This is a genomic window from Bradyrhizobium sp. CSS354, from assembly GCF_029051725.1.
Classification (GTDB): Bacteria; Pseudomonadota; Alphaproteobacteria; order Rhizobiales; family Xanthobacteraceae; genus Bradyrhizobium.
On sequence record NZ_JAACFU010000007.1, the window covers coordinates 359,780 to 413,411 of the forward strand.

The 53,632-nt window shown below is 63.8% G+C and carries 49 protein-coding genes and 2 pseudogenes (1 of these 51 only partly in view); 29 read left to right on the forward strand and 22 right to left on the reverse strand.

Annotation, left to right across the window (positions count from 1 at the left end; genetic code table 11):
* The 3 genes from GWG67_RS20005 to GWG67_RS20015 all read left to right on the forward strand — a co-directional run.
* Positions 1–361: the final stretch of an amidohydrolase family protein gene (locus tag GWG67_RS20005; protein WP_275171038.1), read on the forward strand. The gene continues 752 nt to the left of window position 1, outside the view; the window shows 361 of its 1,113 coding nt (coding positions 753–1,113); the start codon falls outside the window, past its left edge; the stop codon is at positions 359–361.
* A gap of 15 nt (positions 362–376) precedes the next feature.
* Positions 377–790, forward strand: coding sequence for a Rieske (2Fe-2S) protein (locus GWG67_RS20010; RefSeq protein ID WP_275171039.1), 414 nt, complete (start codon positions 377–379; stop codon positions 788–790).
* 71 nt (positions 791–861) lie between these two features.
* Positions 862–1,068, forward strand: coding sequence for a hypothetical protein (locus GWG67_RS20015; RefSeq protein WP_007615092.1), 207 nt, complete (start codon positions 862–864; stop codon positions 1,066–1,068).
* A gap of 128 nt (positions 1,069–1,196) precedes the next feature.
* Here GWG67_RS20015 and GWG67_RS20020 read toward each other — a convergent pair whose 3' ends face one another.
* Positions 1,197–2,042 (reverse strand): SDR family oxidoreductase, encoded by an 846-nt coding sequence (locus tag GWG67_RS20020; protein WP_275171040.1) that lies wholly within the window; start codon positions 2,040–2,042, stop codon positions 1,197–1,199.
* Positions 2,043–2,233: 191 nt separating this feature from the next.
* On the opposite strand from GWG67_RS20020, the gene GWG67_RS20025 reads away from it, so the two are divergent.
* From GWG67_RS20025 to GWG67_RS20045, 5 genes are all read left to right on the forward strand, one after another.
* Positions 2,234–3,730 carry an aldehyde dehydrogenase family protein gene (locus GWG67_RS20025; protein ID WP_275171041.1) on the forward strand — a complete coding sequence of 499 codons (1,497 nt, stop codon included), beginning with the start codon at positions 2,234–2,236 and terminating at the stop codon, positions 3,728–3,730.
* A gap of 204 nt (positions 3,731–3,934) precedes the next feature.
* Positions 3,935–4,798, forward strand: a complete 864-nt coding sequence (locus GWG67_RS20030; RefSeq protein ID WP_275171042.1) for an outer membrane protein — start codon at positions 3,935–3,937, stop codon at positions 4,796–4,798.
* Positions 4,799–4,955: 157 nt separating this feature from the next.
* Positions 4,956–6,083 carry an alkene reductase gene (locus GWG67_RS20035; RefSeq protein ID WP_275171043.1) on the forward strand — a complete coding sequence of 376 codons (1,128 nt, stop codon included), beginning with the start codon at positions 4,956–4,958 and terminating at the stop codon, positions 6,081–6,083.
* A 162-nt stretch (positions 6,084–6,245) separates the two neighbouring features.
* Positions 6,246–6,749: a GFA family protein gene (locus GWG67_RS20040; RefSeq protein ID WP_275171044.1), complete on the forward strand. Its 504-nt coding sequence runs from the start codon at positions 6,246–6,248 to the stop codon at positions 6,747–6,749.
* Between the two features lie 105 nt (positions 6,750–6,854).
* The gene (locus tag GWG67_RS20045; RefSeq protein ID WP_275171045.1) at positions 6,855–8,516 is read left to right on the forward strand and encodes a thiamine pyrophosphate-binding protein; all 1,662 of its coding nucleotides are present in this window, start codon (positions 6,855–6,857) and stop codon (positions 8,514–8,516) included.
* A 190-nt stretch (positions 8,517–8,706) separates the two neighbouring features.
* Here the strand turns inward: GWG67_RS20045 and GWG67_RS20050 are convergent, their stop codons facing one another.
* Entirely contained in the window at positions 8,707–10,086 is a 1,380-nt protein-coding gene (locus GWG67_RS20050) for an LLM class flavin-dependent oxidoreductase (RefSeq protein WP_275171046.1), read from the reverse strand.
* Between the two features lie 240 nt (positions 10,087–10,326).
* Between GWG67_RS20050 and GWG67_RS20055 the strand changes: the two genes are divergently transcribed.
* From GWG67_RS20055 to GWG67_RS20085, 7 genes and pseudogenes are all read left to right on the forward strand, one after another.
* Positions 10,327–11,724, forward strand: coding sequence for a M20 family metallopeptidase (locus tag GWG67_RS20055; protein ID WP_275171047.1), 1,398 nt, complete (start codon positions 10,327–10,329; stop codon positions 11,722–11,724).
* A gap of 99 nt (positions 11,725–11,823) precedes the next feature.
* A complete protein-coding gene (locus tag GWG67_RS20060) occupies positions 11,824–12,735 on the forward strand; it encodes an amino acid ABC transporter substrate-binding protein (RefSeq protein WP_275171048.1) in 912 nt (303 codons plus the stop codon).
* A gap of 128 nt (positions 12,736–12,863) precedes the next feature.
* Complete coding sequence (locus tag GWG67_RS20065) at positions 12,864–13,595, forward strand: amino acid ABC transporter permease (protein WP_275171049.1); 732 nt, start codon at positions 12,864–12,866, stop codon at positions 13,593–13,595.
* Positions 13,596–13,599: 4 nt separating this feature from the next.
* Entirely contained in the window at positions 13,600–14,292 is a 693-nt protein-coding gene (locus GWG67_RS20070) for an amino acid ABC transporter permease (RefSeq protein ID WP_275171050.1), read from the forward strand.
* 8 nt (positions 14,293–14,300) lie between these two features.
* Positions 14,301–15,032 carry an amino acid ABC transporter ATP-binding protein gene (locus tag GWG67_RS20075; RefSeq protein WP_275171051.1) on the forward strand — a complete coding sequence of 244 codons (732 nt, stop codon included), beginning with the start codon at positions 14,301–14,303 and terminating at the stop codon, positions 15,030–15,032.
* Between the two features lie 200 nt (positions 15,033–15,232).
* Positions 15,233–16,093 carry a D-amino-acid transaminase gene (locus GWG67_RS20080; RefSeq protein ID WP_275171052.1) on the forward strand — a complete coding sequence of 287 codons (861 nt, stop codon included), beginning with the start codon at positions 15,233–15,235 and terminating at the stop codon, positions 16,091–16,093.
* A gap of 53 nt (positions 16,094–16,146) precedes the next feature.
* Positions 16,147–16,269 (forward strand): annotated as a pseudogene (locus tag GWG67_RS20085) (LysR family transcriptional regulator); the annotation flags it as partial.
* Here GWG67_RS20085 and iaaH read toward each other — a convergent pair.
* A complete protein-coding gene (gene iaaH, locus GWG67_RS20090; RefSeq protein ID WP_275171089.1) occupies positions 16,264–17,688 on the reverse strand; it encodes an indoleacetamide hydrolase in 1,425 nt (474 codons plus the stop codon). The pseudogene GWG67_RS20085 and the gene iaaH overlap by 6 nt on opposite strands.
* Before the next feature lie 75 nt (positions 17,689–17,763).
* Positions 17,764–21,213: an indolepyruvate ferredoxin oxidoreductase family protein gene (locus GWG67_RS20095; protein WP_275171053.1), complete on the reverse strand. Its 3,450-nt coding sequence runs from the start codon at positions 21,211–21,213 to the stop codon at positions 17,764–17,766.
* Positions 21,214–21,366: 153 nt separating this feature from the next.
* On the opposite strand from GWG67_RS20095, the gene GWG67_RS20100 reads away from it, so the two are divergent.
* Positions 21,367–21,822: an Lrp/AsnC family transcriptional regulator gene (locus GWG67_RS20100; protein ID WP_275171054.1), complete on the forward strand. Its 456-nt coding sequence runs from the start codon at positions 21,367–21,369 to the stop codon at positions 21,820–21,822.
* 117 nt (positions 21,823–21,939) lie between these two features.
* Here GWG67_RS20100 and GWG67_RS20105 read toward each other — a convergent pair whose 3' ends face one another.
* Genes GWG67_RS20105 through GWG67_RS20115 form a run of 3 tightly spaced genes read right to left on the reverse strand, consistent with a single transcriptional unit; the run spans position 21,940 to position 25,182 of the window.
* Positions 21,940–22,725, reverse strand: a complete 786-nt coding sequence (locus GWG67_RS20105; protein ID WP_275171055.1) for a fumarylacetoacetate hydrolase family protein — start codon at positions 22,723–22,725, stop codon at positions 21,940–21,942.
* A 15-nt stretch (positions 22,726–22,740) separates the two neighbouring features.
* Entirely contained in the window at positions 22,741–24,108 is a 1,368-nt protein-coding gene (locus GWG67_RS20110; RefSeq protein WP_275171056.1) for an LLM class flavin-dependent oxidoreductase, read from the reverse strand.
* Between the two features lie 21 nt (positions 24,109–24,129).
* Positions 24,130–25,182: an Ldh family oxidoreductase gene (locus tag GWG67_RS20115; RefSeq protein ID WP_275171057.1), complete on the reverse strand. Its 1,053-nt coding sequence runs from the start codon at positions 25,180–25,182 to the stop codon at positions 24,130–24,132.
* A gap of 284 nt (positions 25,183–25,466) precedes the next feature.
* Here GWG67_RS20115 and GWG67_RS20120 point away from each other — a divergent pair, with 284 nt between their 5' ends.
* Complete coding sequence (locus tag GWG67_RS20120) at positions 25,467–29,582, forward strand: GAF domain-containing protein (protein ID WP_275171058.1); 4,116 nt, start codon at positions 25,467–25,469, stop codon at positions 29,580–29,582.
* Here the strand turns inward: GWG67_RS20120 and GWG67_RS20125 are convergent.
* The 4 genes from GWG67_RS20125 to GWG67_RS20140 form a co-directional block, all read right to left on the reverse strand.
* On the reverse strand, positions 29,556–29,897 hold the full coding sequence (locus GWG67_RS20125) for a hypothetical protein (protein WP_275171059.1): 342 nt from the start codon (positions 29,895–29,897) through the stop codon (positions 29,556–29,558). The genes GWG67_RS20120 and GWG67_RS20125 overlap by 27 nt on opposite strands.
* A 284-nt stretch (positions 29,898–30,181) precedes the next feature.
* Positions 30,182–30,988, reverse strand: a complete 807-nt coding sequence (locus tag GWG67_RS20130; protein WP_275171060.1) for a WecB/TagA/CpsF family glycosyltransferase — start codon at positions 30,986–30,988, stop codon at positions 30,182–30,184.
* Positions 30,981–33,347, reverse strand: coding sequence for an exopolysaccharide transport family protein (locus GWG67_RS20135; RefSeq protein WP_275171061.1), 2,367 nt, complete (start codon positions 33,345–33,347; stop codon positions 30,981–30,983). The genes GWG67_RS20130 and GWG67_RS20135 overlap by 8 nt, the downstream gene beginning before the upstream one ends.
* 288 nt (positions 33,348–33,635) lie before the next feature.
* Positions 33,636–34,436, reverse strand: coding sequence for a methyltransferase (locus tag GWG67_RS20140; RefSeq protein ID WP_275171062.1), 801 nt, complete (start codon positions 34,434–34,436; stop codon positions 33,636–33,638).
* A gap of 396 nt (positions 34,437–34,832) precedes the next feature.
* Here GWG67_RS20140 and GWG67_RS20145 point away from each other — a divergent pair, with 396 nt between their 5' ends.
* Entirely contained in the window at positions 34,833–35,861 is a 1,029-nt protein-coding gene (locus GWG67_RS20145) for a glycosyltransferase family 2 protein (RefSeq protein ID WP_275171063.1), read from the forward strand.
* A 15-nt stretch (positions 35,862–35,876) separates the two neighbouring features.
* Here GWG67_RS20145 and GWG67_RS20150 read toward each other — a convergent pair whose 3' ends face one another.
* The gene (locus GWG67_RS20150; RefSeq protein WP_275171064.1) at positions 35,877–36,863 is read right to left on the reverse strand and encodes a glycosyltransferase; all 987 of its coding nucleotides are present in this window, start codon (positions 36,861–36,863) and stop codon (positions 35,877–35,879) included.
* 247 nt (positions 36,864–37,110) lie between these two features.
* Between GWG67_RS20150 and GWG67_RS20155 the strand changes: the two genes are divergently transcribed.
* The 3 genes from GWG67_RS20155 (at position 37,111) to GWG67_RS20165 (ending at position 40,837) form a co-directional block, all read left to right on the forward strand.
* Entirely contained in the window at positions 37,111–38,178 is a 1,068-nt protein-coding gene (locus GWG67_RS20155) for a glycosyltransferase family 1 protein (RefSeq protein ID WP_275171065.1), read from the forward strand.
* Positions 38,179–38,219: 41 nt separating this feature from the next.
* Complete coding sequence (locus GWG67_RS20160; RefSeq protein ID WP_275171066.1) at positions 38,220–39,626, forward strand: O-antigen ligase; 1,407 nt, start codon at positions 38,220–38,222, stop codon at positions 39,624–39,626.
* Positions 39,627–39,691: 65 nt separating this feature from the next.
* The gene (locus GWG67_RS20165) at positions 39,692–40,837 is read left to right on the forward strand and encodes a GNAT family N-acetyltransferase (RefSeq protein WP_275171067.1); all 1,146 of its coding nucleotides are present in this window, start codon (positions 39,692–39,694) and stop codon (positions 40,835–40,837) included.
* A 30-nt stretch (positions 40,838–40,867) separates the two neighbouring features.
* On the opposite strand, the gene wrbA is transcribed toward GWG67_RS20165, so the two are convergent.
* The 3 genes from wrbA to GWG67_RS20180 form a co-directional block, all read right to left on the reverse strand.
* Positions 40,868–41,467, reverse strand: coding sequence for an NAD(P)H:quinone oxidoreductase (wrbA, locus tag GWG67_RS20170; RefSeq protein WP_275171068.1), 600 nt, complete (start codon positions 41,465–41,467; stop codon positions 40,868–40,870).
* Between the two features lie 85 nt (positions 41,468–41,552).
* The gene (locus GWG67_RS20175; protein ID WP_275171069.1) at positions 41,553–42,251 is read right to left on the reverse strand and encodes a pirin family protein; all 699 of its coding nucleotides are present in this window, start codon (positions 42,249–42,251) and stop codon (positions 41,553–41,555) included.
* A gap of 32 nt (positions 42,252–42,283) precedes the next feature.
* Positions 42,284–43,036 carry an SDR family NAD(P)-dependent oxidoreductase gene (locus GWG67_RS20180; RefSeq protein WP_275171070.1) on the reverse strand — a complete coding sequence of 251 codons (753 nt, stop codon included), beginning with the start codon at positions 43,034–43,036 and terminating at the stop codon, positions 42,284–42,286.
* 117 nt (positions 43,037–43,153) lie between these two features.
* Here GWG67_RS20180 and GWG67_RS20185 point away from each other — a divergent pair, with 117 nt between their 5' ends.
* Positions 43,154–44,089 (forward strand): LysR family transcriptional regulator, encoded by a 936-nt coding sequence (locus GWG67_RS20185; protein WP_275171071.1) that lies wholly within the window; start codon positions 43,154–43,156, stop codon positions 44,087–44,089.
* A gap of 86 nt (positions 44,090–44,175) precedes the next feature.
* A complete protein-coding gene (locus tag GWG67_RS20190) occupies positions 44,176–44,667 on the forward strand; it encodes a transposase (RefSeq protein WP_275171072.1) in 492 nt (163 codons plus the stop codon).
* Positions 44,668–44,727: 60 nt separating this feature from the next.
* Here the strand turns inward: GWG67_RS20190 and GWG67_RS20195 are convergent, their stop codons facing one another.
* The gene (locus GWG67_RS20195) at positions 44,728–44,985 is read right to left on the reverse strand and encodes a hypothetical protein (protein ID WP_275171073.1); all 258 of its coding nucleotides are present in this window, start codon (positions 44,983–44,985) and stop codon (positions 44,728–44,730) included.
* Positions 44,986–45,139: 154 nt separating this feature from the next.
* Here GWG67_RS20195 and GWG67_RS20200 point away from each other — a divergent pair, with 154 nt between their 5' ends.
* Entirely contained in the window at positions 45,140–46,123 is a 984-nt protein-coding gene (locus GWG67_RS20200; RefSeq protein WP_275171074.1) for a tripartite tricarboxylate transporter substrate binding protein, read from the forward strand.
* Positions 46,124–46,218: 95 nt separating this feature from the next.
* Positions 46,219–46,569, forward strand: a complete 351-nt coding sequence (locus GWG67_RS20205; protein ID WP_247428130.1) for a hypothetical protein — start codon at positions 46,219–46,221, stop codon at positions 46,567–46,569.
* On the opposite strand, the gene GWG67_RS20210 is transcribed toward GWG67_RS20205, so the two are convergent.
* The 3 genes from GWG67_RS20210 to GWG67_RS20220 form a co-directional block, all read right to left on the reverse strand.
* A complete protein-coding gene (locus GWG67_RS20210) occupies positions 46,566–47,042 on the reverse strand; it encodes a YbaK/EbsC family protein (protein ID WP_275171075.1) in 477 nt (158 codons plus the stop codon). The two genes, GWG67_RS20205 and GWG67_RS20210, sit on opposite strands and share 4 nt — an antisense overlap.
* Before the next feature lie 41 nt (positions 47,043–47,083).
* On the reverse strand, positions 47,084–47,815 hold the full coding sequence (locus tag GWG67_RS20215; RefSeq protein WP_275171076.1) for a haloacid dehalogenase type II: 732 nt from the start codon (positions 47,813–47,815) through the stop codon (positions 47,084–47,086).
* A 93-nt stretch (positions 47,816–47,908) separates the two neighbouring features.
* Positions 47,909–48,919: an NAD(P)-dependent alcohol dehydrogenase gene (locus tag GWG67_RS20220; RefSeq protein WP_275171077.1), complete on the reverse strand. Its 1,011-nt coding sequence runs from the start codon at positions 48,917–48,919 to the stop codon at positions 47,909–47,911.
* Between the two features lie 84 nt (positions 48,920–49,003).
* On the opposite strand from GWG67_RS20220, the gene GWG67_RS20225 reads away from it, so the two are divergent.
* Positions 49,004–49,351, forward strand: a complete 348-nt coding sequence (locus GWG67_RS20225) for a MerR family transcriptional regulator (protein WP_275171078.1) — start codon at positions 49,004–49,006, stop codon at positions 49,349–49,351.
* A gap of 22 nt (positions 49,352–49,373) precedes the next feature.
* On the opposite strand, the gene GWG67_RS20230 is transcribed toward GWG67_RS20225, so the two are convergent.
* On the reverse strand, positions 49,374–49,796 hold the full coding sequence (locus GWG67_RS20230; RefSeq protein ID WP_275171079.1) for a helix-turn-helix domain-containing protein: 423 nt from the start codon (positions 49,794–49,796) through the stop codon (positions 49,374–49,376).
* Between the two features lie 84 nt (positions 49,797–49,880).
* Between GWG67_RS20230 and GWG67_RS20235 the strand changes: the two genes are divergently transcribed.
* Positions 49,881–50,615: an SDR family NAD(P)-dependent oxidoreductase gene (locus GWG67_RS20235; protein ID WP_275171080.1), complete on the forward strand. Its 735-nt coding sequence runs from the start codon at positions 49,881–49,883 to the stop codon at positions 50,613–50,615.
* Between the two features lie 59 nt (positions 50,616–50,674).
* On the opposite strand, the gene GWG67_RS20240 is transcribed toward GWG67_RS20235, so the two are convergent.
* Complete coding sequence (locus GWG67_RS20240) at positions 50,675–51,559, reverse strand: amidohydrolase family protein (RefSeq protein WP_027565452.1); 885 nt, start codon at positions 51,557–51,559, stop codon at positions 50,675–50,677.
* Between the two features lie 321 nt (positions 51,560–51,880).
* Here GWG67_RS20240 and ykgO point away from each other — a divergent pair, with 321 nt between their 5' ends.
* Positions 51,881–52,006 (forward strand): type B 50S ribosomal protein L36, encoded by a 126-nt coding sequence (gene ykgO / locus GWG67_RS20245; RefSeq protein WP_006611362.1) that lies wholly within the window; start codon positions 51,881–51,883, stop codon positions 52,004–52,006.
* Positions 52,007–52,112: 106 nt separating this feature from the next.
* Positions 52,113–52,754: a tetratricopeptide repeat protein gene (locus tag GWG67_RS20250; RefSeq protein WP_275171081.1), complete on the forward strand. Its 642-nt coding sequence runs from the start codon at positions 52,113–52,115 to the stop codon at positions 52,752–52,754.
* Between the two features lie 250 nt (positions 52,755–53,004).
* Here GWG67_RS20250 and GWG67_RS20255 read toward each other — a convergent pair.
* Positions 53,005–53,632, reverse strand: a pseudogene (locus tag GWG67_RS20255) (IS5/IS1182 family transposase); the annotation flags it as partial.

Consider the following 53,632-nt stretch of genomic DNA (forward strand, 5'->3'; position numbering starts at 1 on the left):
GCGCTTTCCGAAACTGAAGTTCGTCTTCATCGAGGGCGGCTTCGGCTGGATCCCGTCCGCGGTGTGGCGGATGGACCAGCATTTCGAGCGCTTCCGCAGCGAGGTGCCGCATCTCAAGCGCAAGCCGTCGGAATACGTCCGTGAGCATTTCTGGTTCACGACGCAACCGATCGACGAGCCTGACGAAGCCCGGCAGCTGCGCTCGCTGATCGAATGGGTCGGCATCGATCGTCTCTTGTTTTCGTCGGACTATCCGCACTGGGATTTCGACGATCCGCGCTTTGCCTTCAAGACGCCGCTGACAGAAGCCGAGCGAAAGAAGATCTTCAGCACCAATGCCCGCGCCGTCTACAAGTTCTGAGAAGGTCTGCACGGTATGGCCCGTCACATCGTCGCGTCCGCCTCGGAGATCCCGCCTGGTGGCAACAAGGTCGTCGATGTCGACGGCCGCGACATTGTCGTGTTCCACGTCAATGGCGAGTTCTTCGCGCTGCTGAACCGCTGCCCGCATGAAGGCGCGCCGCTGGAGAAAGCGGCCTGCGTGGCGCGGCTGACCTCCCCCGAGCCCGGCATCTATCAGCGCTCGCGCGTCGGCGAGATGCTGCGCTGTCCTTGGCATGGCTGGGAGTTCGACATGCGCAACGGCCAATCCTGGTTCGATCCGAAGCGCGTCAAGATAAGGTCATATCCGGTCGCTGTGGAGCGCGGCGAGGAACTCCAGAAAGGGCCGTATGTTGCCGAGACGTTTCCGGTGCATGTCGAGGACAGCTACGTGATTGTCGAGGTCTGAGCAGCCGTTTCGGATTGTGATTTCGCCGCAGGTGGGATAAGCCTCGCCCGCATTTATCGCGGAGACGAGCTTTGTCGAAACAATCCCTGCGTGAGGAGGCCGAGCGCCTGATCCGCGAATCGATGGAAAAGAAGACCGTCGTCGTCAAGCAGGGCGATACCCGCATCGAGGCCGTCTGCGGTAAATGCGGCGCCCCGAACCGGGTGCAGGCGCCAAAGGGCCAGACCCGCATCAAGTTCGCCTGCAAGAATTGCGGGCACCAGCAAGAGACGCTGTAGAGCGCCCCCTGTGTAACCCATCCTGAGGAGCCCGCTGCAAGCGGGCGTCTCGAAGGATCGAGGCCCCACCCGGGCCTGCATGTTTCGAGACGCGCGTTCCGCGCTCCTCACCATGAGGATTAAACAGCCTAATCCCCCTTCACGAATTTCGCGAATGCATCCGCATGGTCCGGATGCCAGCGTGACAGTGGCGGGCGGTTCTCCACGATGTCGCGGGCGGCCCACAGCATGCGCTTTTCGTCGAGCGCGCGCGGGACGTCGTTGTCCGGACACAGGATGTAGAAATCGCCGGCCTCCAGCCGCGTCAACATGAAGTCCACGGTCTGCTCGGCGGTCCAGGCCCCGGCCGGCTTCTCCGTCCGGCCCTTCGCGGTAAGGCCCGTAAAGACGAAGCCTGGAATCAGCAGATGCGCGGTGATGCGGCAACCCGCAGTGTTGCGCAGCTCGTGCTGGAGCGCTTCCGTAAAAGCCTTCACACCAGCTTTGGAGACGTTGTAGGCGGGATCGCCAGGCGGCGTGGTGATGCCCTGCTTCGAGCCGGTGTTGATGATGAGGCCGGCTCCGCCGCGCGCGATCATGTTGGGCGCGAAGATGCGCGAGCCGTTGATGATGCCCCACATGTTGACGCCGATGATGCGCTGCCAGTTGTCGGGTTCGCCGAACAGCGTGCTGCCGGGCTGGATACCCGCATTGTTCATGAGGATGTCGGTGCGACCGAAGCGCTCGCGCACGGCGCGCTCCAGTTCCGTCACGCTCTCGGCCTTGCTGACGTCAATCGCGAAGGTCATCACGTCTGTGGCGGACGTGACGGATGAGAGTCTTATTGCGGCTTCCGCCAGCCGCGCCTGATCCACATCGGCGATACACACCTTCATGCCGTCGCGTGCGAAGGCCAAAGCGGCGGCAAATCCGATGCCGGACGCACCGCCGGTGATCACGGCAACATTGTCCTTGACGATCGCGGGGTGGGGCATGGATCGGTCTCCGGGGGGCTCGGTCGTGCTATAACATGGCACTCGCGCGACCCCGCACAACTCGGCATGGGAGGTCTTCGTTCCGCGTCGACTTTACGCCTCTCCTTTACGCCTGTCCGGCATCGCAGTATTCTCTCGACCAACGATCCCGCCCAGATCGAACCAATCAATCATTGACAGGGAGTTCAGCCATGGCTGTGTCGCAGGCTATTCCGATCACGCGCCATCCATTCGCCAACGGGTCCTACAAGCAGATGCTGATCGATGGGAAGTGGGTCGATGCTGCCTCCGGCAAGCGCTTCGAGACCCACAACCCCGCAACCGGCGAACTGCTCGCAACCGTTGCCGAGGGCGACAAGGAAGACATCGATCGTGCGGTCGCTGCCGCCCGCCGCGCCTTCGAAGGGCCGTGGAGCAGGGTCAAGCCCTTCGAGCGGCAGAACTTGCTCCTGAAGCTTGCCGACCTAGTCGAGAAAAATTTCGACGAATTGTCGCAGCTCGACACGCTCGACATGGGCGCGCCGCTCAGCCGGACCCGCGCCTATCGCCTGCGCGCCGTCGGCATGCTGCGCTACTATGCCGGCCAGACCACCGCGATTCACGGCGAGACCATCGAGAACTCGCTGCCTGGCGAAATCTTTTCCTATACGCTGAAGGAGCCGATCGGCGTCGTCGGCGCCATCATTCCCTGGAATGGACCGCTGACTGCGACGATCTGGAAGATCGGTCCGGCGATCGCGACCGGCTGCACCGTCGTGCTCAAGCCCGCCGAAGAAGCGCCGCTGACCTCGCTGCGCATCGCCGAGCTCGCGATGGAAGCGGGCGTGCCGCCCGGCGTCATCAACGTCGTGCCTGGCTATGGCGAGACCGCGGGTGCTGCGCTTGCCTCGCACCACGACGTCGACAAGGTTGCCTTCACCGGCTCGCATGTCACGGGTCAGTCGATCATCCGCGCCTCGGCCGGCAACCTCAAGCGCGTTTCGCTCGAGCTCGGCGGCAAGTCGCCGGACATCGTGTTCGCGGATGCCGATCTCGATGCGGCCGTGCCAGGCGCCGCCATGGCGGTGTTCGCCAATTCGGGGCAAATCTGCAGCGCCGGCACCCGGCTGTTCGTCGAGCAGTCGATCTACGAGGAATTCGTCGGCCGCGTCGCCGAGTTCGGCAAGAAGCTGCAGGTCGGCAACGGTCTCGATCCCAACACCCAGATCGGACCGCTGGTATCCGAGCAGCAGCTCGAGCGCGTCACCAGCTATCTCGATATCGGCCAAAAGGAGGGCGCGCGGGCGCTCGCCGGCGGTGGCCGCGTCACCGAAGGCGCGCTGTCAAAGGGCTTCTTCGTGTCGCCGACAGTGTTCGCGGGCGTTCAGGACGATATGCGGATCGCGCAGGAGGAGATTTTTGGTCCCGTCATCTCCGCGATCGCGTTCAAGGACATGGACGAGTTGGTCAAGCGCGCCAACGCCACCACGTTCGGTCTCGGCTCGGGCCTGTGGACGCGGGACGTCAGCAAGGCGCATGCGGTCGCGAAGCGCCTGCGTGCCGGCTCGGTGTGGGTGAACTGCTACCAGGCGATGGACCCGGCCGTCCCCTTCGGCGGCTACAAGATGAGCGGCTACGGCCGCGAATCCGGCAAGCAGCACGTCGAGGAATATCTCAACGTGAAGGCGGTGTGGATCAAGACGGCCTAACGCGCCATCGCGTCCGGACTTCAGCGATCGGTCCTGCTTGCGGCGACGACAGAGCGCTTGCAGCGACTTGAGGTTGTTGCCCGGACGCTACATGCGATTTTGAAAGCGCGCGTCGTCCGCGCTTTTGCAAGACTTGCTATCCCATTTCGAATGTTGGCCGGTTAGTTCTGGTCACCGTCAATCTTCGGAATTGGAATATCGATAATGCTTCGCTTTGCTCCGATCCTGTTTGTGGCTTTGGGCGTCGCCTCGGCGTACCCCGCGCTCGCGGCCGACATGACCGCACGTGCGCCGGCGTACAAGGCGTCGCCACTGCCCGTCGCCTACAACTGGTCGGGCTTCTACGCCGGCGTGAATGTCGGGTATGGGTGGGGCGATGGTGCGAACGATCTCGTGCCGCATGATCCGGTGTTCACCGCGGGCGTGCTCGACGTCGCACTGGCGGGCGGCCTTGTCCCGGCTTCGCTGGCAACAAACGCGCGTGGCGTGATGGGCGGCTTGCAGGCCGGCTACAATGTGCAGACGGGCTCGTTGGTGTGGGGCGTCGAAGCCGATATCGCGGCGACCGACATCAAGGGTAGCTCAACGGTGACCCGAACCTTGCCGGTCTTCCCGACGATCATGACCACGCAAGATCAGAAGGTCGACTGGTTGGGGACCGTGCGCGGCCGGATCGGTGCCGCCGTTATGCCCGACTTGATGCTGTACGCGACCGGCGGTCTTGCCTATGGGCACGTCAAGGCGTCGACCTCGATCGTGGATCCCACGGGTGCGAGCGGCACGCCGTGCCTCAATGTGATCTGTAGCGCCGGCGCGGTGGAAAGCTGGCGCGTGGGCTGGACGGTCGGCGGCGGTGGCGAGTACCATTTTGCGTCGAACTGGAGCGTCAAGCTCGAATATCTCTACTACGATCTCGGCAGCGAGAAATACACGATCTTCAATCCGCTGTTCCCGTTCACGCCCGGCCCGGCGCGCGGCTTTGACTCAACCGCGAATTTCTCGGGCCACATCGCGCGCGTCGGTTTGAACTACAAGTTCGGCGCAGGCGCGGTCGTCGCAAAATACTGACCTGCAATTCTGAACAGACAAAAAGCCCCGGGCCTGGCCCGGGGCTTTTTTTATTCCCCGCCTCTTTTGGCTGGCCAGCCATTCCCCCATGCAGCTTCCGAGCTGCGAGCCTTTCTCTTATGATCCTCGTCCTCTCATCGATGATTTCGGGGCCGGCATGAAATTCGAGGCATTGTTTCAAGCGTTGCAGGTTGGTCCGTACAAGCTCGCGCATCGCGTCGCGATGGCGCCGTTGACGCGCATGCGGGCCGAGCGCGAGAGCTTTTCGCCGCGCCAGCTCAACGCCGAATATTACGGTCAGCGCGCTACCCAAGGCGGCCTGCTCATCGCCGAGGCCTCGCCCGTGCTCTCGCACGGCCGCGGTAATCCGGCGACGCCCGGCATCTATTCGGAGACGCAGATCGCGGGCTGGCGCAAGGTGGTCGACGCCGTGCACGCCAAGGGCGGCATCATCTTTCTCCAGCTCTGGCATGTGGGCCGCGTCTCGCATTCCTCCTTCCACGGCGGGGAGCTGCCGGTCTCGGCCTCGGCGATCCCGATCAGGGTCGAAGGCATGAAGGCAATGACCGCCGACGGCAAGATCTCCGACTATGAGACGCCCCGCGCGCTGGAGACGGACGAGGTCAAGGGAATCGTCGAGGCGTTCAGGCAGGGCGCGAAGAACGCGCTCGCCGCCGGCTTCGACGGCGTCGAGATCCACGGCGCCAACGGCTATCTGCTCGAGCAATTCCTGCAATCACGCAGCAACCAGCGCACCGATCAATATGGCGGTTCGATCGAGAACCGCGCGCGGCTTTTGCTCGAAGTGACCCAGGCCGCGATCGACGTCTGGGGCGCGGGCCGCGTCGGCGTGCGGCTGTCGCCCCACGGCATTGCCAATGATTCCGGCGAGCCAGATCCGATGCCGCTCTACACGCACGTGGTGAAGGCGCTCGACGAACTCGGCCTTGCCTATCTGCATTTCATCGAACCGCGCTCCAGCGGCTCGGGGCGCGCCGAAGTCAACTGGCAGAACGTGCCGTCGGCAATGCTGCTGTTCCGCCCGCTCTACAGCGGCGTGCTGATGACCGCCGGCGGGTTTACGGGCGAGACGGCGAACGCCGCCATAGCAGAGGGGCATGCCGACCTCATCGCTTTCGGTCGCATCTTCATCTCCAACCCCGATCTGCCGCGCCGCCTGCAGCACGATTACCCTCTGACGCCGTATAACCGTGCGACGTTCTACGGCGGCGAGGAAAAGGGGTATACGGATTATCCGGTGCATGACGAGCCGACGCCCGCGTAAGCGTTCTCGTCTGTCATTCCCGGGCGATGCGAAGCATCGAGCCCGGAATCCATTCCGCCTTCAGATATGCCGTGCGATGGATTCCGGGCTCGCGACTTCGTCGCGCCCCGGAATGACAATCATGTATTGTCGTGGTCACGACGACAATTCAGGGAATTCACCATGGCCAAAGCCGCAGCCGCCGCAGGAGTCGCAACGGGCCAATGCCTCTGCGGCAAGGTCACCTTCGAGATCGACGTCCCCGCACGCTGGGCCTGGCACGATCACTCCGCCGCCAGCCGTCGCGCCCACGGCGCTGCCTATGCGACCTATGTCGGAAGCTGGAAGAAACGGTTTCGCATCACCGCAGGCAAGACGGCGCTGACCCGCTACGAGGATAAGGCAACGAAGACCGCACGCAGCTTCTGCGCGCATTGCGGCACGCCGATCGCATATGAGCGCCCGCGCGGGCCGCATATGGTCAACATCCCCCGTGCGCTGTTTAGGGAACGCACCGGCCGCCAGCCGCTCTATCACATCGCGATCGGGGAGCTGCAGGAATGGACCTATACCGGCGAGCCGCTGGTGCCGCTGAAAGGCTTTCCCGGTGTGGTCTGGCAGCGCTCGAAGAAGAAGAAGCGGGCGGGCGGAGAGGACCCGTTCGAGCTGGGGCGCGAGGAAATGTAACGCCTCGCGTACGCAACGCAGCCATGACCGTGCTTCCTTGGCGCCTCCCGCGATTTCGGCCATCATGCCTTCGTCCTTGCGGCAACGTCCGCTCCTGGAGGAAACATGAAGAACAAGATCACCGGCCGCTCCGCCTTTCTCGCGCTGCTTAAGGACGAGGGCATCACGCATCTGTTCGGCAATCCCGGCACCACCGAGTTGCCGATCATGCATGCGCTGAAGGACCACCCTGATCTCACCTATGTGATGGCGATGCAGGAGAGCCTGGTGGTGGCGATCGCGGATGGCTACAGCCGCGCCTCCGGAAAGCTCGTCGCCTGCAACGTCCATGTCGCGCCCGGCCTCGGCAACGCGATGGGCTCGCTCTACAACGCCCAGTTCACGGGTACGCCGATGATCCTGACAGCGGGCCAGCAGGAGCAGGGCCACGGCCTGATGGAGCCGGTGCTCTACGGCCCGCTGGTGCGCATGGCCGAGCCGCTGGTGAAATGGGCGGTCGAGGTGACGCGGCTCGAGGATCTGCCGCGCATCGTGCGCCGCGCCGCAAAAGTCGCGACCACCCCGCCGACCGGGCCAGTATTCATTTCGTTGCCCGGCGATATCCTCAACAGCGAAGCAGGCATCGACCTCGGCCGCTCCACCCGCATCGACGCCCGCACAAGGCCATCGGATGAGGCACTAAACGCGTTCGCCGCGCGGCTGCTCAAGGCAGAGCGTCCCGTGATCGTCACCATGGACGAGGTGGTGAAGAGCGACGCACTGAAAGAGGCGGCCGAACTCGCCGAGCTTTTGGGCGCGGCTGCGTACCAATCCTCGACGCCCTACGGCTCGCACTTCCTCTCGGAGAGCCCGAGCTTCGTCGGCGCGCTGGCACGGGTTCAGAAAGTCGCGCGCGACACGCTTGCGCCGTACGATCTCTTGATCGCGCTCGGCGGCGATCCCCTGCGGATGTCAGTCTACAGCGAGGTCGATGCGCTGCCCGAGGGCCTCGGCATCGTGCAGATCGGCCTCGGCGATTGGGAGATCGCCAAGAACTACGGTGCCGAGATCGCGCTGAAGGCGGATCTGAAGGAAACGCTGCGTGCGCTGATCCCGGTGTTGAAGGAGATGGGCGGCGCTGCCCTGGCGCAACGTGCGAGGCAACGTCTCGCCGAGCTCGCGCCGAAGAACTGGACCGCACGGCGCACCGCGTTGGTCGAGCAGATCGGCAAGGCCGCAGACCGCAGCCCCATCGATCCAGACTGGCTGGTGCTGCAAATGGTGGAGGCGATGCCCGCCAATGCCATCCTCGTCGACGAGGGCCTCACTTCGAGCCGCCAGATCACGGCACTGCGTGCGCACCGCGACCGCTTCGGCTATCACGGCCTTGCCTCCGGCGGCATCGGCTGGGGCCTGCCGGCCTCCGTCGGCGCGAGCATCGCCAATCCCTATCGTCCCGTGGTCTGCTTCTCCGGCGACGGCAGCGCGATGTATTCGATCCAGTCGCTGTGGACGGCAGCGCATCACAAGCTGCCGCTCAATGTGGTCATTGCCAACAATGGCGGCTACCGCATCATCAAGCAGCGTCTGCTCGCCTTCCACGGCGACAATAATTACGTCGGCATGGATTTCGTCGATCCGCCGGTGGATTTCGCGGGCGTGGCGAAGGCGCTGGGATGCGAGGCGATCAAGGTCAGCGATCCGCGGGAGCTGACGGCGACGCTGGCGTCGGCGTTTGGCCGGCCGGGGACGAAGCTGATCGAGGTGATGGTGGACGGGAAGGTGTAGGGCACGCTGTCTCAACTCGTCGTCCTGGCCTAGTGCGCAATTGCGCACGGGGGCCAGGACCCATACCGCGTGATTTATCGATCGCAGGTGGTGCCGGTCCCGAACAACCAGTCTTCGCCAAATTGCTCCCTAGGGTTATGGGTCCCGGCCTGCGCCGGGACGACACTGAGGGTGTGGCGCGATCTTCCGCCTACCCCTTCTTCCCCACCCGATACCCCGCTGCAGGATGCGGCGCACCTAGCCGCGCACGTCCCTCGCCGAACAGCTTCTCCCGCAACGTGCCCTGCGCGTACTCCGCCTTGTACCGCCCGCGCCGCGTCAGCTCCGGCACCAGCATGTCGGCGATGTCCTCGAAATCGCCGGGTGAGATCGCGAAGGCGACGTTGAGGCCGTCGACGTCGGTCGCCTCGAACCACGCCTCGATCTTGTCCGCGACCGTCTCCGGCGTGCCGACCACGACGGGACCGGCGCCGCCGACGCCGACATGCTCGATGACGTCGCGCACGGTCCAGACGCGATCGGGATCGGCGCGGGTGACGTTGTCGAGTGCGCTGCGGCCGGCATCGTTCTGAACATGACGCACCTGCTGATCGAGCTCGTAGCCGGAGAAGTCGATGCCGGTCCATCCCGACATCAGGGCCAGCGCGCCTTCCGGGCTGATGTGGCGGCGATAGTCGGCATATTTTTCGTTCGCCTCGGCCTCTGTCCGCCCGAGGATGATCGTCATCATCGAGAACATCAGGATTTCCGCCGGATTGCGGCCGAACGCGGCGGCCTCCTGACGGATCGCCGACACGCGCGGCGCGATCACCTTGGCCGACGGCCCCGACATGAACACGCATTCGGCGTGCTGTGCCGCGAACTTCCGTCCGCGCGGCGAGGTGCCGGCCTGGTACAGCACGGGCGTCCGCTGCGGCGACGGTTCGCTGAGATGAATGGTGTTGTTGATGCGCCAGTTCGCGCCCTCGTGGTTGACGCGATGGACCTTTGTGGGATCGGTGAAGATGCCGCGCTTGCGGTCGCGCAGCACGGCGTCGTCCTCCCAGCTCCCTTCCCAGAGTTTGTAGACGACCTCCATATATTCGTCCGCGATCTCGTAGCGGTCGTCGTGCCCGATCTGCTTGTCCTTGCCGGCGCCGCGCGCGGCGCTGTCGAGATAGCCCGTGACGACATTCCAGCCGATACGTCCCTCGGTGAGATGATCGAGCGTCGACATCCGCCGCGCGAACGGATAGGGCGGCTCGAAGGAGAGATTGCTGGTGACGCCGAAGCCGAGATTCTGCGTCACCGCCGCCATGGCCGACAGCAGCAGCAGCGGATCGTTCGAGGGCGACTGGGCTGCATTGCGCAAGGCTGCGTCAGGACTGTTGCCGTAGACGTCATAGACGCCGAGCACGTCGGCCAGGAACAGCCCGTCGAAACGGCCGCGCTCCAGCGTTTTGGCAAGATCGATCCAGTAGGGCAGGCGGTTATATTCGGCAGTGCGGTCGCGCGGATGGGTCCACAAGCCCGGTGATTGGTGCGCGACGCAATTCATCGCAAATGCATTGAGCCTGATCTGCTTGGCCATGATGGTCCCCCGGCGCCCTGTACCGGGCGCTCTTCGAATGATAGAGCTGCGCCCGAACTTGGCGAAGTTCTTGCATATAGCGCGACGTTGGCAAGGCCAAAATCAGCGGCGCTGCCGCGCTTGGCAAGCCAATCTCAAGAGAGCAAGAACGAAATCCCAAGACTATCGAAGTCCCCGCCACTTTCGAAGGCCTGCCCGTATCGGGTATGCTCCTTCGTCTGACAACCTAAAAAGAAAATAATGACCAGAGCCGATGCCATCGCCCGCGCCCGTGACGATTTCAAATCCGGCGCGTTCCTCGCCGAACTCGACCGTCGCGTCGCCTACCGGACCGAGAGCCAGAATCCGAACCGGAGCGTCGAGCTGCGCGCCTATCTGGAACAGGAGATGGTGCCCGCTTTCGCCGCGCTCGATTTCGAAAGCCGCATGGTCGAATCTCCCAGCGGCAAGGCGCCGTTCCTGTTCGCCGAACACCACGAGAGCGAGACGGCCCCGACCGTGCTGATCTACGGCCATGGCGACGTCGTCGATGGCATGGAAGGCGAGTGGCGCGACGGCCGCGATCCCTGGCGCACCACGGTTTCGGGCACGCGTCTCTACGGTCGCGGCACGGCCGACAACAAGGGCCAGCACAGCATCAACATGGCCGCACTCCGCGCGGTGCGCGAGGCCCGCGGCGGCAAGCTCGGCTTCAACGCCAAGTTCATCCTCGAGATGGGCGAGGAGATCGGCTCGCCGGATCTCGGCAAGGTCTGCGATCTCAATCGCGATGCACTCAACGCCGATCTGTTCATGGCCTCCGACGGGCCGCGCCTGTCCGCCGACCGTCCGACCCTGTTCCTCGGCTGCCGTGGCGGCATCCGCATACATCTCGATGTGAACCTTCGCGACGGCGGCAATCACTCCGGCAATTGGGGCGGCGTGCTCGCCAACCCCGCGACCATTCTGGTCAACGCGATCTCGACGCTGGTCGACGGCCACGGCCGCCTTCAGCTGGATGCGTTGAAGCCGCCCCGGCTCACCAACCAGATCCGCAGCTATCTTGCGGACGTGCAGGTGGTGCCGACCGAGGACGAGCCGGCGTTGGCCGAGAACTGGGGCGAGGAGGGTCTTTCGGCGGCCGAGCGACTCTATGCCTGGAACACGCTCGAAGTGCTGGCTATGTCGTCGGGCAGTATCGAGAAGCCGGCCAACGCCATTCCGGGCCACGCCAATGCCGTGCTGCAGCTGCGTTTCGTGGTCGGTACTGAGATCGATGGGCTGATCGAGGCGATCCGCGCGCATCTGGTGCAGAAGGGCTTTCCGATGGTCGAGGTGCGGGCGGCGCAGAGCTTTGCCGCCTCGCGCACGGATTTCGACAGCCCCTGGATCGCATGGGCGGCGGATTCGGTGCGTCAGACCACTGGCAGGGTCCCGGCGGTGCTGCCCAATTTCGGCGGCTCGTTGCCCAACGACGTGTTCTCCGAGATCCTGGGCCTGCCCACGATCTGGGTGCCGCACTCCTATCCCGGCTGCTCCCAGCATGCGCCCAATGAGCACATCCTGCTGCCATTGACCGAAGAGGCCTTGACGGTGATGGCCGGGCTGTTCTGGGATCTCGGGGAATTGCCGGGACCGCTAACACACCCGCTGGCCTGAGCCGTTAACCGGAGCCGCGATCCAGCCAAAAGTCACATTCTATTCCAACCCAATTTGTGCTTGCATCCCGCCGGCATCATCCTGAAAGGGGACCAAAAAGTGAAACATTTCCGTAGCATCGGCCTCGCGCTCGCCGCGACCTTCGCCGTCGGCCAGGCCGGGGCCCAGGAGCTGACCGGCACGCTCAAGAACATCAAGGACACCGGCGCCATTACGCTCGGCTTCCGCGACTCCTCGATCCCGTTCTCATATCTAGACGACAACCAGAAGCCCATCGGGTTCGCGATGGACATCTGCTACAAGATCGTCGACGCCGTGAAGAAGGAGCTCAAGCTCGACAAGCTCGAGGTCAAGCTCAACCCGGTGACCTCGGCGACGCGTATTCCGCTGATGGCGAACGGCACCATCGACCTCGAATGCGGTTCGACCACCAACAACGCCGAGCGCCAGAAGCAGGTCGCCTTCACCAACACCCATTACCTGACTGCCAGCCGCTACGTCTTCAAGAAGTCGAGCGGCCTGAAGTCGATCGACGATCTCAAGGGCAAGACGGTGGTCTCGACCGCCGGCACCACCAACATCAAGCAGCTCACCGAAGCCAATGTTGCGAAAAGCCTCGGCGCCAACATCATCCCGGCCAAGGACCACGCCGAATCCTTCCTGATGGTCGAGACCGACCGCGCCGTCGCCTTCGTGATGGACGACATCCTGCTCGCGAGCCTCGTGGCCGGCTCGAAGTCGCCCGACGACTACGTCATCTCCAAGGACGCGTTCTCCAAGCCTGAGCCCTACGGCATCATGCTGCGCAAGGACGACGCGCCGTTCAAGAAGGTGGTCGATGCGGCGACCGCCGCGCTCTACACCTCCGGCGAAGGCCAGAAGATCTACGAGAAGTGGTTCACCCAGAAGATCCCGCCGAAGGGTCTGAACCTCAACACCCCGATCTCGGCCGAGCTGAAGAACGAGTTCGCGAAACCTTCGGACTCGCCAAACCCGGACGACTATAAGTAAGCTGAGTTGTTCGCCTCTCCCCGCTTGCGGGGAGAGGCAGCATATTCCAGCCATTCTGGAGGGAGAGTGGCCGGACATTTGCATAGGCGCCAGGACATCCATGACTGGCGCGTTCGCGCGGGGGACACGTGAACTACCACTGGAACTGGGGAATTTTCTTCGAGCCGAACCCGATGGGGACCGGCACCTATCTCGACATGCTGTTGTCGGGCCTGGTGCTGACCCTCAAGACGGGTGCGCTCGCCTGGATCATCGCGCTGATCATGGGCTCGATCGTCGGCGTGATGCGCACGCTGCCGACCAAGGGCGCGAACTGGTTCGGCTTTGCCTATGTCGAATTCTTCCGCAACATGCCGCTGCTGGTGCAGCTCTTCCTGTGGTTTTTCGTGCTGCCGGAAGTGTTGCCAAGGTCCGCGGGATTGTGGTTGAAGCAACTGCCGAATGCGCCGTTCTGGACGGCGGCGATCGGCATCGGCTTCTTCATGTCGGCGCGCGTCGCCGTGCAATTGCAGGCCGGCATCGGATCGCTCCCGCGCGGGCAGAAGATGGCGGCGACCGCGCTCGGCCTGACGACCCTGCAGGCTTATCGCTACATCTTGCTGCCGATGGCGTTCCGCATCATCCTGCCGCCGCTGACGTCCGAGTTCCTCAACACCATCAAGAACACGGCTGTGGCCATCACCATCGGTTTGCTTGAGCTGACCGGACAAGCGCGCTCCATGCAGGAATTCTCGTTCCAGGTGTTCGAGGCCTTCACCGCCGCGACCCTTCTCTATCTCCTCGTCAACGCCGTCGTCGTGACCGCGATGCGCTTCCTCGAGCGCTACGTCGCGATCCCCGGCTACATCACGGGGAAATAGCGCTATGTTCAGCAATTTTGATTTCGGGGTCATCATCCGCACGCTGCCCTATCTATTCTATGAGGGCATGACGTTCACGCTGATGCTGACCGGGCTTGCTGCACTCGGCGGCCTTGTCTTCGGCACGGCGATCGCGCTGATGCGGCTGTCCGGCTACAAGGTGCTAGGCCGCATCGCGGGCGTCTATGTCGACTTCATGCGCTCGCTGCCGCTGGTGCTGGTGATCTTCTGGTTCTACTTCCTGGTGCCCTATATCGGGCAGTGGGTGACCGGCGCGTCGCGCCCGATCAGCGTCGGCGCGTTCGCATCCTCGCTCATCACCTTCATCATGTTCGAGGCCGCGTACTTTTCCGAGATCATGCGTGCCGGCATCCAGTCGATCTCGCGCGGCCAACCGGCCGCAGCCAACGCGCTTGGCCTGACCTACGCCCAGACCATGCGCTACGTTGTGTTGCCGCAGGCCTTCCGCAACATGCTGCCGGTCCTGATCACGCAGACCATCGTGCTGTTCCAGGACACCTCACTGGTCTACGTGCTGTCGATCACCGATTTCCTCGGTGCGGCAAGCAAGGTCGCACAGCGCGACGGCCGTCTGGTCGAAATGTATCTGTTCGCAGCAATCGTCTACTTCACCATTTCCTGTGTCGCGTCCTTCGGCGTTCGCCGCCTGCAGGCGCGCATCGCCATCATTCGATAGAGTCTGTCATGATCGAGATCAGCCACGTCGACAAATGGTACAGCCCGAGCTTCCAGGTGCTGACCGACTGCACCACCAGCGTCTCCAAGGGCGAGGTGGTCGTGGTCTGCGGCCCGTCGGGATCAGGCAAGTCGACGCTGATCAAATGCGTCAATGCGCTGGAGCCGTTCCAGAAAGGCGACATCAGCGTCGATGGCACCAAGGTCAACGATCCCAAGACCAATCTGCCCAAGCTGCGCTCGCGTGTCGGCATGGTGTTTCAGCACTTCGAGCTGTTTCCGCATCTGAAGATCATCGACAATCTCTGCCTCGCACAGCAGAAGGTGCTCGACCGGTCGCGCGACAAGGCGATGGTGAAAGGCATGCAGCTGCTGGAGCGCGTCGGCCTGAAGGAACAGGCGCAAAAGTATCCCGCGAACCTGTCCGGTGGCCAGCAGCAGCGGGTGGCGATCGCTCGCGCGCTCGCAATGGACCCCATTGTCATGCTGTTCGACGAGCCGACCTCGGCGCTCGACCCTGAAATGGTGAGCGAGGTGCTCGACGTCATGGTGGACCTCGCCCATGAGGGCATGACCATGATGGTCGTCACCCACGAGATGGGCTTTGCCCGCAAGGTTGCCAACCGCGTGATCTTCATGGACCGCGGCGAGATCGTCGAGGACGCCCCGAAGGACGATTTCTTCGGCAAGCCCCGCAGCGACCGCGCGCAGAAGTTCTTGTCGAAGATCCTGTCGCATTAACCCTGTCGTCATTCCGGTACGAGCCTCTTGGCGCGGGCCCGGAATCCATATCCCAGACTGGTGGCTATGGATTCTCAGATGCGCAATTGCGCATCAAAGCTCGTCGCTTCGCGCCGCCCCGGAATGACGAATAGAGGGGTGATCGGCCGCGGCAACTGGCGTATAAGCGCACAAAATCCCTTTCCCCCAGGAGACCTGCCTTGGATCCGATCGCCTATGTCAACGGCTCATTCGTCCCGCTTTCGGACGCCAAAATTTCGGTCCTCGATCGCGGCTTCCTGTTTGCCGACGGCATCTATGAGGTCTCGGCCGTGCTCGACGGCAAGCTGGTCGACAATGCCTCGCATCTGGCGCGGCTGGAGCGCTCGGTCGGCGAGATCCAGCTGAAGCTGCCCGAGACGGTCGAGCGTATCACCGAGCTCCAGAAGGAGCTGATCGCGCGCAACAAGGTCGAAAACGGCCTCGTCTATCTCCAGGTCACCCGCGGCGCCGACAAGGGCCGCGACTTCGCTTTCCCCAAGGGCGACGTCAAGTCGAGCCTGGTGATGTTCACGTCGGAGAAGGACATCATCAACGCCGCCTCGGCCAAGACCGGTATCAACGTGATCACCGTGCCTGACATCCGTTGGGAGCGGCGTGACATCAAGAGCGTGGCATTGCTGGCGCAGGTGCTGGCGAAGCAGGCCGCGGCCGAAGCGGGTGCGGGCGAAGCCTGGATGCTGGAGGACGGCTACGTCACCGAAGGCGGATCGTCCTCGGCGTTCATTCTCACCAAGGACGACGTCATCGTGACCCGCAAGAACTCCAACGCGATCTTGCCGGGCTGCACCCGCAAGGCGGTGGTGGCGCTGGCGGAAGAGCGTCAGCTCCGCCTCGAGGAGCGTTCCTTTACGGTCGCCGAGGCGCTCGCCGCCAAGGAAGCCTTTGCCACCTCGGCGTCGCTGTTCGTCCAGCCGGTGGTTGCGATCGACGGCAAGAAGGTCGGCGACGGCAAGCCCGGCCCGCTTGCCGCGCGGCTGCGCGAGATCTACGTGGAGTTCGCCAAGGCGACGGCGGTTTAAGCACACACCCGGTGTCCTCGCCGGCGAAGGCGGGCGAGCCAATACTCCGTGACGAGATGTCGATGAACGCCGTCTATCCACACCGCCATCATCTATCGGCCAAGGTCAGGACCTTCATCGACATGCTGGTGCATCACAGTGCCGAGCAGCAGAAGCTGATCAATCCGTATTCATGACGGGCGCGGCGGCGGCAATCGCCCGAACACGGCGTCGAGTGCCATTCCGATCGCAAGCAGGCGGCGATCGTTGCCCGCGGGGCCATCCAGTTCGAGCCCGATCGGAAGTTTGCTGACCGCGCCGAGCGCAATCGGGATCTGGATTCCGGGAATTCCGGCATTGCTGCCGGGATCGGTGTTCTGGATGAACAGGCCGAAATTTTCGAGGCTGCTGGAGTCGGGATTGGAAGCAATCGCCACGCGCGGCGTGGTCGGGAAGGCGATGGCGTCGAGCCGGCTGTCCGCAAAAGTCCTGCCGTAGAGCGCCTGCAGGGCGGGACGCGCGGACCTGATGGCAGCGTCATAGATCGGCTCGGCATCGACCAGCGTATTGTCTGGACCAGGCAGCTTGCGCGGGATCACGAGGCCGTCATAGGTGCCCTTGACGTCGGGGCTCGCGATCTCCCGCGCCAGGGCGTCGATGGTGATGCCGGTGCCGGTATGCGCGAGATAGGCCACCATGTCGTCATAGGCCTCGTACAGCGCGACGGGAAAGCCGACCTGGCCGTTGAGTTCGGCCAAATGCGGCATTTCGATCTCGACCACCGTGACGCCGTGCGCCTTCAGTTTCGCGACCGCCGCCCGGAAGGCGGCATCGGTGTCGGTATCGAGATTGATCAGCATCGACCGCACGATGCCGATGCGCATCTGCTTCAGATCGGCTGGCTGAACGGCTTCGCCACCCGCAATGACGCGGTCGAGCAGTTCGACATCCGCCATGGTCGCGGCCATCGGGCCCGCGGTGTCGCGGGTGTGCGAAATCGGCGCAATGCCGTCTTGCGGATAGCGGCCGATGGTCGGGCGCAGCGACGCGCATCCGTTCAGCGCAGCCGGCACCCTGACCGATCCGCCAGTGTCGGTGCCGAGACCGCCCGCGACGATCCGCGCGCCGATCGCGGCGCCCGTCCCGGAGGAAGAGCCGCCGGCGATCAGGGTGCGGTCATAGGCGTTGCGTACGCCGAACTCGGCAGCGGTCTTGAACGCGGTGTTGTAGCCGGAGATGCCGAAGGCAAGCTCGTGCATGCTGGTCTTGCCGATGATGACCGCGCCCGCCGCGCGCAATTTTGCGACCACTGGCGCGTCGGCCTTCGGAACGTAATGCTTCAGCGCTGGCGTTCCTGCGCTGCAGGGGAGCCCCGCGACCTCGATATTGTCCTTGATCACGATAGGAACGCCGCCGAGCGGCTTGTCCTTGTTGTCGTTGGCGTCGGATGCGGCCGCAGCCTTCAGGGCGCCCGCCTCGTCCAGGGTGACGAAAGCATTCAGATCGGCATTGGCCTTGGCGCGGGCGAGAGCTTCCGTCGTGAGCGCGGTGCTCGTGATTTTTCCGGCGCGGAGGTCGGCCGCAGCCTGGGTCAGGGTCAACTGGTCGAAATCCATCATACGTCACCCGATTGCAGGAGCGCCATCAAGGCGCCCCTCGGCTCCAGAGGCTGAAGCCTCGTCGGCGCTCCGTCAACCGTAGGCGCGCATCTTTGCAGGTGATGGGGCGTCGAGCTCGGCGAACAGCCGTTCGACCTCGGCCTTCACCTTCCCGATCGCGGCGTCCTTAACCGGGCCGTAGCCGCGGATCTCCATCGGCGTTTTTGCAATGGCAACCAGACTTGGCAGATGCGCCGCGTCGAGCCCCCCGAGCAGCCGCTCGACGACGCCATCGTACCAGGTGATCAGTTCCCGCTCGGCGCGCCGTTCCGCCGTGTAGCCGAACGGATCGAACGGCGTACCGCGCAATCCCTTCAGTCGCGCCAGCAAGGCAAGCGGCATCTGGATCCACTGCCCGAAGCTGCGTTTGCGCGGACGTCCGCGGGCGTCGCGCCTTGAGGGCAGGAACGGTGGGGCGAGGTGATATCGGACGCTGAATTCGCCTTCGAATTCGCCTTTCAATTCGTCGAGGAAACCACTCTGCATGTGCAGCCGCGCCACCTCGTACTCGTCCTTGTAGGCCATCAGCTTGAACAGGGCGCGTGCGACCGCCTCGGTCAATGCCTCGCTATTCAGGTTGGCTTCGGCATGCCGAACATTTGCAACGAGTGCTCGATAGCGCGCTGCATAGGCATCGTTCTGATAGGCCGTGAGGAAGTCGGCGCGGCGGTCGATCAATTGGTCGAGCGTCTCGGCCTTGGGCGCTTCATGCACCTTGGGCAAGAAGTCCGGATCGGCGGCCGCGACCCGGCCCCAGGCAAAGGCCTGCTTGTTGCTTTCGACTGCGACACCGTTGAGCTCGATCGCGCGCAACAGCGCCGACAGCGAGATCGGCAACAGCCCGCGCTGCCAGGCAAAACCCAGCATGACGATGTTGGCATAGACGGCATCGCCGAGCAGGCGCTCGGCCAGCGCGTTGGCGTTGATGGTGTCGAGATTGCCGTCGCCGATCACCTGGCCGATCGCGCGCAGGCGGGCGGGTGAGGCGAGGTCGGCGTCCCGGAAACGGACGACGTCGCCGGTCGGCATCTCGGCGGTGTTGACCGCGGCGCGCGTGCCTTTTCGATAGGTGCCGGACGCCTTCGGCGAGGAGCTGACGACGAGGTCGCAACCGATAAGCGCATCGGCCGCACCCTGGTCGACCCGGACCTGGTGTAATGCATCGGGGGATGCGGCCAGCCGGATGTAGCTCAGCACCGGTCCGAATTTCTGCGCAAAGCCGGTAAAATCCAGCACCGAGACGCCGTTTCGTTCGAGATGCGCCGCCATGCCGATCAGCGCGCCGACCGTGATCACGCCGGTGCCGCCGACGCCGGTGACGAGCAGATCATATGGTCGGTCGAGCGTTGCGGGTGGGGGCAGGGGAAGCGTGGCCGCGTGACCGACCGCGTCAATCCGGCTTGCGCCCTTCTTCCGGCGCGTAGCGCCTTCAACGGTGACGAAGCTCGGGCAGAATCCGTTGAGGCAGGAAAAGTCCTTGTTGCAGGATGAGAGGTTGATCCGGCGCTTCCGACCGAAGGGTGTCTCCTTGGGCTCGACGCTGAGACAGTTGGATTCGACCGAGCAGTCGCCGCAGCCCTCGCAGACGAGATCGTTGATATAGGCGAAGCGTTTGGGGTCGGCCATCTGTCCACGCTTGCGGCGACGCCGCTTCTCTGTCGCGCAGGTCTGCTGATAGATCAGCACCGAGACGCCGGGAATATCGCGCAGCTCGCGCTGCACATTGTCCATCTCTTCGCGCCGATGGATGGACACGCCGACCGGAAGATCGCCTGGCGAAAATTGCGCTGGATCGTCCGACACCAGCGCGATGCGCGCGACGCCCTCGGCGCGGACGCTGTGCGCGATGGCGTGGACGCTGATCGGGCCGTCGACGGGTTGGCCGCCGGTCATGGCGACGGCATCGTTGAACAGGATCTTGTAGGTGATGTTGGCTTTGGCCGCGATCGACTGCCGGATCGCCATCGAACCCGAATGGTAATAGGTGCCTTCGCCGAGATTCTGGAAAACGTGCTTGTTGCCGGTAAAGCGTGACGAGGCGGCCCAGTTCACGCCTTCGCCGCCCATCTGGATCAGCGACGAGGTCTCGCGGTCCATCCAGCTCGCCATGAAATGACAGCCGATGCCGGCCAGCGCCTTCGACCCCTCCGGCACTTTGGTCGAAATGTTGTGCGGGCATCCGGAGCAGAAATACGGCGTGCGCGTCGCACCGCTGACGTTGATCGTGCGCGCGGCCTCAGGCATCAAGCCGGCTGCACGTGCGCCGAGATTGAGGCCTGGGAACATCGGATCGAGTCGACGTGCGAGCACCCCAGCGAGCGCGCGCGGTGACAATTCGCCGATCCAGGAGATCAGCCGCGCGCCGGTTTCGTCGTGCTTACCGACCATGCGCTCGGGTTTTTCGCCCGGAAAATCGTAAAAATATTCCTTGAACTGGCTTTCGATGATGCCGCGCTTCTCCTCGACCACGAGGATCTCGCGCTTGCCCTTCACGAACGCCATTGCGTCGTGCAGCGCCAGCGGCCAGACCATGCCGACCTTGTAGATGTCGATGCCGATGCTGCGGCAGGCTGCTTCGTCGAGACCCATCAGCCGCAGCGCTTCCATCAGATCGAGATGCGCTTTGCCCGTGGTGACGATGCCGTAGCTGGCGCCCGGGATGTCGTAGATGTGACGGTCGATCGGATTGGCCTTTGCGAAGGCGTAGACCGCATGCTTCTTCGCCTCCAGCCGCTCCTCGATCTGCGGCCCCGGCAGATCCGGCCAGCGATAGTGCAAGCCGCCGGGTGGCGGTGTGAAGTCCGGCTTCTGGAAGGCGCGCGGCGGGCGCAGCGCGACGGAGGCGCCGGATTCCACGATCTCCGAGATCGCCTTGAAGCCGACCCACATGCCGGTGAAGCGGCTCAGCGCGTAGCCATATTCACCGAATTCGAGATATTCACTGACGCTTGCGGGGTGGAGCGTCGGCATGAGCCAGCTCATGAAAGCGACGTCAGACTGGTGCGGCATCGAGGACGAGACGCAGCCGTGGTCGTCGCCGGCGACCACCAGAACGCCGCCATGCGGTGAGGACCCGTAGGCGTTGCCGTGTTTCAGTGCATCGCCGGAGCGATCGACGCCGGGGCCCTTGCCGTACCAGAGCCCGAACACGCCCTCGACCTCGCGGTCCGCTTGCGTCTCGACCTGCTGCGAGCCGAGCACGGCGGTTGCGGCAAGATCTTCGTTCACGGCGGGGAGGAATTCGATTCGGTCCTGCTTCAGCCGCTCCTGGATGCGCCACAGTTCGAGGTCGATGCCGCCGAGCGGCGAGCCGCGATAGCCCGAGATGAAGCCCGCCGTGTTCAGCCCCGCGGCACGGTCGCGCCGCACCTGGTCGAGCGCGATGCGGACGATGGCCTGCGTGCCGGTGAGGAAGACGCGACCTTCTTCGCGATCGTAGCGGTCGGAAAGCTCGTAAGGATCGAGAGACGGAATGGTGTCCATGCGGACCTCCCCCCGGCATCCTTGCCGGATGGGAGAAGGGTAAGCCTGGGCAAGTGGTAGGTCTTACCTTTATTTCCGAATAGTGTGCCTATTATGGTAGAGTTATCCAATATAGTCTACATCAAGGTAGATTAATCCATTTTGGTGGCTCCCATGATCGAAGACCAGGACGCGCGGATTCTCGCCTTCCTTCAGAAGGACGGCCGCGCCACCAACCAGCAGCTCGCCGACGCGGTTGGCATGTCGACCTCGGCGTGCTGGCGCCGGGTGCGCGCGCTGGAGGAGAGCGGTGCCATCCAGGGCTATGCGGCCCTGGTCGCGCGCGAGCAGGCCGGCTTTGCGATGTCCGCGATCCTCCACGTCTCGCTGGAACGGCACGACGCAAAATTCGTCGACGAATTCGTCGCGCGGGTGACCACGCGGCGTGAGGTGCTGGAGTGCTTTGCGACCACGGGCGATGCCGATTACCATTTGCGCGTCGTCGTGCAGGACATGGCGGCCTACAACAGATTCCTCGACGACTTCATGTTCCGCATTCCCGGCATTCGCTATGTGAGGAGCAATGTGGTGCTGAAGGAGATCAAGACCGGCGTGGCGCTGCCGTTTTGAGAGGCGCTGGCTGCCGTAGGGTGGGCAAAGCGAAGCGTGCCCACCACTTCGTTTGTGGTCGCGGAAAGCTGGTGGGCACGGCGCAAGCGCGCCTTTGCCCACCCTACGACATCTCTGCTACCGCTCCTCTCGCACGAACCTGTTCCGCAACGTCCCGATGCCGGTGATGTCGATCTCCACGACGTCGCCATGTTTGATGTCAGGCGACGCACCATCCGTTCCCATCCAGATCACGTCGCCGGGCCATAACGTAAAGTATTTGGTCAGCTCGACCAGGAAGGGCACCACGCCAAAGATCATGTCGTTGGTGTGGAAGCGGTTGGTCTCCTTGCTGTTGACCCGGACGATCGTTTCCATCTTGTCGAGGTCGGCTTCGGTTTCGATCCACGGGCCCATCGGCTTGAACGTGTCGGCGTTTTTCGAGCGCCACAGGCTGCGGTCGGCCTTCTGCCAGCTCCGCTCGCTGACGTCGTTGCCGATGGTGTAGCCGAAGACGCAGTCCATGGCATTCTGTTTGGTGAGATGCTTAACCTTCTTGCCGATGACGACAACGAGTTCGCCCTCGTAGTGGATCTTGTCCGTCGCAAAGGACGGGATCACGACCTCCTCGTCATGCGCGATCAGCGCATTCTGGGCGCGATAGCCGATCTCGGGTCTGTCCGGCACTGCCGGCACCTCGCCGCGCTTGTCGGCGGCCTCCTTCAGGTGCTTCAGATAGTTGAGGCCGACGCAGTAGAAGGTGCGTGGAATCAGCGGCAGCTCGATTCTAACCTGCGACAGCGGATGCGTGCGCGAGGTGCGTTGCCATTCGCCGAAGGGATCGCCGTCGACCGCAATAACCTGGTCGCCCTCGACGATTCCCCAGGACGACTTGTCCATGGCGGTGAATTTCAGCCAGCGCATGCCGTGTCTCCGTGGTTATTCTGCGGCATCGCGCGGCTGCACTTTCCAGTCGCCGGCAGCCGGCCGCTTGAGCCCGAGATTTTCCCGCAGCGTCTTGCCGCGATATTCCCTCTGGAACAATCCGCGCCGCTGCAATTCCGGGACGATATGTTGCACGAAATCGGCATAGGAGCCGGGCACATAGGTCGCGGCGATGACAAAGCCGTCGCAGCCGCGCTCGACGAACATTTCTTCGAGCTTGTCCGCGATCTCCTTGGGGCCCCCGACCATCGCATCCTGGACCTGACCGCGCCCGGAGAAGGTGACGAAGTCGCGCGCGCTCGGATTGCTCTTGCCGGAGTTCTTGAGCACGCCGTCCCGGATGCCCAGAATGCCCTGCATGCTCTTCAATTCGTCGGTCGTCAGCGGTTCGTCGAGATCCTTGGAGGCGAAGTCGTAGTTGAGCGCTTCGGCCAGCAGCGACAGCGCATCGATCTGCAGCGGCAGCTTGTTGATCAGCGCCATCTTGTCTTCGGCCTCCGCTTTGGTCGCTGCGCACACGGGTGTCGTCAGGTTGCAGAGGAACATCGCCTCCGGATCGCGGCCGGCTTTCGCGGCCTCGTTACGCACCGACGCATAGCCTTCCTTGGCGGCGGCGAGATTGCGTGCAGCGGTGAAGATCACCTCGCCCCATCGTCCTGCAAAGCGCTGGCCGCGGCCGGACGCGCCGGCCTGGATGATCACGGGATGGCCCTGGTCGGAGCGCGGCACCGTGAAGGGACCGCGCGACTTGTAGAATGAGCCCTTGTGATCGAGCCGCTTTACTTTGGCCGGATCGGCGAAGCGGCCGCTGGTCTTGTCCATGATGAGCGCGCCGTCTTCCCAGGTATCCCAATGGCCCAGCACGATCTCCATGAATTCGTCGGCCTTGTCGTAGCGGGAATCATGTTCGGGATGAGAGTCGCGCCCCATGTTGTGTGCCTCGCCGTCGTTGAGCGAGGTGACGACGTTCCAGCCGGCGCGTCCGCCGGACATCAGGTCGAGCGTTGCGAAGCGGCGGGCGATGTCGAAAGGTTCGAAATAAGTCGTCGAGCCGGTCGCCCCCAACCCGAGCTTCTCTGTAACCATGCCCATCGTGGTCAGCACGATCAGCGGGTCCATCTTCACGCAACGGATGCCGTATTCGACGGTATGGGCGTGATCGTTGCCGTAGCGGTCCGGCATCGCGAGCCGGTCGTCGAAGAAGGCCATATGGAACTTGCCGGCTTCGAGGATTTTGGCGATCTCCTGATAATAATCCGCCGACATCGAATCGTTGCGCGAGTCCGGATGTCGCCACGAGCTGGGCAAATTCGTGCAGTTCTGCGCCTGAAGGAAGCCGACCAGTACCATCTGCCGCGTCATGCTGCTGTTCTCCGAATTGCGTCAGGCCAGATCGAGGACCGTATCGAGCCTGTACTCGCGCGCCAGCGCGCGCAGCTTTTCCCAGGTCGCATCCTCGATCTCGATGCCGTCGCGCCGGCGCTGCTGCTCGCGTATGCCCTCGATCTCGCCGGGATAGAACACGCCCTTGCTGCCCTCGGAGGGCGGGGTCGATTTGAGATAGTGTGCGAACTCGGCGACCTCGCGCTTGAAGTCCTGCAGCGGGCGAAACGCGGCGACGTTGAACACGGCCATGAAACAGCCGTCATTGTGCCGGCCCGTGGGCTCGACGCCGAAACCGAGGCCGGTGAGCAGGCCGCACAGGACCTCGACCATAGCGGCGAGACCGCTGCCCTTGTAACCCTCGGTTCCGCCTAGCGGCAGCAGCGCGCCGCCCTTGCGGTATTGGGTCGGATCGGTGGTGTGTCGTCCTTCGGCATCGATGATCCCTCCCCTCGGAATCTCCTCGTCGCGGGCGACCGCGAGCTGGATCTTGCCGGCCGCGACCGCAGAGGTCGCCATGTCCAGGTAGAAGGGCGCATCGAGATCGGACGGCACCGCTATCGAGATCGGATTGGTGCCGAGCCGTGCCTCCTTGCCGCCGAACGGCGCCACGTGCTTCGGCGAGCGGCCAGAATCCGCCGTTGCGATCCCGATCATGCCTTCGCGCATCGCCATCAGCGGATAGGCGGCGAGGCGGCCGACATGGCTTTGCCGGAACACGGTGCAGGCGGCGACATTCGCCGTCTTCGCTTTCTCGATCGTCAGTGCCATCGCCTTGGCGTTGACGTGAAAGCCAAAACCCCACTGACCGTCGATCACGGTGGTCGTCGGCGATTCCCGGACGATGCTCCATTTGGCGCCGGGTACGATGTGGCCGGCCCTGATGCGGTCGATATAGGTGGGAACGGCGATCACGCCGTGGGAGTCGTGGCCGGCGAGATTGGCGTTGACGCAGCCGCTTGCGACCGCGTCGGCCTCTTCCTCGGAAGCTCCGGCAGCACGAAGCAGCGCGGCGCTGATGCGCGTGAGGCGGTCGGCCTGGACGATCGGCATGGCGTTTCCCCGGCTGGTGCCCTTAACAGGCTGCTTGTTGGGAGCCATGGTCTCAAAGCGCGGCTGCGATATCAATCTCCCGTAAACCAATACAGGGCTGCAAATTCGTAAACAGAACGCGTCTGTGGTCAAAAACCGCCATCCCGTACAGCGGGATTTCGCGCCGGTTGTTTGCAGCTCGTTCACTTTGATCGACGGTTTGCGGGAACCAATAACCCCCACTTAGGCGATCGGCTCATAAGCTACCCGGGATAAAATGGCAGAAATGCCGGGGAGTTGAGATCGTGCAGGGGACCCTCGCGCGCACACTTGCAGCGTTGAGCGACATCAACGAAGCCATCCTTTACGCGAAATCGCCGGACGAGCTGTACCAGAAGGTCTGCGACGCCGGCTTTTCGAGTGGGGACTTCATGGCCGTCGCCGTCTTCCTGGCGGAGCCGGATGGCCCGCGGCTGCGGTTTGCGGCCGGCTGCGGTGACGACGTTTCGCGGCTGCGTGCGATCAAGATCACCACGGTGGCCGGCACGCCGGAGGGATCGGGCGTCGGCGGCGAAGCCTTTCGTAGCCAGGGGATCTGCATCAGCAACGATTACCTGAACGATCCTCGCTCGCTCGCGTGGCGCGAGGGCGCGGCCGGGGCGGGCGTCGGCGCAGCCGCGGCGCTTCCCCTGATCTGCGGCGGTCGCAGTATCGGGGTGTTGTATGTGACGCGCTCGGGGGCAGGCACGCTCGACGAGGCGATGGTCTCGCTGTTCGAGCGGATGTCGAGCAATATCTCACATGCTCTGGAGAATTTCGCGCGCGAGACAGCGCGCCTGGATGGCGAGCGGGCAGTGCGGCGGCTCAACCGCATGTTCGGCGCCCTCACTGCGACGAATGAAGCAATCCTGCACGCCAGCACCGAGCAGGACTTGTACCAGCGGGTCTGCGACGCCGCTGTGTATAGCGGCAAATCGCTTGGCACTTTCGTTCTGCTGCACGAGCCGGATTCCGAATGGCTGACGCCGGTGGCAGCGACCGGACATAATCTGGATCTGATCAGACAGTCGCGCTACTCGATCGATCCGGAGAGTCCCTACGGCAAGGGCATCTCCGGTGAGGTGTTCCGGACCCAGAAAGCGATCGTCGAGGACGACCTCCTCAATCGTACCAAGGGGACGACCTGGGAGCAGGCCAACGTCAATGCCGGTGCCGTCGCCTGCGTGGCTGCTCCCTTGATCAAACGTGGTACCAGCATCGGCGTGCTGTTTTTCTTCGTGAGCAAAGCCTGGGCGAAAGACGAAGGCATCGTCGCACTGTTGCTGCGCATGACCGAAGCCGTATGCTTTGCGCTCGAGAACTTTGACCGCGACAAGGAGAAGGCTCAGATCGCCCTGGAGGAGGAACGGCTGGCGCGCATGTACGCGGCGCTAAGCGCGACGAACGAGGCCATTCTGCGGGCAAGATCCCGCAGCGAACTGTTTGACCTGGTTTGCGAAGCCACGGCGCAGGGCGCGAAGTTCGCCTCGACCTCGATCGCGTTGCTCGACGGCGACGCGGGACTGCTTCGCGTTGTCGCATCTTTTGGTCCGAACGCCGCTGAGGTACGAACCTTCAGATTGCCGGTCAGCGACAAGGTGCCGGAGGGACGTGGGTTGACCGGCACCGCGTTCCGGACGCGGCAGGCCTGCATCAGCAACGACATCCTGGCAGACGCGCGCCTCGAGCCTTGGCACGCGAGCGCGCGTCGCAACGGCATTGCGTCGTCAACCGCGCTGCCGCTGTTCAACGGCGACAGGGTCGAAGGGGTATTCCTGTTCAACTCGCGCGAGCTCGGCACTTTCACGGACGAGTTCGTCGAGCTGCTGCGCAAGCTCCAAGCCAACGTCGCCTTTGCGCTGGAGAACTTCGATCGGGCCGACGAAAAAGCGCGGGCCGACAAGCAGCGTGACCGCCTGAGTGGCATGTTCGAGGCGCTGAGCGCGACCAACGAAGCCATCATGCGCGCCAAGACGCGCGAGGAGCTGTTCGAGGTCGCGTGCCAAGCCGCGGTGCTCGGCGGCGTGTTCGCCTCTGCGACAATCGGCATTATGGACGACAAACGTGAACTCGTCCGGGTGGTCGCCGTGAAGGGACGCCTTCAGGAACGAATGGTGGGACGCACCTGCGGTGTTTCCGCCGACCATCCTGAGGGCCAGGGAATCATAGGGATGTCGCTGCGGACCCACCGGGCCAGTGTCATTAACGACTATCAGAACGATCCGCGATCGATGCACTGGCATTCCAAGGCGATCGAGGATGGAACCCGTGCTGCTGCCAGCTTCCCACTGCTGCGGGCCGGCCAGGAGCCGATTGGCATCCTGCTTTTCCTCGCACCTGAAGAGAATACGTTCACACCCGATCTGGTCGAACTGCTCGGACGCCTGGCTGAAAACGTCTCTTTCGCCCTCGACAATTTCGATCGTGCCGAGGAGAAGGCCCGTACCGAGGCGCAGAAGGAACGCCTGACGCGCATGTTTGCGTCTCTGAGCGCCACCAACGAAGCGATCATGCGGGCGAAGTCGCGCGCCGAACTGTTCGACCTCGTCTGCCTTGCCGCCTCGAATGGCGCAAAATTCACATCGACCACTATTGCACTGTCGAGGGCCGACAGCGACCAGCTGGAGATCGTGTCGAGCGCCGGACCATCGTCTGACACCACGCGCAATGTCCGCCTGTCAATCGACCCCGACCGTCCCGAGGGGCGCGGAATGAGCGGCACGGCGTTCCGCACCCGCCAGCCCTGCATCAGCAACGACTATCTCAATGACGATCGCGTTCGCGCCTTCCATGCCATTGTCCGCAACGACGGCGCGCGGTCGGGCGCGGCTTTTCCGCTCGTCGCGCACGATCAGGCCGTCGGCGTCATGATCTACATGTCCACCGAGCCGGGCACCTTCACGGCCGAGTTCGTTGAGCTGTTGCAGCGCCTCGCCGACAACGTCTCCTTCGCGATGGAGAATTTCGACCGGGCCGACGAGAAAAACGAGGCCGACGAGCGGATCGAATACCTCGCTTCGCACGACAGCCTGACCGACCTGCCGAACCGCGAGACCTTCAACGCGCTGCTGCACGAGGCGATCGACGAAGCGCAGCGCCACGATCACCGCTTTGCGGTGCTGTTCATCGACCTCGACCGTTTCAAGGTCATCAACGATTCGCTGGGCCACGAGGCCGGCGATCTGCTCCTGCTCGAAGTGGCCAACCGGCTGCGTGGTGCGTTGCGCGCAAGCGACGTGGTGGCGCGGCTCGGCGGAGACGAGTTCGTGGTGATCCTCGATCAATGTGGCGAGATCAATGACGTGCAGCGCATCGCCAACGAGCTGTTGACGGCGCTTGCCGAACCCATGGAGCTAGCGGGGCATGAGTGCCACACCACGGCCTCGATCGGCATCGCGATGTATCCAACCAACGGCTCCGACGCACAGACACTGACCAAGAACGCCGACATGGCGATGTATCTCGCCAAGGAGGACGGCAAGAACGGCTACCGCTTCTTCTCCAAGGAAGTGAAGACGCAGTCGATCGAACGGCTGTCGCTGGAGAGCGCGCTGCGCCGGGCGCTGGAGCGCGATCAATTCACTTTGAACTACCAGCCCAAGGTGGACATGGAGACCGGCCAGATCACGGGCGTGGAAGCCCTGCTGCGCTGGACGCACCCCGATCTCGGCAGCATCTCGCCGGCGCAGTTCATTCCGCTTGCGGAAGAGACCGGGTTGATCGTGCCGATCGGCCGCTGGGTGGTGAAGGAGGCCTGCGCGCAGGCCATGGCCTGGCAGCGCCGCGGCCTGTTGCCGGTGTCGATGGCGGTCAACCTGTCACCGCGACAGTTTGTCGACGAGCATCTGTTGCAGGACGTCGATGAGGCGCTGGCCGCCAGCGGCATGTCACCCGTGCTGCTCCAGTTGGAGGTCACTGAGAGCATGATGATGCGCAACGTCGGGCGCGCGCTCAAGGTGCTTGACGCCATCCAGAGCCGCGGCATTCGCTTGGCGATCGACGATTTCGGGACGGGCTATTCGTCGATGTCGCTGATGAAGCATTTCCCGATCGACACCATCAAGATCGACCGCTCCTTCGTGCGCGACTTGCCACAGGACGCGGAGGATCAGGCGATCGCGCAGGCGATCATCAGCATGGGCAAGGCACTCGGCATGACCGTGGTGGCGGAAGGCGTCGAGAACGCCGAACAGGAGGCGTTCCTGCGCGCCCATGGCTGCGACGAGATGCAGGGTTTCCTGATCTCCAAGCCGCTGCCGGCGCGGGAGATGGCCGAGCTGCTGCGGCCGATGGAGCTGCCCGTCGCGCCGCCGCTCCAGCCGGAGCCGGACCATGTCGCCACCGAGGCCGCGGCACTACGCTTGAAAAGCGCTGTCGTCTGATGGCTGCGGGTGCAGTTCGCGGACGTCCTCTTCCCTGATCTCTGCCTTGCGTGGAAAATGATCCGGCCAGGGAAGCGAGGTTTGTTCGGCGAAGAGCGTGATAAGGACATGCGCTCCTTCGGCAAAGCTCGAGCCGTCGCCAAGGCCGAGCTCGCGACACCAGGCCTGGCGCATCGGCTCATGCGTGTCGAACACTGCCATCGCCGGACCCCACCACCAGGCCGGCGCCGGCGATCGTTCGTCCTCCGGCACGGCATGCCAGAGGACGAGCTCGTCCATCATGCGCTCGAATTGCAGGCTTGCGGCCTGATGCATTCGTTCCGTGCTCCCTTGGGTCGCGCCTGAAAGCAGGCCGATGCGCGGACTCGATCGTGGCCTTCGCTGTGAAAAGCTGGCTCGCGCTATCGGCTGAGCCCATTGCGCCGCTTGTGTCGGCGGCCATAGAAAAACATGCGGCGGCCGGGAAAGTTGCCGACGCCGACTGCGACAGTCTCTTTAGCCGCTTATGAGCCCGGCCCGCAAGGCGCAATACCGGCGGCGCTGGCATTGAAATAGCGCAGGCGGGGCTGGTAACCGTCGGCGGTCATGTCGTTGTCTACTCAGCGATTGAAGGGCCGATTGCGGCTGAACAGCAGATAGATCGCGCGAGGGTTGGTGGTCAAATAGCGCCAGAACAGGCGGCGGGGCTCGAGCAAGGTGCGCCAGGCCCATTCCAGCCCGATCTTCTGCATCCATCGCGGCGCGCGCGATCGGCTGCCCGACAAGAAGTTGAACAGGCCGCCGGATGTCTTGATGACGCCGACATTGGTGAGATGCGGAGTGAATTCCTCGACGAACGCCTGCTCGTTTGGCACGCCCAGCGCAACCCAGAGATAATCCGGCGCTAGCGCGTTGATCTCGTCGACCTTAGCACGCAGCGCATCGCCACGGAGATAACCGTGGCTGTGGCCGACGATCTTGAGGTTTGGATACATCTTCCGGACGTTCTCGACCGCGGCGGCGTTCTCGTCCTCGCTGGCGCCGAACATATAGAAGGTGCGGCCGACCGCTTCAGCCTTGCGCGCGACGACGTGAAACAGGTCCGTCGTGGCGACGCGCTCGGGCAGCGGAAACCAGGATTGCAGCCTGGACGCCGCGACCAGCGGCTGGCCATCGGCGTTGATGAGGTCCGCGCCTCGGAACAGGCGCTCGGTCTCCGGTTCAGTCGAGCACCGCGCCAGCACCTCGCCATTGGCCGAGGTCAGGTGCAGCGGACGGCCGATGCGATGGCGCGGATCGGTCGCCTCGATCATGAAATCTGCGGTCGCTTCCAGGTCGATCGCGGCCATGCGAAGGCCGCCGATGGTGATCCGCGGCACGTCGGCGGTTGCGGCCCGGCCATCGAGATTGATGCGGCGCTCAAGCATACTGTTTGCCTCGTTGGCGAGCTTGGGCCATAGGGGTGAGCTCGTCGAGCACGACGCCGACGAGCTTGCGCTCGGCACGGCCGAGCGTGCTCAATATCTCTTCCAGGCCGTCGTTGATGTCGAGGCTGGTCGGCAGCACCGCCACCAGCGCGTCGGCATCATCGAGCAGCTTACGGCTGCCGGCCGTGAGTGGTGCCGCGGGACCGTCGAGGATGACGAGGTCATAGCCGCCGGCGGAGCGCGCCTGCTCGATGGCCTTACGGATGGCGTCGGTGGCCTTGCCTGCGTCGCGTTCGGCGGCCGGCAATACCGAGATGCCGTTGAGGGTCTTGATCTCGCGCGCGGCCTTGCTGCCGATCGAAAGCCATCCGACCTTGCTCGGCTCGCTCTTGCCGGGACGGTTGACCTTGTTCGAGAGCGAGTGCGCCTGATGGTCGGCGTCGATCATCAGCACCCGGGCGCCGTCGCGCGCGGCCGCGAGCGCGAAATTCAGCGCGGTCACGCTGCGCCCGGTGGTCTCGCTGGCACCGACGAGCGCGACAACAGGCATTGTCTTTCCGCCGGCGCGCCGGCCCGCCGTAGCGCGCATGTCGCGCCAGGCGTTGAGCAGCGTCGTCAGTGGAAAGCCGGGGCGCAGCGTCGGCCAGCCCAGCCGGGTGAGGTCGATGCCGCCGCCGGTGGCGAGAATGGCGCCGAGCGTGTGGATGACGTCGGCCTCCTGGAGGCGCGCGATCAGCGGCTTTTCGATCAGGGGCTTCTCGATCATCGAAGGTTGCAGCGGCGGGGCGGCGAGTTCCGGTAGCGCCTCCGCGACTTCCGGAGCGCGCGGGACCGGCTGGGGCCGGGCAGTCTCCGGCGCCCGCGAAGGCGCTGGAGCTTGCGGCAACGAAGTGCGATTGGGACGGGCCGGCGCCGGTGCTGGCGCGAAGGCACTGGCGAACAGCAGTTCGGCTCCGACGAACCAGCTCGATGCAGCGATTGCGCCGAAAATGAAACCGATCATGGCGAACAGGCTCATCGCCGGTGGGAACGAGCGCCGCTGCGGCACCGTCGCTTCGCCGATGATTCGGGCCGCCGAGGTGTTCAGCGTCTCCTGTTCCTCGGTCTCGCGCGAGCGCTTGAGGAAGGATTGATAGACGTCACGGCTGGCATCGGCTTCGCGCTCGAGCTCGCGCAAGCGCACGGCGGCCTGGCTGAGCTGGACGCTCTGCCGCTTCTGCGCCTCCAGTGCCCGGCTGAGCGAGGCTTCAAAGTCGCGGGCGCGCGTCAAATCGTTCTTGGCGGACTGGGCGAAGCGGTCGATTTCTTCGTTGATGGTGCGCTTGAGATCCTCGACCTGCTTCTCGGTCTGGCGCAGCGCCGGATGACGCGGGCCGAGCTCGCCGGCCTGCTCCGCATATTTCTTGCGCGCGTCGGCATATTGCGCGCGCAGGTTCGCGATGGTCGGCGATTGCAGCGCCTCGGAGTTCGCGCCTGCATCTGCAGTCGTGCGTCGGCTCGCCTCGATCTGGTCGAGGCGCGCCTGCGCGTCCATCGTCGCGGCGCGGGCGGCGGAAAGCCGCTGGTTGCTGGCGGAAAGCTGCTGGTCGCTGATCAGCGCATCCTGGGTACCGACGAAATTGTTTTGAGCCTTGTAGGTCGCGAGCACGGTCTCGGCGCTGCGCAGCCGCTCGCGCAGCTCCTTCAGGCGGCCGGAGAGATCGTTGGTGGCGCGCCGCGCGGCCGAAGCCTGCGAGTTGCGGGATTCCGCGAGGTAGGCGCTGGTCAGCGTGTTGGCGAGCATCGCCGCTTTCGCCGGATCGGTCGACCAGACCTCGATGTCGACGATGAAGCTCTTCTCGGTCTTGCGGATCGTGATGTGCCGGTTCAGCGCCTCGAGGGCGGCGAGCTGCACTTCCTTCTTCTCAGCGGCGGAGGGCGCGTGGGGCTGAAGGCCGATCAGGCCGAGCAGCGACGACATCACGCCTTTGCCGTCGGCGCCGCCGCCGAATTCGGGATCCTTGTCCAGATCAGCCTGCTGGATCACCTGCAGCAGCACGCTGTTGGAGGTGATCAGGCGCGCCTGGCTCTCGACCACCATCGACATGCCGGATACGTCCTGCGCGCGGGGCGTTAGCTCGCGATCGACGAGCTGAAGCTCGCGCGGGTCGACATAGAGCTGGGCGGTGGCGGTGTAGCGGGGCGTCAGGCTCTTGCCCACGGTGACGGCAAGCGTCGCACCCAGCAGCGCGGCAACGGCAATCGCGATCTTCCGCCGCCAGAGCAGATTGACCAGCTCCAGCACGTTGAAGCCGACCTGAGGCCGCTGCTGAGGGGCCTCCGGTCTGGCCCGGTCTATCGGCTGGTTATAGTCAAGCATGATCCCCAGCTTTCATTCCAAGTGCCGCGTGCTGAGGGGTTACTCTTCGCTCTACGCCACGCACCTCGGATATAGGTGCCCACTCAACGCAACAGGGAAAATTAACCATACTCATTGAGGGACTATTCACCGAAATGGCAAACAAAGCGTTTAAGCGCATGCCACTCTTCGACGCATCGCCGTGGCGCGTGCGGTGAGGTCCTTCAGAGCTTAACGGTTCGTTACCGCGTGCGTCGTGGCCGCGAGGCTTCGCTGGTCTTGCGATCGGCCGTACGCGCACCATGGCTGTCAGCTTTTCCGCAGGATGACGTGATAATCGCCGCGGCGGACGTCGGTCCCGCGCGGGAGCACGGCGTTGAGCACGGCGGCGCCGGCGTCGACCAGGGCTGCGAACAGCGGCTTGCGCCGGCGCATCTCGGGATAGCGCGGGCTCTCGACCTCACGGCGGTAGATCATCTCGAGGCCATTGGCGGCGGCGAAGGCTTCGAGCCTCGGCAGCGACACCAGGGGATGGAAGAAGGTCGGGAACGGCGGCTCGCCCGGCAAGCCGGCATCTTTGATGCCGCGAATGTGCCGGTAAAACCAGACGTGGAACCAGTGCGGCGAGTATTTGGTGACGACCCCGGACAATGAGCGCGGATTGGGCGCGCCGATCAGGATCATCCCGCCGCGCTTGAGCGCATCGCGGAAATTCAGGAGTGCGGCGTCGACGTTCGGAAGATGTTCGATCACGTTGTAGCAGATCACCAGATCGAATGTCTCGTGCCCGAAGCGGTAGGTCTGGACGTCGCCGAGGATCGCTTCGTCCGCGTAGCTGTTGTTGCGAACCTGGTCCTCGTCGATGTCGACGACGGTGACCTTGCTTCGACTCAGCAGTTCCGGTGGCAGGACGCTGCACGAGCCGCCTCCGGCTTCATAGGTGGCGAGCTGGCCCTGCGGCAGTTCGCGGCGCAGTACGTCGTGGACGGCGAGCAGGCTGTCGCGGGCTTCACCGGGGACGAGATCGTGCAGCGCCTGAGTGTGGGCGATGGCCGCGGGAATCTGGACCGCCGTGGCTGTCGCGAAATCGATCGTGGCTGGCTTGTTCATATTTTTTTCTGACCGCGCTTGTTCGACTTAAATTTACAGGAAAAATCTCGTGTAGCCGTAGAGCAAATCCGATGCCGCGACGCTTCACCCGTCACGGTGCTTACGATCGGGTTAATGGGCATGTGCGTTAACTACGGCATCGTCCGCGCCAGCCGCCATCGGCGCGGTGGACCGCGAATTGCAGTATCACGCGCGCAAGGTTTCGCAGCAGAAACAGCCGAAAGCAGTTAAGCGCATGGATGGCAGAAAATCGGCGGCGTGCCGCCGTCGCGAGGCTCCAACCGGCCGTTCATTTTGGGACGTGCCTGTCCCGCGGCGATGTGCCGTCGCGGGACGGCGCTGATCCCCGGGATCGAAGCAGGGCTTTTTCAATCTATCTCGGACATCTAGAACGTCATGACATTGATCCCGACAGACCTGTCCGCCACGCGTATCTCGGATGCCGTGCGCGATCCCAACCGGGAGATCGCGGCCAGCTCCCGGATTATCGACCTGTCGGTTGGTATCGTCGTCTGCATCCCCTGCTTCCGCCGCCCGCAGCATCTGCGGTTGACACTGGACTCGCTCGCCAGCCAGCGCACCCCGCGCTCCTTCGCCGTCGTCATGGTCGAGAACGATGCGGTACGGCGCGAAAGCGCGCCGGTGGCCGCGGAATATCTCGCCGATGGCAGGCTTCAGGGCATCTGCCTGGTCGAGAAACGGCAAGGCAATGTCCAGGCGATCAACGCCGCGTTCGAGACGGCGCTGGCGCTGTTCCCCGCCGCGACCCGGTTCCTGATGATCGATGACGACGAGATCGCTTCGCCCGATTGGCTCGAGCTGATGGTCCGCACCGCGGAGGCGACCGGCGCCGATGTGGTCGGCGGGCCGGTGCTGCCGATCTTCGAGGACGACAGCATGCCGTGGCTTTCGGGGCACCCCGTTTTCTGTCCCGCCTATGATTACAGCGGCGCGGTGCCCCTGATCTATGGCTGCGGCAATTGCCTGATCACGCGTGCGGCGTTCGAGAGGTTCGCCCGGCCCGCTTTCGATCCGCGCTTCAACTTCCTCGGGGGCGGCGACTGCGATTTCTTCGTGCGCTGCCGCGATGCCGGCATGACGTTCCACTGGACGGCGGAGGCTGTCATCACCGAGACGGTGCCGCAAAGCCGCACCGGTTTCGGCTGGATCGTGAAGCGAGGCCTGCGCATCGGCGCGATCAATTATCGTGTGCAGTCCAAGGCCGCGCAGGGCACGGCGGCGCGAGTGTGGGTGTTTGCGCAGGTGCTCGGGAGGTTGCCGCTGTCGTTGGTGCGCGCGGCCACTCTGCTGAACTCATCGAAGGCCGTCGTCGCGATGCATCCCGTGATGGTCGCGCTCGGCTCGTTGTTCGCCGCGTTCGGCGTGGAGCCGAAACCCTATGAGGCCTCGAAGATCGTGTCCTGACGCCGAGGCGGCGGGCTAAATACCAAAGCAGGCGAGGGCAACCCTGACCGCGGAGCGCGGCAGCGATTTGAGCGAGCGGCGCCCGACCATCCCGAGATAGGCGAAGGCTTGGCGATATCTGCCGAAGCGGACCGCTTGCATCGCCGAATATGTGACGAGATGAACTTCGGCGGCCTGGCGCAGCCCGGCTGCCATGCCCGCGGGCAGTCGCGCCATGATCAGCCCGTCGTCGAACACCCGCGCGATCGCCGGAAAGAAATCCTGTGGCGTCCGCACCGCCGCGTTCATGGTATTGGCCGTGTGCAGGCGGTAGTCAAGCAGAAGGTTCGGCGCAAATTCGAACTCGCCGATCGCGGCAAGGCGGCACCAGCAGTGCCAGTCCTCGCAATATCTGAGCGAGACGTCGAAGCCGCCGATAGCGCGGAAGGCCTCTGCACGTGCGAGCGCAATGCCGCCATTGACGATGAAGTTGCCGGCCGCCAGCCGCGCCAGCACGTCGCCGGACGGCTTGCGGCGCCCTTTCAGCAGATCCCGACGGCCGATCTGCCGCCCCTCGCTGTCGATCGTGTTGTAGTCGCCGTAGACGAGAACCGCGCGCGGCGCGCCACGCGCGGCCGCCAGCAGCGCCGCGACCGCGCCGGGCCGCAGGCGATCGTCGGCATCGAGGAAGAGTAGCCATTGGCCGTTCGCATGCTGCGCGCCGAGATTGCGCGCGGCCGATACGCCCGTCGCGCCGTTGGTCATCAGGCGCAGTCGCGGGTCACGAATGGCACGGACGATGGCGGTGGTGCCGTCGGTCGAGCCGTCGTCCACGACGATCACTTCGGTGACCTCGGCTTGCGCCAGTGCGCTGGCGAGGGTTTCACCGACATAGGCCGCAACATTCTTGGCCGGGATGACGACAGACACCGATGTGGCTGAGCCGACTTGCAGCGGGAGACGCGCCGCCGGAACGACGCGCGATGCGGCGGGCAATTCGAGAATTTCTTCCGCGGTGATCAAGATACGACTCGCCTTTAACCGTCTGTTAACCAGGGCGCATCTGCGCGTTCGCAATGCGATCGATCGCAACCCTGACCGTCGCGAATGATACTCGCATTGGGAAAAAAACGTCGCCGCGACGGCTACCGCAGCGTTGGTTTCGTCAATTAGCGTTAAGCCGCCGGCATTAAGCCTGTGGCAAATTTGGAAGAGTGCGACAGCCGGTCCCATGCGAGAATGCGCAACCTGGCTGCCGCGGATGGACCCAGTGCCCGCAAAGACATTCGACTACGATCCCGACGACATGGTCCTCAACCTGTTCTACGAGGATAAGGACGATCGCTGGTTTCCCGGCGACCGGCATCTGCGGCGCATGGCGCGTCGCATGCTGCTCGGCGAACCGCGCATGAGCGGGCAGCTCCGCGTGTTCCTCAATCTCTGTGCGGGGCTCGATCGGCTCGGCATCCGCTATCGCGTCAACGACTACAGCTACATCGCGCGGCATCCGGGCGAACTCGCCTGCATCATCGGCCGCACCTTCCTGCTCGACAAGTTCGCCTGGAAAAATCCGATCCTGCTCGGCGTCGCCGCCCACAATCATCCGCTCGACGATCCCGACCTGTTCAAGCGCTTGCCTGTCAAGAAGGTCGTGGTGCCGGGCCCCTGGTACGCCGACATGTATCGGCCGCATTGGCCCGAGACGGAGGCTTGGCCGATCGGCATCGACACGGATCTCTGGGCACCGTCGCCGACGTCGCAAAAGAGTGTCGACGTCCTGATCTACGACAAGGTGCACTGGAACCGCGAGCGTTATGCGCCGGAGTTGATCGAACCCGTCCGCGCCCGGCTCACGAAGGAAGGCCGCTCGTTCATCGAGCTGCGTTACGGCAGCTACAAGGAGGAAGACTATCGGGCTGCGCTCGCGCAATCGCGTGCGATGATCTTCCTGTGCCAGAACGAGAGCCAGGGCATCGCCTATCAGCAGGCCTTGTCTTGCGGCGTGCCGGTGCTTGCCTGGGATCCCGGCGGCCCTTGGCGGGACCCCGATTATTATCCGCATCGCGTCCAGTTCGCACCGGTGTCGTCGGTGCCGTACTGGGACGATCGTTGCGGCGCCAAGTTCGTCGACATCGCCGGGTTCGAGGCGGGTTGGGAGCAGTTCTGGGCCGGGTGTGCCGCTGATGCGTTCGATCCGCGCGGCTTCGTGCTCGACAATCTCACGCTGGAACAGCGCGCGCTGCAATATTACGAGATCGCGCGAAGCATCGTGCGGCAGCAGGCGGTGCCGCAGAGCCCCGCTGGACTGGTTGACGGATGCTTAACAGGGATCGGCTAAGACCTTGAGCTTCCCTCCGGCTTCATCACCAGCCTCGAGCCATGGATCGCAGCGCCATTGACATGACCGACGTCGAGGCCCGATCGTTCCGCGGCGTCCTGCGCGATGGGCTTGCGGGGGTCAACGCCGTGCGGGCGGCGCGCTGCCTCGTCGCAGTCGCAGCCCTGTTCCTCGTGCTGGTGACGCTCGATCCGTTTCCGGACCTGCGTAACGAGGATGTCACCACCGTCGTCGGCGGACGGATGGCGCTCACCTATGTCTCCTGGGGCCTGCTGGCCGCGGTCGCGGTGCTGTTCGTCGCCGCGGCGGATGCGCCCGCGCTGAAGACGCTGGTGACGCCGCTGCATCTCTGCCTGGTCGGCTGGCTCTTGATCAACATCGTCTTCTCCGAGAATCGCGGAGTTTCGATGCAGCGCTTCGTGCTCGCAGCCAGCGTGATGTCGCTCGCGGTGTTGTTGCCGTTGCTGCCGCCGACGCAGCGCAGCTTCAATCTGTGTCTCGGAGGCGCCGCGCTCGTCCTGCTTATGCTCTGCTATCTCGGCGTCTTCCTTGCGCCGCAACACTCGATGCACACTGCACTCGATGTCACCGAGCCGCAGTTGGCCGGCGACTGGCGCGGCAGCTTCGGCCACAAGAACATCGCCTCGCCGGTGATGACCATCCTGGTCTATGTCGGCATTTACCTGTCTGCCATCGGCTCGTTCGTGATGGGTCCGGCCATCGCCGCGCTGGCCGGAATCTTCCTGATCTTCACCGGCGGCAAGACCTCTTCAGTGCTATGCTTTGCGATCTACGCGCTCGCCTCGCTGGTGTGCGTCACACCAAGCCTGTGGCTGAAGCGGATCATCTGCTTCGTGCCGCTGATCGCGATGAACCTGTTGACGGTCGGCAGCGTCCTGAGCCCGGCGCTCGGGGCGATGACGCGGCTGCTTCCGCTCGATCCCACCTTCACCGGGCGCTCCGCCATCTGGGAGTTCGCGCTCGCCGCCGTCGCCGAGAAGCCGATCATTGGTCACGGCTATGCCGCGTTTTGGGACGACGTGACCGCGCGGCAGACCGCCCAGGGCGCCGAATGGGCGACGAGCGCGGCGCACAGCCACAACAGCTATCTCGACCTCGCGGTCACCATCGGCCTGCCGGGGCTGTTGCTGGTCATCCTCATCTTCGTGCTCGCGCCGCTCGGCAATTTCCAGTCGGCCCGAACTCACAACCGCAGCGATGCGTTAGCAAAGCTGTTCCTGACCGTGTGGCTGTTCGGCCTGTACTACGGGGCCACCGAGACCTTCCTGCTCGAACGGCAGAATCCGATCTGGTTCATGTTCGCCGTCGCCGTGGCCGGCCTGCACTTCCTGGCCAGGTTCCAATGCGTCGCGGAAGTGGAACCGGACCCCGATGACTTGTCGCAGCCGGTGCGGCTGCAGTGGCATCGGCTTAACGATAAGCAATGAGGTCACTTGTGGCTGCGACAAAACACAATCTATCTGGAAACACCCAGTAATCGTATGTCCCGCGGATGACGATCCTCAGCGTCGAGCAACCAGATGGTCTTGTGTTCAGCACGTCGGGAATCGCCGTCGATTTCGTGCGTGACTGGCGGCAGGCCGCATCGCGCCTGAACGCAGGCCATCGCACTGCATTTCAGCATGGATACTGGCTCGGCGCCTGGTATGAGGCGTTCCACGATTTCTCGCCGCTGATTGCATTGATCTCCGATGCCACGACCGGCAGGGACATCGCAATGGTGCCGATGATCAGCCACCTCAGGCGCGGCATCCGCATCGTCGAATTCGCCGATCTCGGCGTCTCCGACAACAACGCGCCGATCCTGGCGCTCGATGCCGCGTTGGACGCGGCGGCGACGGATGCGATCGGCGAGGCGCTGATCGACGCATTGCGCGCATTGCCGGACCGCTTCGACCTGCTGCGCCTGAGGAAGATGCCGGCCCATATCGGGGGCAACCCGAACCCGCTGGTGTCGCTCGGCCGGATCGGTTCCTGCTCGCTCAACGGCAACCTCGTGCTGACTGGCGACGACTATGAAGATTACCAGGCCTCGATCAAGCGCATGCAGATGCCGCGCTGCTGGCGCGTCTTCAGCCGTCACGCCGGGGCGCGATTCGAGATCGCCACTGATGTCGCGCGTGCGCGCGAGCTGCTGGACGTGATGGATGCCCAGCAGCAGGCGCGCATGCGAAAGCTCGGCTCGCGCTTCGTCCTCAACGACGAAACCCATGCGCAGTTCTATCGCGAGGTCGCCCGCCAGGGCGTCGCGGACGGTTACGCCGTCATTTCGGCGCTGGTGTGCGACGAGGCCGTTGTCGCCACCACGCTCGGCGTCAGGTTTGGTGCGACCTATTTTTTCCTGCGCATCAGCCACGCCGGCGATTCCTGGTCGAGCTGCTCGCCGGGGCTGCTCGTGACCGATCGCACCATGGCGGCGTTGCATGCGCAGGGCGCGCGCCGTTTCGACCTCAGCATCGGCAACCAGGGCTACAAGCGCCGCTTCGGCGCCAAGCCGGTACCGCTGACCGATGTCAGCGTCGCGCTGTCCTGGCGCGGCATGCCCTTCGCATGGCGTGACCACGCCGCGCAGGGCCTGCGCCGTCACCCCAGGCTCGCCGCCTTTGCGGCGCAGGCGATTGGCAAGGGGATGCGCTGACGGGCGCTCCCCTCGCACCAGCCGTGTAGCTCAGCCATGGAGTTTTCTAGCGGTCTCCGCGATCTGCCGGCCCTGATAGCGTGCGCCGGCGAGCTCGTTGGCGCTGGGCTGCCGGCTGCCGTCGCCATCGGTGATCGTGGTGGCACCGTAAGGTGCGCCGCCGGTGACCTCGTCGAGCTTCATCTGGCCGGCGAAGCCGTAGTTCAGGCCGACCACGACCATGCCGAAATGCAAGAGGTTGGTGATGATCGAGAACAGCGTCGTCTCCTGCCCGCCATGCTGGGTCGCAGTCGACGTGAAGGCACCGCCGACCTTGCCGTGCAGCGCGCCCTTGGCCCAAAGCCCACCGGCCTGGTCCAGAAAGTTCGCCATCTGCGAGGCCATCCGGCCAAAGCGGGTGCCGGTGCCGACAATGATCGCGTCATAATTGGCGAGGTCGTCGATATTGGCGATGGGGGCGGCCTGGTCGAGCTTGTAATAGGACGCCTTGGCGACGTCGGCCGGCACCAGCTCGGGCACGCGCTTGATGTCGACGGTGGCACCCGCTTCGCGCGCGCCTTCGGCAACGGCATTGGCCATCGCTTCGATGTGGCCATAGGCGGAATAATAAAGGACGAGAACTTTGGTCATGATGGTCTCCGTTGGATGCAGATTTGATGGGTTGATTGTTGGTGTCGTCATGCCCGGACAAGCCCCGCCATGACGGTGAGAGCCGTCAGGCCGCGTCGACGAGCACGATCTCGGAATCTTCCAGTGCCGTGATCTTCAGCCTGTCCTCGTCACGGATCGCGGCGCCGTCGCGGGCGTTGACGCGCACGCCGTTGATCTCGACCGACCCCGCCGCGGGCACGAGATAAAGGTGCCGCGACTTGTGCGGCGCGTACTCCGCGCTCTCGCCCGCCTTCAACGTGGTGGCGAGCACCCGCGCATCGGCGCGGATCGGCAGCGCGTCCGTGTCATTCTCGAAGCCGCTCGCGATGGTGACGAGCTTGCCCGAGCGGTCTCCTTTCGGAAACGGCTTCGAGCCCCAGGTCGGCTGGCCGCCGCGCGCGGTCGGCTCGATCCAGATCTGGAAGATACGTGTCTTGGTCGGCTCGAGATTGTATTCGGAGTGGCGGATGCCGCTGCCGGCGCTCATCACCTGCACGTCGCCCGCTTCGGTGCGTCCCTCGTTGCCGAGGCTGTCCTGATGGGTAATCGCACCCTCGCGCACATAGGTGATGATTTCCATGTTGGCGTGGGGATGGGCAGGGAAGCCGGTGTTCGGCGCGATCTCGTCGTCGTTCCATACTCGCAAGGCGCCGTGACCCATGTTGTCAGGGTCATAATGGCTTGCGAAGGAGAAATGATGCTTGGCGTTGAGCCAGCCGTGATCGGCGCCGCCGAGGGTTGCGAAGGGTCTGAGTTTGATCATCTGCGTGATTCCTTATGTTGCGACGGTGGCGCCTAGGCGCCAAAACCGCCGTCGACGTTGAGCACCGTGCCTGTGACGAAGGAGGCTTCCGGGCTTGCGAGGAAGACGATTCCGGCCGCGACTTCCTCGGGGCGGCCGAAGCGCTGCAGCGCGTGCTGCTTGCGCTGGGTCTCGGCGAACTCGCCGCCGTCCTTCGGATTCATGTCGGTGTCGATCGAGCCGGGTTGCACCACGTTCACGGTGATGCCGCGCGGGCCGAGATCGCGTGCGGCGCCCTTGGTGTAACCGACCACGGCGGCCTTGGTGGCGACGTAGTCCGCAAGGCCCGGGAACGAGGCGCGGTCGGCGAGCATCGAGCCAACGGTGACGATGCGGCCGCCTTCGCCCATCAATTGCGAAGCGGCGCGGATCGCCGCGATCACGCCATGCACGTTGACGGCGTCCTGTCGGGCGAGCGCCTCGGTGTCGGCATTGGCGTCGTCGATCACGCCGCCGCTCGCGACGCCGGCATTGTTGACCAAGATGTCGAGATGGCCAAACTCCTTCGCGACGTCGTTGACGAGCTGCGTCACGTCCTTGGCCGAGGCCTGGTCGGCCTTGAAGGCGCGGGCCTTGACGCCCCGGGCCTTCAACTCGGTGACGACCGCTTCCGCCTTTTCGGGAGAGGCGACGTAGCTGATGGCAACATCAGCACCTTGATCGGCGAGTGCGCGGGCAGAGGCCGCGCCGATACCGCGCGAGCCGCCGGTGACGAGGGCAACCTTGCCTGAGAGCTTCTTGGTCATTGGATTTCTCCGGTCCTGAATTTCTGATGACCCTTGGATAAGCCTCGGCCTGTGGTATAGAAATAGAAACTGTTGAAACATATTGTTTCCTTAAACAGCCCAATTGGATCTGCTTTCATGGCCAAACTTCCCGATTTCGAGGCGCTCGCGATTTTCGCAAAAGTCGTGGAATTACGGTCGTTTGCGGGGGCTGCGGGCGAGCTCGCGATGTCCAAGGCGACGGTGTCCAAGGCGGTCACGCGCCTCGAAGAGCGGCTCGGCGCCCGGCTGTTCAACCGCACCTCACGCCGGCTCGCGCTGACCGATGCCGGGCATAAGCTCGCCGAGCGTGCGACGCGCCTGCTGTCCGACGGCGAGGCGGCGGAGAACGAGGCGCTGGCGCAATCGGTCGCGCCGCGGGGTCTGGTGCGGCTCGCCGTGCCCATGTCGTTCGGGATCAAGGCGGTGGCGCCGTTGCTCCCGGAGTTCTTTGAGGCTTATCCAGAGGTCTCGGTCGATCTGCACTTGAGCGATGCGACCATCGATTTGATCGGCGAGGGCTTTGACATGGCGGTGCGGATCGCGCGGCTGCCGGACTCCTCGTTGATTGCGAGGCGGCTCTTCACGATGCCCCGCTTTACGGTAGCTGCGCCGTCCTATCTGAAGCGCGAGGGACGACCGACGCATCCGATGCATCTGGCCGCGCACAAATGCTTCAGCTATACCTATCTCTCGACGCCGAACGTCTGGCACTACACCAACGCGGCCGGCGAGCAGGCGAGTGTACGCCCAGGCGGACAGCTCCGCGTCAACAACGGCGAAGCGGTGATGCCGGCTCTGATCGCCGGTCTCGGCATCGCAGACCTTCCGGAATTCATCGTCGGTGACGCCATCTCCTCCGGCGACGTCGAGGTGATCCTGAAGGACTGGAAGCAGGCCGAAGGCGCCGTGCATCTGGTGACGCCACCCGGCGGCCCGCGCCCCGCACGCGTCGAGGCGCTCGGCGATTTTCTCGCGGCGAAGCTGCCGGGTACGTGCACGCGGCGCGCAAAGAAGAGCGAGCGAACAGCGTAGGTGCGGTAGGGTGGGCAAAGCGAAGCGTGCCCACCAATTCATGCGAAGGATCGCAAGTGCCTCAGTATCGCCGAGCGCAAGGCAACATGTTCTTCTTCACCGTCGCGCTAGCCGATAGGTCAAGTACGCTACTCGTCGACCAAGTTGATCGCCTACGTCAGATTTACCGAACGGTCGTGCAACGCCGGCCGTTCGAGACCGTCGCAATCTGTATCTTGCCTGACCACCTCCATGCGATCTGGGCGTTGCGTGAGGATGACGCCGACTTTTCGTCGCGATGGAATCTGATCAAGGGCGGATTTTCGCGGCGGCGGGAGGCCGGCGAGCGTTCAATCAGTAAATTGATGAAGCGAGAGAAGGGCATCTGGCAGCGCCGCTTTTGGGAGCACGCAATTCGTGACGATGCCGACTTGGAGCGGCACGTTGACTACATCCACTTCAATCCGGTGAAGCATGGCCTCGTCACGCGTGTGCGCGATTGGCCTTTCAGCAGCTTCCACCGCCATGTTGATCAAGGCACCCTTCCCATGGACTGGGGAGGGGATGTGCGTGACATCGTGGGGCACTTCGGCGAATGATTGGTGGGCACGGCGCTTTGCGCCTTTGCCCACCCTACGGCATATCGCCCAGTAGTACGATTACGACACCTTCTCACCATTACGCACGACCAGGCGCAGGCTCGGCTTCAACGTCTCTTCCAGTTGCGATTTCAAATCATGAACACGCGGGTCGCTCGAGCGCTTCGCGCAGACCGCGTATTGATGCACGGATTGCGCCAAGGCGCGTCGCGCTTCCGGCGTTCGCGTCACGTCTGGCTTTGAAAGCCGCAAGACGATCGCGGCGAGATTCACCAGCATCTCGTCCAACGCCACGTCAATGGTCTGAAGTTTATTCATCGCTCCACTCCCTGGGAGGCAACGGTAGAGTCCTCGGGGCGTTCCTGACCGGGCGGAATATGGATAATGCTTCGTTAATCCCGCGCGCGCGGCTTGTTCTTGCGGACGGTCACGCTAGGCTGGCAGCGAAACAAGAAAACAGGGGGAATCTGCCATGGATCGACGCGATGTCCTGCGCGCCGCTGCCGCATTGCCGTTGTTGCCTGCGTTGTCGAGCGCGGCTTTCGCGCAAGCCTATCCCGCTCGCAACATCACCATGATCGTGCCGTTTCCGGCCGGCGGCCAGGCGGATCTTGCGGCCCGCCCCGTCGCACAGGCGCTGGAGCGAATCCTCGGCAAGGCGGTCATCGTCGACAACCGCGCCGGCGGTGGCGGTGGATCCGTCGGCAATGCCGCGGCGGCGCGCGCCGAGCCCGACGGCTACACGTTGCTGATGACGCTGTCCTCGCTCGCGGTGCTGCCCGAGGCCGACCGGCTGTTCGATCGTCCGGTCGCCTACGAGGTCTCGCAGTTCATGCCCATCGCACGGGTGCTGGCCGATCCCACGCTGCTCGCGGTGCCGGCCTCGGCGCCGTGGAAGACGGCGCAGGATTTCGTCGAGGACGCCAGGAAGCGGCCGGGCCAGATCACCTATGGTTCGTCGGGGCCTTACGGCACGCTGCATGTGGCGATGGAGATGTTCGCAAACAGCGCCGGCATCAAGCTGCTGCATGTGCCATTTCGCGGCGCAGGTCCCGCACTGACCGCGCTGCTCGGCGGCACTGTGCAGGCGATTGCAGCAGCTCCCGGCACGCTGAAGCCGCAGGTTGACGACGGCAAGCTGCGGGTGCTCGGCAATAGCGGTGCGCGGCGCATCGCGAGCTTCCCCGATGTGCCGACGTTCCAGGAGCTCGGCTATAAGGACGTCGAGATGTACATCTGGGCCGGGCTCTTTGCGCAGAATGCTCTTCCTGCGCCGATCGTGACTCGGCTGCGCGAGGCGATGGCGCAGGTGATGACGAGCCCGGACGTGCTCAAGGCCTTCGAAACGTCGGGCAGTCTCGTCGCCTATCAGGACGCACCGGCGTTCGCCGAGTTCGTGGCGGTCGACAGCGCGCGGCTGATTACGGCGGTGAAGAAGATCGGCAAGGTCGAATAGGTTCCTAGCTCGTTTTCACATTTTTTTGTTGGTCCAGAACCTCTCCGCGTCTCATTGATTGAACAGAATTCGAGAGACTCGTGAAGGAATCGGACATGCGAACAGAGCGGATTGCGCTGGGTGTGGCGCTTGCGATCGGCGGCATCGTCGCGCAGGGCGCTGCATCCGCTGAAGAGTATCGTGGAACTATGGAGCAGCAGATGGCCTGCACGCCGGATGTGTGGCGGCTGTGCAGCGACCAGATCCCTGATGTGAGCCGCATTACGGCCTGCTTGCGGCAGAACACGCCACAGCTCTCCAGCGGTTGTCGCGCCGTGTTCCAGTCCAACAACCAGATGCCGCCGCAGCAGCAGGTTCCGGGCAATCGCGCCGCGCCGGCGCCACGTTATAACAATGCGCCGCCGCCTCCGGCGACCCAGCCCCGGCCTTACGACGAGGATGATTAGCGCGCTTCGGACCTGACCTCGCAGACATCGACCCACTCCGCCCCGGTCAGCTCGGCCATCCGGGAGGGCGTGATGCGCACCGCGCTATGCGGCGAGCCGGCGGCCGGCACCACCACGTCGAACGCCTTCAGCGAGACGTCGCAATAGACCGGCAGCGGCGACTTCAGTCCGAACGGGCAGACGCCGCCGACCTCGTGGCCGGTGACCTCCGCGACCTCTTCAAGTCCCAGCATCTTCGGCTTGCCGCCAAACGCCGCCTTCACCTTCTTGTTGTCCATGCGCGAAGTGCCGGCTGCAACGATCAGGATCACGCGCTCGCCGATCCGCAACGACAGCGTCTTGGCGATCATCCCGGGCTCGACACCATAGGCTTCCGCGGCCAGCGGCACTGTCGCGGAGCTGATCTGGGATTCGATAACGGTGATGTCGGGGGCTTTTTCGGCGAAGAAATTGCGAACGGATTCCAGGCTCATTCCAGTCAGCTCATTCCAGACCTACGGGCGGGCGGCGATGCCTAAGCAATCCTTGGCAGCTCCGAGAGCGTCCGGACACGATGATCCGGCGCAAAGCCGAGCTCGTCCATCTGGGTGCGGATCGCCTTGAACATCGTCAGCGGTGCCACGAGTTCGTTCTCGACGCAAGCCAGCGCCATCGCTTCCGGCGTCACCCGTTCGATCCAGGCAACGTTCAGTCCGAACGCTTTCGCGCCCGCGACATCCCAGGGATTGGAGGAGACGAACAGCACCTCGCCCGGCGCGGTGCCGAGCACCTCGCCGATCAGCATGTAAGCTTCCGGGCTAGGCTTGAAGATCTTCTTCGCGTCGACGCTGATCGTGGCGTCGAGCAGGGCGTCGAGGCCGGAGTTGCGCACCAGCGCATTCAGCATGTCCGGACTGCCGTTCGAGAGGATGGCGAGTTTTCGCGGTTTCAGAGCCGTGAGCGCTGCCGTCGCATCCGGATAGAGATCGAGATGCAGATATTTCTCGATCACGCGCTCGAATGCCTCGTTCTCGTAAGCGAGCCCGAGCACGCGCAGCGTATAGGCAAGCGAGTCGCGCGTGATGGCTGCAAAGTCCTGGTAGCGCCGCATCAGCGAGCGCAACCAGGTGTATTCGAGCTGCTTGATCCGCCAGATCTGCGTGATGATCTCACCGTAGCCCGGAAACGCATCCTCGGTGGTCTCCGCGACCGACTGGATGTCGTAGAGCGTTCCGTAGGCATCGAAGACAACGGCTTTGAGGCTCAATTGACCTGTCCTCCGGGATCGTTGCGGTCCACGGACTATACAAGGCGCCGCGGTATCGATCCAAGACGGAAACGCGACTTGGACGCCTGGTTTCTAGAATCTGATCACGATCTTGCCGAAATGTGAGCCGGTCCGCAGGTGCGCATATGCTTCGGCGACCTCGTCGAAACCATAGATCCGATCGACAATCGGGTGGATAGCATGTTCGGTCAGGAAGCGATTCATCGCGGCAAAGTGTTCGAGCGATCCAACGGTGACGCCGATGATGTCGGCGTTCTCCCACTGAAGGCGCGCGAGGTCGGGCTTGGGGCCGAACCCTGTCAAAACTCCAATCTGAACGATCTTGCCACCCGAAGCGACCGATCGCAGCGATCGGTCATAGGTGCCGGGACCGCCGAGTTCGAGGATGTGACTGGCGCCGGCGCCATTCGTCGCCTTCATGAGGGCGACATCCCAGTCAGGCGTGTCGCGGTAGTTGATGAGGATCGAGCCGCCCAGCGCCTTGGCGCGGGCGAGTTTTTCGTTCGAGGAGGATATCACGATCGCACGCGCGCCCAGCGCCGCTGCGAATTGAAGGCCGAACAGCGCGACGCCACCCGTTCCCTGGACCAGCAACGTATCGCCTTTGCCCATCCCGCCGCGTGCGACGAGGCCATGAAAAGCCGTGACGCCGGCGCAGGGCAGGGTCGCAGCCTCCACCGCGGACAAATGCGCCGGCACTGAGACCAGCGCGGTCGCCGGCAGCACGACATATTCAGCCAGCATTCCGTCAAGGGCGTTGCTGCCGAGCGCTGAGGCAATGTAGCTCGCCTTGAACGGCCCCGAGATCCAATCGCGAAAGTACGATGCGGCGACACGATCGCCCACCTGCCATTGCACGACGTCGGAGCCGACGGCGTCAACGACGCCAGCGCCGTCGCAGAGCGGTACGCGGCCGTTGAGCTCGCCTTGGCCTGCACGGTCGAGGATCAGGAGGTCGCGGTAATTCAGGCTTACCGCTTCGACCCGAATGCGGACCTCGCCATTGGCGGGTTCGGGTTTGCTGACGTCGACCTGCACAAGTCGGCCGGCACCAGCATGGCCATTCAAATGGTAGGCTTTCATCGTTGCTCCCTTCACAAGTGGCATTCACTTGGACGAGCAAAGTCTGTAAGGTCTGACAGTACTGTCAGGGTCAAGAGGCTTCAGATGAGAATCGGCGAACTCTCCCGGCGGACGGGGGTCAGCGTCCGAATGCTGCGCTACTATGAAGGCGAAGGGCTGCTTGCGCCGCTGCGGACGAACTCCGGCTATCGCGACTATGGCTTGGCCGAAGAGGAAACCGTACGGCGCATCAAAATGCTCGGCGGCGCGGGGATGACGCTCGAAACCGTCAAGCGGCTGCTCCCCTGCGTAAGGAACAACGATCCAACTTTCACGCCGTGCAACGAGCTACGAAAAATACTCACGCAGCAGGTCGGGCTGATCGATGAACGTATCGAGACGCTCAGCGAAAGCCGGACAATTTTGGCGGGCTATCTGGCAAGCGTGAATTGATCGCACAACGTGGTCATCCGATTTACCGCCTCTTGGTATTCCAGGCGTCGCGCTCGGCGAAGACGCGGCTGACCTCCGCCATGTGCTCCGTGCCCCACGAGCACAGCGGCACGAGGGCCTGAGCCAGGCTGTGGCCCAAAGAGGTGAGGCTGTAGTCTACCCGCGGAGGCACTTCCTTGTAGTCGGTCCGCTTCACAAGACCATCGGCCTCCAGCTCCTTGAGTTGCTGGATCAGCATCTTGTCGCTGACGTCGCGCACGGCTCGCCGCAGGTCGCCATAGCGGGTCGGCCCGCCCTGGGCGAGGAAGTACAGGATCAGCGGCTTCCACTTGCCGGCGACGACCCGCAGGGTCGCGTCGAGGCCACACGTGAAGCCGGGCAAAGTCGGCGTGCAGCTTGGGACAGGTGGCGAAGCCTGCGCAGGCGGAGAGATCGTGTCTGACATTTTTGGGCACTTACCAAAAGGTGCATACTTGTCGATAGGTGGGTAGGCCGCCAGCTCAGTGCAACCCTAGTGAAGGAGCACATCATGAGCAGACTACAAGGCAAGACGGCGGTGGTGACGGGCGGTGGAACCGGGATCGGGCTTGGCGCCGCCAAGCGATTCATCGACGAAGGTGCGTTCGTCTATCTCTTCGGGCGGCGCCAGGAGCCGCTCGATGCAGCCGTGGCGCAGCTGGGTTCCTCGGCGCGCGCCGTCAGGGGCTCGGTGACGGATATGTCCGACCTCGACAGGTTATACGCGGCGGTGAAGGCCGAACGCGGCGGGCTCGACATCCTGTTCGCCAATGCTGGGACCGGATTGTTTGCGCCGCTCGGCGAGATCACGCCCGAACATTACGATCAGATCTTCGACATCAACGTGAAAGGGTTGGTGTTCACGGTGCAGAAGGCCCTGCCGCTAATGAAGCAGGGATCATCGATCATCCTGACCGGTTCGAGCACGGGCGTGATGGGGACGCCGCAATTCAGCGTCTACAGCGCGACCAAAGCCGCGATCCGCAATCTGGCGCGCAGCTGGGCGCTGGACCTGCGCGGCACAGGCATTCGCGTCAATGTGCTGTCCCCGGGGCCGACCAAGACGGAGCTGGCGCTGGAGATCGTCGGCGAGGAAGCGTTCGACGCGCTTGGAAGCATGACGCCGCTCGGGCGTGTGGGCGACCCGAGCGAAACGGGGGCGGTGGCCGCGTTCCTGGCCTCCTCAGACAGCAGCTTCATGACCGGCGGCGAGGTCTTCGTGGATGGAGGCCTCGCACAAGTCTGAGAATTGAGCACCTAAGTGTGAGGGCTTCGGTCAATGGATCGAAGCCCTCGACGCGCTTTCTAGATCCCCAACAGCTTCCTTGCGTTGGCCTTCAACACCTTCGGCCGGATCTCGTCGCGAATCTCGATCTTGGCGAAGTCCGACAGCCAGCGGTCCGGCGTGATCACCGGCCAGTCCGAGCCGAACAGCATCTTGTCCTGCAGGATCGAGTTGATGTAGCGCACCAGGATCGGCGGGAAATATTTCGGCGACCAGCCCGAGAGGTCGATATAGACGTTCGGTTTGTGGGTCGCGACCGACAGTGCTTCTTCCTGCCAGGGAAAGGAGGGATGGGCGAGGATGATCTTGAGGTCGGGAAAATCAGCCGCGACGTCGTCCATGTACATCGGGTTGGAATATTTCAGCCGCATCCCCATGCCGCCGGGCATGCCGGAGCCAACCCCGGTCTGGCCGGTGTGGAACAGCGCGATCGCGCCGCCATTGTTGATCTCTTCATAGAGCGGATAGGCCATGCGGTCGTTGGCGTAGAAGCCCTGCATGGTCGGGTGGAATTTGAAGCCGCGCACCCCGTATTCCTCGATCAGCTTGCGCGCCTCGCGCACCCCGAGCTTGCCCTTGTGCGGGTCGATCGAGACGAAGGGGATGAGAACGTCGAGATGGTCGGAGGCGATCTCCAGCATCTCCTCATTCTTGTAGCGGCGGAAGCCGGTCTCGCGCTCGGCGTCGACCGGGAAGATCACCGCGGCGATGTTCTTGGATCGATAGTAGGCGGCGGTCTCCGGCACGGTCGGCGGATGCTTGTGCGGCGACTTGAAATAGTCCGCCATCTGCGCCTGAAAATCGTCATAGCCGTCGTCGGGATGGGTGCCGCAGGGCTCTTCGGCATGGGTATGGATGTCGATGGCGACGACGTCGTCGATGTTCGGCAGCTTCAGCTTTGGCATGGGTTTCCTCCCGACGGGTTGCCGAATTGATTATATGATATAACGAACTTGGCAAGGCGTTGTGGGATAAGGCGTTGTAGGACAGGCGTCGTCCGAGCCAGATTGGGCCGATCCGGCCGCTTCTACTTTGCATGGGGTTGTTTTTAAGAATTTGCTGGGTGGGATTGGGGCAGTTAACATTGACATCCGGTCCTCCCATGCCTTAAGAACCGCCCCGTCCCGGGCGGTCGGTCCGCCAGCGGGAAAATCTCATTTTGCCTCATTCGCGCGTGCCGAAACGGTAGTGCCGAACACGGCCTTTCGAACGTTCAGGATTCTGCCATGAAGGTCCGTAACTCGCTGAAATCGCTGCGCGGTCGCCATCGCGCCAACCGCCTGGTCCGCCGCAAGGGCCGGGTCTATGTGATCAACAAGGTGCAGCGCCGCTTCAAGGCGCGTCAGGGCTGATATTGCCCTGCCGGACGCCAGCGCGCGCCCCGCAAGACCACGGTCTCACACGAGTTTGACGCCGCCCTGCTTTGCAAGGGCGGCTTTGCGCGTTTAGACTTCGACCATGGCAGTGAGATTCTTCGTCGCGCGCACCCTTTGTCTGGCTCTCGTACTGGGAGCCGCCGGCCTCGCTCCTGCGCTGGCACAGCAGATTAATCCGCCGGCCCCGCCCGGCAAGCAGAAGAAACTTCCGGAAGCGCCGGCCAAGCTGCCCAAGGTCGATCGCACCAAGAATCTCGATTTCCTGTTCGGCGCACTGAAAGCTGCGCCCGACGAAGCCAGCGCCAAGCACGTCGAGGCGCGGATCTGGGCGATCTGGATCCAGACCCCGAGCGACACCGCGGCGCTTTTGATGGCGCGGGCCAAGACCGCGGTCGACGCAAAGAAGATCGAGGTTGCGATCAAGCTGCTGGATTCGGTCGTCAAGCTGAGGCCCGACTATATCGAGGCCTGGAATCGTCGCGCGACGCTCTACTACATGCAGAACGATTATGGCCGCTCGCTTGCCGACATTCGCGAGGTGCTGATCCGCGAGCCCCGCCATTTCGGCGCGCTCGCAGGCCTCGGCATGATCATGCAGGAGGTCGGCGACGAAAAGCGCGCGCTCGAGGCCTACCGCAAGGCGCTCGCCGTCAATCCGCACCTCGAGAAGATCCCCGACCAGGTCAAGTCGCTGACCGAGAAGGTCGAAGGCCGCGATATTTAGCGGACAAGTCGATCATTGCTCGAGCGAATGCGGCGCAGGCGGATTAACCACGATGACACGCGCCGCCTTACGAGGGGTATGGGTGGCCCCGCCGCAGGCCTACCTTCATGGCGGGAGCACAGCCATGAAGCGTTTGATCTTTGCAGGTATATTGCTGCTGGCGTCGGGCACGGCGAGCCTTGCCGACGGACTGTTCTGGGTGGTAGGCAACCGCGCCACCGGAAAATGCAACATCGTGACCAGTCGTCCGTTAAGAAGCCGAATTGAGCGAGAGCGGACAGGCAAGCGTATGCGATAGCTGGATCAGGCAGAGGCACAAGAGTTCTCTGAGCCAGGCGAGGATACGGCGGAAGTTGTGGCCGACTGCTGAGAGCACGACGTTAGCGGCGTCGCCGGCGCGGCCTTTGAGATAGCAGCGGCCAAGGTGACCTTCGGCCTTCAGATGTCCGATGATGGGCTCGATGGCGGAGCGGCGCCGGAGCTCGCGCTTGATGGCGCCGAACACGCCGCGCTTCTGGCCCGAAATGAAGACGCGACGGGGATTTTGCGTGTCGTGGCCACGATATCCCTTGTCGACATAGGCCCGCTCGATCGGACAGCCGGTGAGCGCCTCGGTGCGGTCGATGACGTCCCGCAGGGTATGACCGTCGTAGGGATTATCGGGTAGCGACCTGGCGTGCAGTACGAACAGGCCACCGGGCGCCCGGCGGTTGTTGGTGACGATGGAGGCCTTCACGCCGAACTCGTAAGGGGCGGCGGCCTTGCCTTTGCCGATGCATTCCACCTCCGGGGCATGGAAGGAATAAAGCTTCCAGCCGCGCTGGCGCTGCTGCTGCGAGCGGATTTGCACGGCCCGGCCAAGCGGGAGGGCGAATGCC

Bases quoted from the DNA above. Each gene is read 5' to 3' on its own strand.
- GWG67_RS20010 (WP_275171039.1), top strand. From the start codon at position 377: ATGGCCCGTCACATCGTCGCGTCCGCCTCGGAGATCCCGCCTGGTGGC.
- GWG67_RS20020 (WP_275171040.1), bottom strand. From the start codon at position 2,042: ATGCCCCACCCCGCGATCGTCAAGGACAATGTTGCCGTGATCACCGGC.
- GWG67_RS20025 (WP_275171041.1), top strand. From the start codon at position 2,234: ATGGCTGTGTCGCAGGCTATTCCGATCACGCGCCATCCATTCGCCAAC.
- GWG67_RS20030 (WP_275171042.1), top strand. From the start codon at position 3,935: ATGCTTCGCTTTGCTCCGATCCTGTTTGTGGCTTTGGGCGTCGCCTCG.
- GWG67_RS20035 (WP_275171043.1), top strand. From the start codon at position 4,956: ATGAAATTCGAGGCATTGTTTCAAGCGTTGCAGGTTGGTCCGTACAAG.
- GWG67_RS20040 (WP_275171044.1), top strand. From the start codon at position 6,246: ATGGCCAAAGCCGCAGCCGCCGCAGGAGTCGCAACGGGCCAATGCCTC.
- GWG67_RS20045 (WP_275171045.1), top strand. From the start codon at position 6,855: ATGAAGAACAAGATCACCGGCCGCTCCGCCTTTCTCGCGCTGCTTAAG.
- GWG67_RS20050 (WP_275171046.1), bottom strand. From the start codon at position 10,086: ATGGCCAAGCAGATCAGGCTCAATGCATTTGCGATGAATTGCGTCGCG.
- GWG67_RS20055 (WP_275171047.1), top strand. From the start codon at position 10,327: ATGACCAGAGCCGATGCCATCGCCCGCGCCCGTGACGATTTCAAATCC.
- GWG67_RS20070 (WP_275171050.1), top strand. From the start codon at position 13,600: ATGTTCAGCAATTTTGATTTCGGGGTCATCATCCGCACGCTGCCCTAT.
- GWG67_RS20075 (WP_275171051.1), top strand. From the start codon at position 14,301: ATGATCGAGATCAGCCACGTCGACAAATGGTACAGCCCGAGCTTCCAG.
- iaaH (WP_275171089.1), bottom strand. From the start codon at position 17,688: ATGGATTTCGACCAGTTGACCCTGACCCAGGCTGCGGCCGACCTCCGC.
- GWG67_RS20095 (WP_275171053.1), bottom strand. From the start codon at position 21,213: ATGGACACCATTCCGTCTCTCGATCCTTACGAGCTTTCCGACCGCTAC.
- GWG67_RS20100 (WP_275171054.1), top strand. From the start codon at position 21,367: ATGATCGAAGACCAGGACGCGCGGATTCTCGCCTTCCTTCAGAAGGAC.
- GWG67_RS20105 (WP_275171055.1), bottom strand. From the start codon at position 22,725: ATGCGCTGGCTGAAATTCACCGCCATGGACAAGTCGTCCTGGGGAATC.
- GWG67_RS20110 (WP_275171056.1), bottom strand. From the start codon at position 24,108: ATGACGCGGCAGATGGTACTGGTCGGCTTCCTTCAGGCGCAGAACTGC.
- GWG67_RS20115 (WP_275171057.1), bottom strand. From the start codon at position 25,182: ATGCCGATCGTCCAGGCCGACCGCCTCACGCGCATCAGCGCCGCGCTG.
- GWG67_RS20125 (WP_275171059.1), bottom strand. From the start codon at position 29,897: ATGCATCAGGCCGCAAGCCTGCAATTCGAGCGCATGATGGACGAGCTC.
- GWG67_RS20130 (WP_275171060.1), bottom strand. From the start codon at position 30,988: ATGCTTGAGCGCCGCATCAATCTCGATGGCCGGGCCGCAACCGCCGAC.
- GWG67_RS20135 (WP_275171061.1), bottom strand. From the start codon at position 33,347: ATGCTTGACTATAACCAGCCGATAGACCGGGCCAGACCGGAGGCCCCT.
- GWG67_RS20140 (WP_275171062.1), bottom strand. From the start codon at position 34,436: ATGAACAAGCCAGCCACGATCGATTTCGCGACAGCCACGGCGGTCCAG.
- GWG67_RS20145 (WP_275171063.1), top strand. From the start codon at position 34,833: ATGACATTGATCCCGACAGACCTGTCCGCCACGCGTATCTCGGATGCC.
- GWG67_RS20160 (WP_275171066.1), top strand. From the start codon at position 38,220: ATGGATCGCAGCGCCATTGACATGACCGACGTCGAGGCCCGATCGTTC.
- GWG67_RS20165 (WP_275171067.1), top strand. From the start codon at position 39,692: ATGACGATCCTCAGCGTCGAGCAACCAGATGGTCTTGTGTTCAGCACG.
- wrbA (WP_275171068.1), bottom strand. From the start codon at position 41,467: ATGACCAAAGTTCTCGTCCTTTATTATTCCGCCTATGGCCACATCGAA.
- GWG67_RS20175 (WP_275171069.1), bottom strand. From the start codon at position 42,251: ATGATCAAACTCAGACCCTTCGCAACCCTCGGCGGCGCCGATCACGGC.
- GWG67_RS20180 (WP_275171070.1), bottom strand. From the start codon at position 43,036: ATGACCAAGAAGCTCTCAGGCAAGGTTGCCCTCGTCACCGGCGGCTCG.
- GWG67_RS20185 (WP_275171071.1), top strand. From the start codon at position 43,154: ATGGCCAAACTTCCCGATTTCGAGGCGCTCGCGATTTTCGCAAAAGTC.
- GWG67_RS20190 (WP_275171072.1), top strand. From the start codon at position 44,176: ATGTTCTTCTTCACCGTCGCGCTAGCCGATAGGTCAAGTACGCTACTC.
- GWG67_RS20195 (WP_275171073.1), bottom strand. From the start codon at position 44,985: ATGAATAAACTTCAGACCATTGACGTGGCGTTGGACGAGATGCTGGTG.
- GWG67_RS20200 (WP_275171074.1), top strand. From the start codon at position 45,140: ATGGATCGACGCGATGTCCTGCGCGCCGCTGCCGCATTGCCGTTGTTG.
- GWG67_RS20205 (WP_247428130.1), top strand. From the start codon at position 46,219: ATGCGAACAGAGCGGATTGCGCTGGGTGTGGCGCTTGCGATCGGCGGC.
- GWG67_RS20210 (WP_275171075.1), bottom strand. From the start codon at position 47,042: ATGAGCCTGGAATCCGTTCGCAATTTCTTCGCCGAAAAAGCCCCCGAC.
- GWG67_RS20220 (WP_275171077.1), bottom strand. From the start codon at position 48,919: ATGAAAGCCTACCATTTGAATGGCCATGCTGGTGCCGGCCGACTTGTG.
- GWG67_RS20225 (WP_275171078.1), top strand. From the start codon at position 49,004: ATGAGAATCGGCGAACTCTCCCGGCGGACGGGGGTCAGCGTCCGAATG.
- GWG67_RS20230 (WP_275171079.1), bottom strand. From the start codon at position 49,796: ATGTCAGACACGATCTCTCCGCCTGCGCAGGCTTCGCCACCTGTCCCA.
- GWG67_RS20235 (WP_275171080.1), top strand. From the start codon at position 49,881: ATGAGCAGACTACAAGGCAAGACGGCGGTGGTGACGGGCGGTGGAACC.
- GWG67_RS20240 (WP_027565452.1), bottom strand. From the start codon at position 51,559: ATGCCAAAGCTGAAGCTGCCGAACATCGACGACGTCGTCGCCATCGAC.
- ykgO (WP_006611362.1), top strand. From the start codon at position 51,881: ATGAAGGTCCGTAACTCGCTGAAATCGCTGCGCGGTCGCCATCGCGCC.
- GWG67_RS20250 (WP_275171081.1), top strand. From the start codon at position 52,113: ATGGCAGTGAGATTCTTCGTCGCGCGCACCCTTTGTCTGGCTCTCGTA.